The following is a 57,671-nucleotide window of genomic DNA, read 5'->3' on the forward strand; positions in this document are numbered from 1 at the left end:
TCACCTGAAACTGCTCGGAACTCTCGGTAACCTGCACGACCTGCTCGGTGTACATCTCGTAGCGCTGGCAGATCGTAGAGAGGCCCTGCGGAATGGTACGATCCGGGACCGAGCGTATCTGCAGGTTATTACTGACTACCAGCTGGCCATCGGCGCGGGTACAAATCGTTACCGTAAGCGGCTCGGAGGCTGACATCCGGTTGTGACGGATGGCATTTTCGATCAGGAGCTGTAAGGTAAACGGGAGCAGGGTCAGGCTGGCAGCGGCCTCGTTGCATTCAAAGTGTACCTTAAACTTACGGGCAAAACGCACCTCCTGAATAAACGCGTACGATCGGGCAAACTCTATTTCGGTCCCCAGCGTGACCAGCTGGTCGTCCTTCTGCTCGAGCAGATACCGGTATACCCGGGCCATGTGGTCAATAAACTGTTCCGACAAGTCAGGGTCTTTGCGGACTAGCGAAGAAAGCACACTCAAACTATTAAACAGGAAATGAGGACTTACCTGATTCTTCAGGGCCGCAAACTGGGCCTGGAAGTGTACGTTAGGCAATATATCTCTGGAATCTGACATGGAATCAATTTCATTGGCACGTGGTAGAACGGGTACGTCCTAATGCTGTGCAAGTTCTAATATTAAGGGCTATTTGAAAAAAAAGGTGTACCAGGCTGGCGATATTTTCGACTGAACCAGCGAATGCTACCGACGAAGGTGCTCCTCTCTTTCAAATAACCCCTGTTGATGAAGTGAAAATTGAGTCAGAGAATGATCAGAACTGGATACCAACGTTGAGTCCCGGCCACATCATGACGCGCGTCCGGTTGTTGATTACTTTGTTGTACACATTGTAGCTGCTCCACTCGCTTCCGATGGTACCATCGGCGGTTTTCAGATCAGATACCTGTACGTTAAAGGTTGGGGTAACCGTCAGGGCAAAGCGGTTCTTGATAGGAAATATAAAGCTGGCGCGGAGCTGATTCAGCTGGTTTATGGCGTTCCAGGAGTCGCGGCCTTCTACGATCCGGTAGGCAATGGCTTCTACACTAAGCTGGCTCTTCTTGCTCAGGTCGAAGTTGGTACCTAATCCGTAGCCGAAGCCCCAGCGGGTGTTGTCAGTCTCGGGTAGGGTAGCACCGGCCGTAAACAGGTTGTAGAACTTGCGGTTACCGCCCATCTTGAGGGCTACGTTACCGTACAGTACATCGCTTCCCCACACTTCTACGCGGCGGTAGCCATCTTTGGCCAGGTTGATAAGTCCGATCTGTACACCATCCACGTGGCTGGCAACGTTGATAAGGCCGATCTGGGCCCCTTTGACGTTGCCCCCGGCTATATTGACAATACCCGCTACCTGAGCGCCATCTACCGAACCGGCTACATTGGCAATGCCCCCAAACTGGGCCCCGTTAACGTTGTCGCCGGTAATGTTAGCGATACCACCAAACTGAGCACCCCGTACTTCACCACCCACTACGTTGGCAATGCCGCCGAACTGGGCACCCGTTGCTGAGCCTCCGGTGATATTTACGATCCCGCCAAACTGAGCTCCGTTTGCCGATCCACCCACGGTATTGAAGATCCCGGCAAACTGGGCACCCCGTACATCACCGGTTTCGATGGCAAACAATCCGCTGATTTCGACTCCATTCAAGCCACCGGCGGCTCCGCCCAATAGGTTCAGGGAGAAGTTATTGATGTACCGGGTACTGTACAAGCCGTTGGTACTAAGCGGGGGCACAAAGCTGACCTGAGCGGGGCGTAGTTCCAGTTCTTTTTCAGGAGTGGCGTCAGATTGAGCAAAGGAATTCAGGCTAATGGCTGATGCTAGTGAGAGGGCAATAATAGATGTTTTCATGGCTGTTTTATTAGTTACTGGTCTTTGGTGAATTTTATTGAAATTGTTATGTCTCTGTTCAGGACACCTTACTGGCGGTTTGCCCTATCTTTTTTTGCGCTTTTTTTAGTCAGTACCTCCAGGGCCTTATCAAGTACCGTATCTTTTCCGGCTCTTACGTCCTGAATAGTAGGGGCTACGTACACGTCGGGCTGGATACCTATACCTACCCACTCGGTACCGTCGTAGAAGTAGTCACGCTTGGCGCAGATGCGGGCCGAACCGCCACCCGGCAACCGGAAGAAGACGGGCTGTCCGGTACTACCACCCGAAGGTTCGCCAATGATCAGTCCGCGCTTCGACTGCTTGAACGACGACAGGAAATCCTCGGCGGCCGAGAAGGTGTAGGAGCTGCTCAGTACCACTACCGGGCCGTGGAAGTAGTCGGACGTGTCAGGGTTGGTGATTTTGTAGTCATACTTGTCACCAAACCAGCTGTTAGGTCCGCCCCAGGCGCGCTTTACCGCCTGGTAGTTGCGGCTTTCCCACTTCACCAGCGGAAAGTCTTTGTTGGTCAGTCGGGCCAGGATATCCCAGCCGTTGCCACTGTTGCCGCCGCCGTTCTCACGCACGTCCAGGATGAGGGCACTGGCCCCTTTGAGCTGAGGGTAGATGGCGTTAAACTCGGCTTTGATCTTCTCGTCGTTGAAGCTGTTGAGGGCGACGTAGGCCACGTTGCCCGGCAGCAGGCGGTACTCGAGCAGGCGACGTGACGTAAAGAAGCTTTCGAATGGAGTATTGTATGTGAGCATGCGGGTCAGTACCTGGCCGTTGGCGGTCCTGAAGGTCACTTCTACGGGCTCTTCCTTTTTACCCAGCAGGAACTGGAAGCCGTAGGTGGCGTTCAGGCGGTACTGCTCGGTATTGGAGCTGACGTAGGGGCGGATGGTGCGGTTGGCAAAAGCATGTACCTCTTCACCGTTGACGTGGGTAATTTCCATGCCCTTCTGCACGCCCTGCGTCGCGAGTTTTTTATCTACTACATCAAGTACCAGTACCTTACCTTCCACCAGGGCGGTTACTACCCCCACCTTGGCGTGCTGGTTCTGGACTTCCATCGGAGGGTACACGCCGGTGTGGCCGTCGTTCAGCTGGGCGAACATCTCCTGGAGGGTCAGGTAGTACTCAGCGGTACTCTTGCTTTTCTGTACTTTCGGAATGTAGCTGACGTACAGGCTGTCCCAGTCCAGGTTGGGTACTTTGTCGAAGAAGGCAAAGTTGTACTTGGCCTCCGACCACGCCAGCGACAGACCCGCCAGCTTCTCCTGCTCAGTCAGATCTTCTTTATAGGTACTTTCCCAGACGGGGCTGTTCCAGCGGGCGCCCTGTTCGTAAAGTGTTTTGGAGGTAGTACCCTGTTGTGCCAGGGCCAGGGAAGCGGTACTTAGCAGGCAGGCCAGGGTGAATATCTTTTTCATGGCTTTTGGTTTCGTGTCCATTGGTTTGATGGTTCAAAAGTACCATGGTAGTAACAGGTTGTAAAAACAGTGTGACCGAAGTGGCAATTTTGAACGATGAAGCCGGGGAATGAGGCGAAGAGGGTTTAGGCTGTCTGACTGCCTACTTAGGATCTGAAAAAATAGTACACTACGGCTTGATTGAAGGTGGTAGAAAGGGGAGGAGTGAAAGCAAAAAAGCCCCATAGAGGGGCTTACCATGTGGAAGTACCAGACAAAGACTCAGAACCGGTACCCCAGGTGAATGGTAGCGAAGGGAGTGAACCTGCCTTCCTTGAAATCCAAGTTGCTGAACTTCACCTTGTCGTTCTGGAACTGGTAGTCTACGCTGGCCCAGGGGGTGATGTACAGGCCGCGCGCTTGTCCGTCCTTGGGCTTCTTAAAAAAGAAGCGATACCCTACCTGCGGACCTACACTCCACGAGTGGCCGGTATCCTCAGCCCCCGATTCGCGGTGTTTGGCTTTGGTAGTACCATTGCCCCCTCCGATTCCGGCAAACAGACCGGCACCCGATTTCCTGAACGAGTAGTTGGCCTTGAGGCCATAGCCCTGCTGCTTTACGTCGAAACCCTCGTTGCCATGGAAGGCCTCCGGAACCCCAATCCCATACACACCCAGGTCAAACGCCCAGCGGCCGGGCTGATAGATACCATGTACCGAGTACCCTTTGAGGAGGTAGGCAATGGGATCCACCTCCACGGCGAAGGTGTGGCGGATGGGTTGGTCCTGAGCCCAGGTGAGTGTACTTACAAAAGCGAATAGGAGTGATAAATAAATCTTTTTCATGGCTGTTCTTTGTTTTGATTAACTGACGCAACAAAGATAGATTCAGCCGGAGGGCGGGTGCTACTTTAAAATACCGAAGTGGCGATTTTGGGCGAAGAAGCTGCTGAGGGTAATGAAGAAAAGGTAAGTGCCCTTTATTTCTAAACAAGATTCCCGACAGATACCTATCGGGAATCTTGTTGGTTTATAGCTATTAGAATTGAGGCTAAACAAATTTACTCATTCGCTCTTTCTCTACTAGCTTGTCCAGCCGTACGATGCTCTGTACCATGGCCCGGACGCTGTGGTAATTGATCTTCCAGGAGTGGCTCATGTGTGTCCAGATGGGCTCGCCCTGGCGCGTGAGCAGGGGCTTCCATTCACCTACCTGGTGGTCAATAACGTGGTCGAAGACAAAGCGGTGAACAGCATGATACGCCTCCAGAAAACGCTCATCTTCGTACACCCGATAGGCATCCAGCAAACCAATAAGTACCTCGGCCTGCTGCCAGAACTCCTTCTCCCGGTCATATACCTCTCCCGCATGTGATCCTTCCACAAACACACCCCCGTACTCCCAGTCGATGCCGTATTCCACGGCATGGTTAAACGACTGCAGGAGCTGCGTGCGAAAGTCTTCGTGCGGGATACCGAGGATGTCCAGGGCGTGCATGAGCAGCCAGGCAAACTCCACATTGTGGCCGTAGCTGGTATTATCTTCAGCGGCACTCTTGGTACCGTCTTCGGTAAAGCGGTCCCAGCCCCACACGATGTCAAATTTGATCTGCGGCGCCACGCGCCAGTCGGCCCAGAACTGCGGAATACCCGTGCCGTAGTCGGGATGCATGATGCGGGTGGTAAGCAGTTGGATCACCTCCAGCAACTTACGGCGGTGTACCTCCTGGCCGCTGCATTCGTAGAGCGTGGTGAAGGCTTCCATCAGGTGCATGTGGGCGTCCAGTGTTTTGCGGTCACCTCCGGCAGAGCCAGGCCCTTTGAGCGTCCAGTCGCGCTGGAACATCTCGAAGTACCCCCCGTAGTAGGTGTCAACGGCGTACTTCTGCAGCAGGTCAAAAACCTTCTGGGCGTACTCCAGGCCGCGCGGGTCGCCGGTAGCCAGGGTATACTCGCTGAGGCTATAGATGGCGAAGCTGTGTCCGTAGACGATCTTTTCGTCAATTTTGACGTTGCCCCGGCGGTCCATGAGCCAGTAAAAGCCACCGTGCTCGGGGTCCCACATCTTGTTGAGGAGGAAGTCCACTCCGTGTCGGGCCATGTTGGCAAACTGCCCCTCGCCGTACCCGGCCCGGTGTACCGACGAAAAGGTATAGATGCTGCGGGTTTGGGCTATGAGTGACTTTTCGTCTTCGCCGGTGTCGTTGCCGTCCTTGTCGAAGTGGGTGATAAAACCGCCGTTCTCGCGGTCTACACAACGTTTTTCCCAGAAGGGCAGGAGTTCCTGTGTCAGGTGGTGGTGGGCCTCCTGTCGGTACTGTGTGAGCTGTTCAATATTCATTCAGCGTGGTATGAGTGTTGGGTTTAGGGAAATTACAGTAGTGTTAAAGGGGGACTCTAACATTAGCCCAGGCGTACAGCCTTGCCGGTTCTGGCCGCCTGGTAAATGGCCTCTACTACCCGAATATCCCTCAACCCTTCCTCACCAGGTACCAGCATAGGCTTGTTGTTCTTGATAGCCAGCGCGTCATCGTCCATCTGCCGGGCCTGCTGGTTATCCAGCGGGTAGTTGATTTCTCCCAGTGTGCTGAAGCCCCTGTTGCCACTGTAAGCGGTAGCGGGCTCCATCAGCAGGTTTCCTTTTTCATAATTGACTTTCAGGAAGTTGGTATTGATGCCAAAGCTGGTTGTACAGTTGGCTACGGCTCCACTGGGGAAGTGCAGCTGGAACATGGTCGTTTCGTCTACGTTCTTATAGATCTCAGGGCGGTTGGTCAGGTGGCTGGCCGTAACCAGTATGGGCTCTTCCCCGGCCGCCAGCCGCGCGCCCTGCAGGGCGTACACGCCCATGTCGTACATCACACCGCCGCCCAGCTCTTTCTTTTGCTTCCAGTGGTCGGTGCGGCCTTCATTATAACCTGCCGAGCTGTGGATCAGCTTTACCTTTCCCATCGGCTTTTCCTTCGCGATCTTCATGTACGCCTGCGTGTTGGGATCGTGCTGACAGCGGTAGCCGATAGCCAGGCTGCGCTTGTTGTCGCGGCAGGCCTTGATCATCTCCTCACATTCTTTGACACTCATCGCCATAGGCTTCTCGCAGAACACGTGCTTACCGGCTTTGGCCGCCCGTACCGTATACTCCTTGTGCATGGATGGCGGCAGTACCACGTACACGATGTCAATGTCGGGGTTGTTGGCTATCTGGTCGAAGTTCTGGTAGTTGTAGATATTTTTATCCGGTATGTTGTACTTCTTCTTCCACAGTTCGGCCTTAGCGGGGGTACCCGTCACAATTCCGGCCAGGTAGCAGTGCTGCGTTTTTTGCAGGGCCGGGGCCAGCAGGTCGGTACTGTAATAGCCCAGGCCAACCAGAGCAATTCCCAATTTGTCTTTTGCCTGTTTTTTAGCAAAGGTCCAGGAAGGCAGCAGGTTAGCGGCAGTTAAGCCTGCCATGCCGGTCAAAAAATCACGGCGGGTAGTAGATTCGGAAGCTGAAAAAAGTAGGTTCATCAGGGGCAGACTAGTTTTTGGGTTACAATCTAAAAGCACTTGAAAGGCCTGCTTTACTATTTTTTGAGCAGACCGGCCTGTGCAGGTACAGTTTATGTAAAGTTATTGATAAACTATTTTCCCAACGGCTTATTACATGACCTGGCCCTGGCTGCACAAACAGTTTACTAAATGGAAGAGCTTTCTGACGAAAGGTACGTCCATTAATCAACTTTCATGGAGTATAACCCTTTCTATTCTCGTAGGGGTGTTTCCACTAATCGGCACCAACAATCTTTTGATTGCGTTGCTGGCGATGAAGTTCCGGCTAAACATGGCCCTGATGTTTGCCATTAGCTACGCCCTGTATCCGGTTCAGATCCTGTTGCTGGTACCTTACCTGCGTATTGGAGAAAAGGTACTGGGGATAGGGGCTACCCCGCTGAGCTGGCAGGAACTGAAAGTGAGCTTTGGCCTCGGGATTTTACCCATGATTAATAAGTTTGGTGGCGCCCTGTTGGTTTCGACGGTAGGTTGGTTACTGACAAGCCTGCTGATCCTCAGTGTGCTCAATTACTTCTTCAAATTCATTCTCCGGAAAACCCTCCCTGCGCGGTGGGCGCAGGAACAGCAGACCAATACCGCTGCGGCACCAGCCAATGTTTTAACAAGTGCTTGTTAAGTAAGTGCCTGCTGATGGTTCGGGCTTAGCCGGGTATCTGTCTTTAAGTACCCTTGACGATCTTTCTCCACTTCACGGACAGCCCTAAAAAGAGGCTGCATCAGCCATGTATTCGTAGTATATTCCGTCAGAAATCCTTTCCTGAAAAAGCTTCGAACGAAAATTTTGCCCAATTTTACGGAGGGTACCTCAGGTACCAGGGTAACTGCTGATCTTTTTCTTTTATGACCAATTCTGAAATTATAGATATACTCGAGCTGACGGCCAAGCTGATGGAGCTGCACGAGGCTGACTCATTTAAAATAAAAGCCTACAGCTCGGCCGCTTTCAACCTGGACCGGCTCACCGACCGGAACATAGCCACAATGGCCCCCGCCGACCTGACCCGTATACCGGGTGTGGGCAAGAGCGTAGCCGGGAAGATCCAGGAGATACTGGAAACCGGAAAACTACGTGAGCTGGAAGAGCTGATGGACAAGACACCGCCGGGCATCCTGGCGATGTTTAAGGTAAAGGGCATCGGTGCCAAGAAGATCGCAGTGATCTGGCGGGAGCTGGGTATTGATAACTTGCGTGACCTGGAACTGGCCTGCCAGAGCGGGCAGATTGCTAAGCTGAAGGGCTTCGGCGAAAGTACCCAGCAGAAGATCCTGGACTCGCTGGTGTTCCTGAAAGGACAGGCTGGTAAGCTCCGCATGGATATAGCCGGTGCGCTGGCGCAGTCGTTGCGTGACGAGCTGGTCACCCTATTTGATAAGGTAGAAATAGCCGGCGAAGTACGCCGTAAGACCGAAATCGTGGAGACGGTGAGGCTACTGGTAGGGGCGGATTCGCCCGTGGCGGTACAGCAAAAACTTAATGGCCTGCATATACTGACTCAGGACATAAAGCAGTCGTCTCCTTTCGTTTGGCGGGGCAAGGCCATGGACGTAGAAGTACGGGTAGAAATCGTGATAGTACCCGAGGCGCGCTTTGCCAATGCGCTACTCCTGGAAACGGCTGCCGAAGCCCACCTGGCGCAGCCGGTTATTGGTGGAGGTACCCTGCTGCAACTGGCCCTGGCGGAGCCGGTCGCGACGGAGGAAGAACTGTACCAGAAGGCCGGGGTGCCCTACATAGTACCCGAGATGCGCGAAGGCCTGGGCGAGTGGGCCTGGGCACTGGACCATAGCCCCGACGACCTTGTGACCTGGGACCACCTGAAAGGCATCCTGCACAACCACAGTACCTACTCCGACGGACAGAACACGCTGGAACAAATGGCCTTGTTCTGCCGGGAGCTGGGCTTTGAGTACCTGGGTATGGCCGACCACTCCCAAAGTGCCACCTACGCCAGTGGTTTGCGTCCCGACCAGGTGGAGCGGCAGCACGAAGAAATTGACCGCTTGAATGAACGCTTCGCCCGGGAGAATTCAGAGCGTCCGTTCAAGATACTGAAAGGTATTGAATCGGATATCCTGGGTGATGGCTCCCTCGACTACACCGATGATATACTGGCTACCTTCGACTACGTAGTAGCCTCCGTACACAGCAACCTGACCATGACGCAGGACAAGGCCACCGCCCGGCTCCTGCATGCCATCGAGAATCCATATACTACCATACTGGGCCACCCGACGGGGCGGCTGCTCCTGTCGCGGGAGGGGTACCCCATAGATTACAAAGCCGTCATAGATGCCTGTGCCGAAAGGGGCGTGGTCATCGAGATTAACGCCAACCCCTGGCGACTGGACCTGGACTGGCGCTGGGTCCGATACTGCATGGAGAAAGGCGTGATGCTAAGTATCAATCCTGATGCCCACGTGCGGGAAGGCTACTACGATATGCACTACGGCGTAGCCGTGGGGCGCAAAGCAGGCCTTACCCGGCAGATGACGTTCAATGCGCTGTCGCTGGCGGAACTAGAGGCTTATCTTAAGAAAAGGAACACCCGGTAGGAGCTACTCCTGAAAGCTGATCTGGACATCCGGGGCCAGATCCAGAGTGGCCCCTTCTTTTACTTCCAGACTGCGCATATGTATGGTACCTGTATCTATCGTGATGCTATGGCCTGCCTCTATGATTACCTGATCCTTAGAGGTAGGTACGCAGTTACACGACCAGGTAGCGGGGGCGCTCCAGCTCCCGGAGGCTACGGAACTGATCAGTGGACGTGGTACAATCGTAACGGCATAGTCCTCGGTTTCACCGTATTCATACGCCGAACACGGCTCGACTGGGCTCTGATTGTACTGCAGCCGTACCCGGAGCCGGGTAGTACCGGTAGGTGCCTGATCCGGAATGTTGAATGAGCCAGTCAGTACGGCATCTGCACTGACAAATACTAGCTTATATACCATCTCTTCCGGCTCGAACAACTGATTGTTGTTAAAGTCCAGCCAGAGCGTGATTCCCTCCCGGTACCTGCCCGGATGCCGTAGTGTAAAGCTGTAGGTATACCCCTGACTAAGTGATGGTGGTGACACGGAGGTGGTATAGTCGCTGTATCCGTTGGGGGAGCAGCTACTGGTATGGCTCAGCAGGCTGGTACCGTTATGGAGGATCGAAAAGTTACTGATTACGTCATCGTCATTACAGTTGGTACTGCCAGGGATGCAGTAACAGTACGTAACCGAAGCGTCAAACGCGACGGTTACGGGAGTGCTATAGACGGCACTGGCATTGGCCGCCACGACCCGGTAGTAGTAGACCCGGCTCGGATCAGCTACCACCTCCCTGTCGGTATACTGAGAGGAGTTGGCGGCTACCTTGCCTACGGCAACAAAGTTACCATCCGGGCGGGTAGACCTTTCGATGATATATCCGCCTTCGTCACTGGCCTCATCCGTCCAGTTCAGCGTAATTGAGCAGTTTTGATAAAGGGCCGTTAGCTGGGAAGGAGCCGGTGCTTCCGGTTGGCATACCAGCTTATAGGTACCATGCTGTTCAGTTAAAAGCATCCGGTAGAGATATCCTTCGTGCATCCGGCCCAGCTGCCCTTCCGTGAAGCGGTTTCGGCAGCTATGGTAGTACGACATCAGGTTCCGGAGGTCCGGGCTGTATAGTTCGCCCCTAGCGTCCCGGTGTTCGGTATCGGTATAGGTACAGGTTCTGGGGTCGTAGGTACTATAACGGTCGGCGGGGGTATCACAGAGCAGATCACCGGCCGTTGTGCAGTTGGCTCCCTCACCGCGGGTTACGAGTTCTTCACCCAGGCTGGTTTCGTGCGTGTGCAGCAAGCTCCAGTAGTGGCCCATTTCGTGAGCGAGGGTAGAGCCATTAGAGGTAGCGTGGTTGTACATGATAATCCGGTTTTCGCGCGGATCGCTGCTCGGGAACGCTGAAATCCCGTTGATGGGAGACCCTCCGTAGTTGACATTATTACAGAAGTAGATGTTGATGGCGTCGTTGACATTGTGCAGGGTTAGCCTGGCGTCGTCCGTCAGCACCTCGCAGTCGGCCAGATCATCGTCATCAATATAGTGAATAGGGCCGCATAGGTAAAACTGCATGTGTAGGGGCTGGTACTGGGCATTCATGGTAGCTAGCGCACTGTTGAGTGCCTCGACGGAAAGCCCTCCGGTGCCGTTTTGTTTTCTGACAATATGCGCCTTGATGGGTATCTGTACGGTAGGGTACTCTTCGGTACTACGGCCTTGCTTCTTTTTTTTCTTTACCGCGTCCTCCATCTTTTTCACCTTATCGGGGGCAGGAGGCTCTGTGCCACAGTCACGGGGGAGCTGCTCGACCGTAGATTTCTTTTTCTGAGCCATGACTTGCCCGGCCCATTCAATACTCACAATCCAAAACACAGCCAGTAAGGCAAGTAAACGTACTTTCATCACAATCGGAGGGGATTTGTAACTCTTCCGGGGAGGAAGGATTCAAACTATAAATTTAGAAAACATATTTAATTATACTACCAAAAACTTTACTGTCAGCCGGTACGGCTTATTGTATCAATCTACAAGTAGATTGTCCGGCGTGGCGGCTTGTAAAATGATACACTCACACTTGACGCTTCCATGCATTGCTTTTACCGTATTACGCTCCTGTTGCTCTTAGGATGCCTTTCTTTCAGTACGGTGGCTCAGCCCGCCCAGTCGGTGGCTCTGCTGGGTACCATTACCAACGCCGCTACCGGAAAGCCCATGGCCAACGTGCATGTGTTTGTGATGGAAACACGCAAGGGGGTACAAACGGACAGGGACGGTTTTTTTCTGCTTACCCTCAAGCCAGGTACCTATAATCTCAAGGTCAGCTTCCTGGGTTTTACTTCCCTGTTCAGGGAGGTGGTGCTGAGGCAGGGCGAAAACCGGGTGAATTTTGAGCTGGAAGAGGATACCCGCCTGCTGGAGGAAGTAACGGTAACGACCGGTAAGCCCGAAGAAAATGTGCAGAAGGTAGAGATCGGGGCTTCGCGGCTCAATATCCGGAGTATCCAGCGTATCCCCGCTTTTATGGGGGAGGTGGATGTCATGCGCAGTCTGCTGATGCTGCCCGGCGTGACCACGGTAGGTGAGGGTACCTCGGGAGTCAATGTACGGGGAGGCAGTGTGGACCAGAACCTGGTGCTGATGGACGATGCACCCCTTTTTAATACCTCCCACCTGTTTGGTTTTTTCTCGGTGTTCAATCAGGATGCGGTGCGCGACGTTACGCTGAGCCGCGGTGGCATCTCGTCCCAGTACGGCGGCCGGGCATCTTCGGTACTGGATGTACGCCTTAAGTACCCCAATTCGGAGAAATTCACCGGGAGCGGCGGGATAGGGCTGGTAGCCAGCCGACTGGCACTGGAAGGCCCTTTGGTGAAGGGTAAGCTGTCGACGCTGCTGGCTGTACGTGCCTCCTTTAATGATTTTCTGTTTAAGCTGGGACCCGACAACCTGCGGGGCACCAAGGCCAACTTCTACGACATTACCAACAAGTGGTACTGGAAGATCAGCGAGCGTGATGAACTGACCCTGACCGGCTACTACAGCGATGATAACTTCAAGCTGGCCTCCGATTCACTTTCCACCGTTGAGGTCAACGCCTCGGCGTCACTGTACGGCTACAGCACCCGGAGTGGTACCCTGCGCTGGCAGCACACGATCAGGGATGAAGAAACTCTGGAAGCCGTGGGAGTACTCAGTAACTACTCAGCCAGTATCAGCGTACCGGACTCGGCCAATGCCCTTGATTTGAGGTCGGGTATACTCTACACCAATGCGCGGGTCCAGTACACCAACCGTTCCGGCGAGCGGCACAAGTACCTGGCCGGGGCCAGTGCCATCAGCTACGGGATCCAGCCCAATACCCTTACACCCGGTCCTCACTCCAATGTACTGCCGGTGGATCTGGAGCGGGAACATGCGGTCGAAGCAGCCCTGTATGTAGAGGATGAATGGAAGCTGTCAGAACAGGTGTCCGTCGTTGCCGGGCTGCGTTATTCGCATTTTTTGAGGCTGGGCAACGCCAGTGTCTACCGCTACTCGCCGGACCTGCCCCGCTCGGAGGATGCTGTCACCGAGATAGAGCAATACGCTGCGGGGGAGGTAGTCAAATCTTACGGTGGTTTTGAACCCAGACTCGCACTGCGCTGGACCCTTAATCCGGCTACTTCGGTAAAGATGGGCTACAACCGGATGATCCAGTACCTGCACCTGATCTCCAATACTACCTCCGCACTGCCTACCGCCCGCTGGGCTACGAGCAGTCAGTACCTGCGCCCGCAGGTGGCTGATCAGGTATCGGTGGGTCTGTTCAGAAATCTTAATAATGACACCTACGAAACTTCGGCCGAGATCTACTACAAGAAGTTGCAGAATGCGGTAGATTATAAGGATGGAGCGGATATTATACTGAATCCGGCGCTGGAAACGGCTGTACTGCAGGGGCGGGGACGAGCGTACGGACTGGAAATGATGACTAAGAAGAATACCGGCTTCTGGACCGGCTGGGTCAGTTATACCTACGCCCGCACCTTTCTGCAGATCGAAGGAGAGTTTCCGGAGGAGCGGGTCAACCGCGGACGCTGGTATCCTGCCAACTACGACCGGCCCCATACGCTCAATGCCATGGCCATATACCGGCCCAGCGTAACCACCACGTTTTCCTTCAACTTTACGTTCAGCAGCGGCCGGCCCGGCACATTTCCGAAGGGGCGTTACGTACTGTATGAGCCTACCATCTTTGGCGCCAATGTACCCATCTATACTGATCGTAACCTGGGCCGTATTCCCAACTACCACCGGCTTGACTTCTCCGTTACGTTCGATGAGCACCCCGACAAGCACCCCGACCGCCGGTGGAAGGGAAGCTGGGTATTTTCGTTGTACAACGTGTACGCGCGTAAGAATGCCTTCTCCGTGTTCTACAACATACGGCCCTATTCACTGGCTACGGCCTACAAGCTATCCATATTTGGTACTATATTCCCTTCTCTTACTTACAACTTTAAGTTCTGATGACTGCTGCTGGTTTTAAAAAGCTACTATATAAGTCGGTAGGATGGTGCCTGGTGCTGATGGCCGGGTGTATCACGCCTTACGACGGTGATGTGAAAGAGGTGCCGCCCGGCATAGTGGTGCAGGGATTTATCTCCAACGAAGAGGGACCTTACACCGTCAGGCTGACCACCGCGGCCAACTACACCTACGCCGGCCTCAACTATGCCATCGAAAACGCCACTGTGTACATTACGGATAACGAAGGCAACCGGGAAAATCTGGTGCATAAGGGACTGGGTGAGTACCAGACCCAGACTCTCCGGGGCCAAACCGGCCGCACCTACCAGTTGCACATTGAGGCGAACGGAAAGCGCTACCAGTCGAGGCCCGAAACCATACGGCCCGTAAGTAAAATAGATCGCGTGTACGACGAAAGCTACCGGATCATTGACCCCAATACCAGACAGGATATACTCGGTGGGTGGAAGGTATATATAGATACCAAAGATCCGGCTGAGAGTGGCAACTACTACCGCTGGAGCTGGAAGCACTACAAGCAGGCGGTATTTTGTGGCTCGGTGAATGACCGCAACGGTAACCCGCTCTATGGCCTCTTCTGCTGCAACGCCAACTGCTGGGATATTGTCAGATGCATGGGCCCCAACTGCATCAACGTAGCCAATGACGCGCTCATTAATGGCAAGAACATCACCCGTCAGGAAGTAGCCGAGGTGCCCGTGGGGTGTCTGGACCGTTACTACATTGAAATAGAGCAACAGGCACTCTCACGCGACGCCTATGTTTTCTGGAATACGGTAAAGCGTATGTTACAGAATACCGGCGGAATGTTCGACGTAACGCCATCGGCTATACCCGGCAATATGACCAACGTGACCAACCCGGACGAAGACGTATTCGGGTACTTCGGAGCCATTGGTGTGGAGCGGGTTGGTTACTACGTCGACCGTACCGGAGCCGACCGCTCTGAATGCGACATGGGTATGCCATATCCTCCTACCGGTGGAATTCCACCCCCATGCGCCCCCTGTGCCGAAAGCCTGTACCGTACCGCGAAGCGGCCCGGTTTTTGGGAATAGCGATCAATGAAAAGCCCCGCCACAGCGGGGCTTTTCATTGATCGCTATTCCGCTAACTTAGTACCTACCGACGGGCGGTACTCCTGAAATGGGATCTTCAATAGATTTCCCACCTGCGCGTTTTCTTCGGCCTTCATATGGGTGTCAATGCCATAGACCAGCTTGTCGTGCTCCAGCCGGGTAAAGGTACCGAACAGGCGGTCCCAGATCGAGAAGATATTGCCGTAGTTGGAGTCGGTATACGGCTGTACGTAGTGATGGTGTACGTGGTGCATGTTAGGGGTTACGATCACCCAGCTCAGCACCCGGTCCAGCCAGGTAGGCAGGGTAATGTTGGCGTGGTTAAACTGCGAAAGCGCTACCGAAAGGGACTGGTACATAAATACCATCCACATGGGAGCACCGGTGATCACGACGGCCAGAGTAGTAAACAAAAACCGGAACACACTCTCGCCGGGGTGGTGGCGGTTGGCCGTAGTGGTATCAACGTGGAGGTCGGAGTGGTGGATCAGGTGGAACCGCCACATCCATTTTACCTTATGCTCAGTCCAGTGGACAAACCAGGCTCCGATCAGGTCGAGCAGCATCAGACCGATGAGCGCGAAGGCCCAGAGCGGCAGGGCGGGCAGCCACTGCAGGATACCAAACTCCTGCGCGACGGCCCAGTCGCTGGACTTCACCAGCACGAAAGCCATCAGGAAGTTGATAATAATGGTCGTAAGGGTAAAGATGATATTGGTACGGGCGTGCCTCCACTTGTTGTATTGGAAGCGGAACAGGGGGTAGGCTCCTTCAATCAGCCAGAACAGCGTAATACCCCCTACCAGTATAGCAGAGCGGTGGGAGGAGGGAATATGTTCGAAGTACTCAACCAGCGTTTGCATAGTACCTGATGTCTAGGGTCCGGAAGAAGTTTTGCTCTAAATTAACATTTTTTAAGGAGTGAAATTGTCCAGCTTCTTCAATAAAAATAACAACTTTGCCCCCGCTAATCCCACTGAACCTCCTCCTGTATGACCTTAACCGTATCTAACCTCCGTAAGAACTATGGTACCCACCAGGTACTGGATATTCCATACTGGCAGGTAGGGCACGGGATCTTTTGGATACAGGGTGAAAACGGAGCCGGTAAGTCTACCTTCTTCCGTACCCTGTCGGGTATGCTTTCGTACGAAGGTACTATCCGGCTGGACGGGGAGTACGATCTGCGCCAGCATCCGGTCCAGTATCGGCTACGGGTCAATATCGGGGAGGCCGAGCCGCTTTATCCCTCTTTTCTGACACCGGCTGACTTGCTGGGTTTCGTAGCCCGAGCCCGACAGAGCCCACCCGGGCAGGTCGAACAGCTCGCCACGGCCTTAGGGATCAACTACCTGACGCAGCCGATGGGTGCCTGCTCCAGTGGCATGGTCAAGAAGGTGTCGCTGGCGCTGGCTTTTCTGGGGGAGCCGCGGGTCATCATCCTGGACGAACCCCTGATTACCATTGATCAGGAGGCACGCACCGCCCTGTTTGGCCTGATCAAGAGGTACCATGCTGAAGGCGTGACGTTCCTGCTTTCGTCCCACCAGCCCTTTGAGCACAACGACCTGTCGCTAACAGCTCGCTTTGCTCTGGTGAACAAAACACTGCAACCGCTGTCCCTGTCATGAGCTGTCCTCTTGTATCTAATCCAATATTCAGTAATTCGGGTAGCGAGGCCTTATGAACGTACTGCTTATCTCTACGGTCCGGGAGTTTTACCGGCAGCGGGCCGGATTCTTTTTTGTATTGCTGGGGCTGCTGTTTGGCTTTCTGAGTGGCCGCGAGCACTACGCTTTCGCCCTGTTTTTCCTGAACGACCGGTTTGGAATGCTGTACCTGTTCCTGATCTGGGCGCTGTATACCCTGATGGTGGGCCAGTTTGTGCGGCAGCAGTGGGCCCGGCCTGACTATACCTTTATCTACCATACACGACTACTGCCTCCGGCCCGGCGGTACTATTACCTGGCAGCCGTGGGACTCGGCCTGTTACAGCCGGTGCTGTACTATGGAGGGTACCTGATGATAATAGCCCGGCAGGAGAAGATTATTCCGGCGGCCTGGCCCGTACCCCTGTACTGGCTGCTGCTGACCCTGGGCGTGGTAGCGGTAGCCGACGGGAGGCTACGCCATCCCAATACCGTCTCGCAGAAAGCCGGTGGACGTGAACTTCCCTTTGCCAGACCCCGTAGCTGGACCTTCTGGACCTTGGAGTGGCTCGTCCGGGAGCGGGCCCTCACCCTGCTGCTGTGCAAGTCCGGAGCGATGCTGTTTATGACCGCGACCCTGATCTACTTCCATACGGGTACCTACGACCTGCGCCTGCCGGCCATTGGCTGTACCTTTGCCTATCTGCTCAACGTGGGCCTTTCGTACGAGATCTACCAGTGGGAGAGTCGCGCCTGGCTGTGGGGGCGGTCTCTACCCGTACCGGCCACGAAGCGGTACCTACAGGCGGTACTTCTGCACGCGGTACTCCTGCTCCCCGAAACGCTGGTGGCGCTGCGGTACCTGGGCGGGCTACTTACCCTGACGGGCCTCCTGCAGCTGTACGGACTGGGGCTGGCCAGTGTACTGGTCTACCATACGTACCTGTACCGTCAGGATCGCCTGCTCGAAGATACCGTCCGTCCGCTGTTTATCGCCTACGTGCTATTGACCTTCCTGATCCTGTACCATCTGCCCCTATGGGTACTGGTCACAGGAGGTGGAGTGGCGTCATTCTGGTGGTGGAAGCGTAGGTGGTAGGTATTATACACGATGCGGCTGAGCCATCTCCTGCCCAGCCGCATCGTGCGTGTAGTTACTATTTCGGTTTGTAGTCAGGTACTTTCAGTACTTGGCATTGACCGTAAGGGGTACTTCTTCGGGAATGGTAGCGTCATGGTTGATCATCTCAGCCGATAGCAGCGGATACCGGCCCAGGTAGGTAAGTACATTACCCATGGGTTTGAGCGACTTGGCAGGGATAATCTTATCAACGGGTGGCTGCTGCTGCAGGTAATGGATCAGTGCCGCCATTTCCTTGTTAGAGATATAGTATACCTCGTGCGAAGGCATGTACCAGAGCGAGCGGTAATTTTTGTCGAGCCCGTGGCGTAGAGCCCGCACCCAATCCTGACTGGTATATTCAACGCCCCCGATGCCGGACGTGATGTTGGAAGCATAGAGGGTACCTAAGCCGGAACTTGCCTCAACAAAGGCGCGTCCACCGGCCAGATCGGCCCCGTGGCATCCGGTACAGCCTCGTATCTCGGCAATTTGTTTGCCCAGGGCGTATGAGTTGGCATCGTCCGGAATGGCCAGAGGTTGAACGTTTACTTCGTATACTTTTTGGATGCGGGCCTGGGTCTGTAGGTAAGCCACCGCATAAAAAAGGATCAGCAGACCGAGCACGCTGCCAAGAGCAATACCCGTCCATTTAAGTAGTTGTTTAAGCATACTCGTGTGGAATTGTTGTTGATGAAAACACGCGTTACGCCGGGAAGATCCTGTATAGAAACAGGTGTGGCCTGCAGAAAGTAAGGGGTGGCCACTGGTACTACGTTTCGTCTTTTCCTGTTCAGCAACGGGAGCGAACAGGTACCTCTAAAAAGCAACAAAAGTTACCTGCAAGAGCGCGATATTGGCTGTTGAGGGTAACTCTTTACGTATCAACTACGATACGTGTAGGGCTATAAGGGTTTGATATACAGTAAAGTTAGCTAATAGTACTCACTTGTGCAAGAGTTGGATACAACTATTTGTTGGAAAAGGTCAATATGTGGGGGAGGGGTAGTTAATGGTTCTCCTAAACAGAAGCGCCCGGACTGGATGTAGTCTGGGCGCTTCTTACAATCACTTATCTAAAATACCGCCACTACTTAGGCATAGTAGGCCGTACCTCTACCTTGCTGGGCAGGGTGCGGGCCGGCATCCGGATCAGGTCCAGCACGATCTGGCCGATGTCTTCGGGTTGGATCTTCCAGGCATCCTTCTCGCTGGGTTCGTGTCCGTTGAAGTAGGTAGCCACCGATCCGGGCATAATGGTAGTGACCTTGATGCCGTCGTTACGTACGTCCAGCATCATCGCTTGCGTAAAGCCCACTACCGCAAACTTACTGGCGTTGTAGGCCGTGCCACCGGCAAAGAAGTTGGTACCGGCCAGACTGGCGATGGTAATAAAGTAGCCCTGGGTCTCCTTCAGGGCCGGCACGGAAGCCTTGGCACTGTTAAAAACCCCCGTTACGTTGATGTCGATGGTCTCGTGCCACTGATCGGAGCTCAGGTCCTGAATGGGAGCAAAATGGCCGATACCGGCATTAGCTACCATGTAGTCCAGGCGCCCCCACTGCTGTACTACAGCATCCACGGCTTTTTGTTGAGAGTCCAGGTCACGCACATCCGATTCGATGCCCAGGGCGTAGCCTTCTTTTATCTTATTGAGTGCGGCCGCGGCTTCGTCCGCATTCTCCTGCGAGCGGCTGGTGATCGCTACTCTGATGCCTTCTCGGATAAGTACTTCGGCTATACCGTAGCCAATGCCTTTGGAGCCTCCGGTGATGAGAGCCGTTTTAGTGGTAGTGTCTGCCATGGGTAAATAGTAATGATTAAAAATGGTTGATTAGATAGTTCAAGAACCTGCAAAAACGGGGGAAGGTTTCTTTGTGGACGTATGACCGGTGCTTCCGGGCTTTCGGCAGGTACCTGCGGGCAGGTAAGTACGGGAGTGTACTATGGAGCAGAAGCGGGAGATTTGTAGCTCTACCACTTCAACCAGTACGATGAAAAATATACTACTCCTGGCGCTACTGCTGTTCTGTTCAGGCTGGGTGGCCAGCGCTCAGACAACCACCTACCGGTTTGACTTTGGCTCAGGAAAAGTCGGGAAGGATTACCTGGCCGTAGGCGCTGCCACCCTTTATACGGCTGAAAGAGGTTATGGCATTACTCCCGCCGGTACCCGGCTGGTCAGCGGTACCTCCACTGCCAGAGGAGCCCTTAAGAGCGACTTTGTTACATCTGGTGGTCCTTTTTTCTTCACCGTAGACTTGCCGGAAGGTAACTACGATGTAAAGCTGCTGTTGGGAGGAGGAAAGGAAGGCTCAGAGACTACCGTAAAGGTAGAAAACCGCCGCCTGATGCTGGAGAAAGTAGTTACCCAACCGGGTCAGGTCGTTGAGCAGACGTTTACCGTCAACGTACGTACGCCGCAGATCAACGCCACAGAGCGGGTGAGCCTAAAGCCACGTGAGCAGGCCTACCTGCACTGGGACCGGCAGCTTACCTTTGAGTTCAACGGCAGCCAACCTACTATTTGTGCGCTGGAAATTACACCCAATACCGGGGCTGCTATGGTATTCTTGGCGGGCAACTCTACGGTGGTGGATCAGGCGGAGGAGCCCTGGGCGGCCTGGGGTCAGATGCTGCCTCGCTTCTTTAAGCCCGGCGAAGTAGCCATTGCCAACCACGCCGAGTCAGGCGAATCGCTGCGCAGCTTTCTGGCGGCAAAGCGCCTGGATAAGATCATGAGCCAGATGCGGCCCGGCGATTACCTGTTCATCGAGTTTGCGCATAATGACCAGAAGCAAAAAGACCTCGAGCCATTCGTGGGGTACAAGGATCTGCTCCGGAATTTCATCACGGCCACCCGCGAAAAAGGAGGTATACCCGTTCTCGTTACCTCCATGCACCGGCGTAATTTTAGTTCTACGGGTCATATCAACAATACCCTGGGCGACTTCCCCGAAGCAGTCCGGCAGACGGCCCGGGAAGAAAACGTAACCCTGATCGACCTCAATGCCATGAGCAAAACCTTGTGGGAAGCACTGGGCGTAGAAGGTTCCAAGAAAGCTTTTGTGCATTTTCCGGCGGGTACCTATCCCAATCAGAATAAAGCCCTGGAAGATAACACGCACTTTACCAACTACGGCGCCTATCAGCTGGCCCGCTGTGTAGTGGAAGGGATCAAACAATCGGGCATAGAGCTATCGAAGCACCTGCTGCCGGGTATACCTGCCTACGATCCCGCTCAACCCGTACCGTTTGACCAGTTTCAGCTGTCGGCCAGTCCGCTGGTGCAGGTTGTAAAGCCGGATGGTAACTAAGTAGGAAGTAATAGAGTAGTGGCACCCTGGTGCCACCGCTAAAAGGCAAAAAAGCAGGAAGAGCCAGACTGCGATAGTCTGGCTCTTCCTGTTATACTTTATGAGAGTGATTAGGCTTCTTCTCCGCCACCTTCACCCAGTTTCTTGATCGCTTTGTCGATGAAGTAGCGGCCGGTGCCTTCTTCACCAATTACGTCGAAGAGTTCGAGGGCACGACGGGCGTTGTCCTCTTCTTCTACCTGCTCATTCACAAACCACTGCATAAATGCCTCCGTTGCGTAGTCTTCTACGTTGCGGCTGGCCGTTACGATACGGTTGATGGATTGTGTTACAGCGATTTCGCTCTGAAGAGCTGCTTCGAATATGGAGCGGAAAGTAGGGTAGTCCTGCTTGATACCACCTACTTCGGGCGATACCGCCGTACCACCTACAGTCATGATGTAGTTGAATATTTTCATCATGTGCTCACGCTCTTCATCTGACTGACGCAGGAAGTAAGCCGCGCTGTTCTTGAATCCATTGCGGTCACACCATGAGGCCATCGCCAGGTACTTAGCCGAAGCTTCGGCTTCCATTTTAACCTGGTTATTGAGCAGAATTTCGATTTCTTCTTTCAGAGAAGTATGTTGTCTTAACAGATCTTTCATAACTAAACTACGTTTTTAATTCGATACAAATCTAAACCTAAAATAACTCAATTGGTTCAGGAAACCAATGAATTACCAAAATTTAGAATTGGTCTAATAATGAAAGATAGAGGCTAGTTTACGCTAAATTCGGCGCTAAATACTTCGTGCAAAAGGGAGTTAAGCTCGAGGGCGAAGTGGGTACCATTGACCAATTCGCGGAGCTGAATGACCTCGCAAAGCGTGAGCTTATGAGATATATTCTGCTGAGCGGCTTCGATTAGTTCGTAGTCACACTCATCCGACAGATCAAATAGTTTGCTGTGGATATCGATGCTGTTGACGTGGCGACGGAAGTTCAGAAACTCATTGATCCGGAAGGCGGCTACCAGATCACCGAATTCAAGTATGATCCGGGAGCTACGGTCGCACTGATAGCTGGCACCCTTAACGGTGCGGAACAATTCCTGAGCTGACTTTAATGATAGATGGGTTTGCACTTCTGGAACGGATATCTTTATTCGGTAACGCAAAAATACAATCCGACGTTCTTCCATGCAAGAGTTATTTTTAATGAATCTAAATAAATTTTCATCTGACTAGTTTCCGGGTAATGGTATCCTGCTTACCATTTACCCTGATCAGGTAGCTTCCCTTCGAAAGTAGCCCCACCTGAAACCGGTGCTCACGCCGCAGAGCCGTCTCCTGAAAGTCCACTTCCTGCAGGATACGCCCCTGAAGGTCGAGGAGCTGGATCAGTACGGGAGAAGGCTGAGCGCTCCGTACTTCCACGGTCACCCAATCCTGGCTGGGCACCGGATATACATTTACGGATAGCGTTTTAGGGAGAAATTCCTGCGCAGGCAAGGCGGTAATGACATCTCCGAATTCAACGGCCTGATAGGGCGGAATGGTCACGGGAGTGCCTGCCTTGTCCACTACAAATACTGAATGCTCATGGAGCGACTCCGCTATTTTTGTGTCATTGCGCCATTCTTCCACCACAAAGGTATATATATAGGTACCTAGCTGCGTAGGAGCGTTCCAGCTGAGTACCTGCTCCTGGAGGATGAATGTTCCCCGGCGTGCAACTTCATTCGGAAACAGGTAGTTGGCCACTGCCGAGGGCTCGCTGCACTGACCGCTGGAAGGTACCTGAGCCCTGACGAGCCTATAAACCAGCCTGTCACCGTCTGGATCAGTGGCTCTAAGGTTATTGGAGTACAACTGACTAACTCCTGCCTCGAAGGTAGGGGCGGGCAATTCGGGAGATGTATTGGGGAAGCTGGTATTGATTCGGGTGTATAGGTAGGCCGCTACATCCTGACCATTCCGGATATTTAGTGCATTGCTACGGTTGTTCAGGGCTACTGCCAGTGTATACAAGCCGGTGGTAGAGTAGGTATAGGTCCCGGTGTAGACCCCTTTGGCTACCCGCTCCGATACGGCTACTGACGCGGCCCCATTTCTTGGCAGGGCCATTTTCTTTCCGTCGCCCATACATAGTTCTACTTCAACTTGCGCGTCGGCGGCTGGTGCGCCATTGATTCTGTCAAAGTACAAAAGTACTTTGACCTCATACGTAAGGCCGGATACGTGGCGGGTCTGGATGGTACCGCCCAGAAAGTGCGTAGCGTGAGCCGTGGTGGCCAGGCATAGGAGCAGGGCAAGCGGGAGGAGCTTTTTCATGTGTGTACAGGCTAAGGGTGTGAGAGTGAGTGCAGTGGATTACTCTGACAACGGTGGCCCGTAAAAAGTTATTTTATAGTATGGGCATTAAAAACGGGGAGGAGGAAGGGAGAAAAGGATGAAAGGTACGAGAGGAGAAGGTGTGGAAGAAACAGGAAGTATGAGGAATAGATCAAAATGCAAAGTGGCTTCGGGATATTTCCCGAAGCCACTTTGCCAGGTGTCGCCCCGCGCGGCGACGGCCTACGGGGCTGGTAACTAGTTTCCACGAACACTTTCCTCCTTTCCTGCTATTCTCCCTTCCTCCTTACTTCCCCGCTTCCTTTGCCCAGTTGTCGCGCAGGGTGGCGGTGCGGTTAAAGATCAGTCGATCAGGGGTGCTGTCCAGGTCGGCGCAGAAGTAGCCTTTGCGAAGGAACTGGAACCGGTCACTGGCTTGGGCTTCGCGCAGAGCGGGCTCGGCGTAGCCGGTGATTACTTTCAGCGAGTCGGGGTTGATGTACTCCTTGAAGTCACCCTCTTCGGACGACGGGTCCTCTACGCGGAACAGACGGTCGTACAGACGGATTTCTACGGGCAGGGCATTGGTAGCCGGTGCCCAGTGCAGGGTACCTTTCACGTTGATGCCCGAGGTGTCATTGCCGCTCTTGCTGTTTTCCAGGTAGGTACAGTGTACTTCGGTCACTTCGTCGTTTTCGTCCTTGATGACGTCATCACAGCGTACAATGAAGGCTCCTTTCAGGCGCACCATCTGACCGGGAGCCAGGCGGAAGTACTTCTTAGGTGGATTCTCCATGAAGTCCTCACGCTCGATAAATACCTCCCTTGTGAAAGGTACTTCACGAGTACCGGCATCCAGATCCTCCGGATTGTTCTCGATGTGGCAGATCTCGGTAGCTCCCTCCGGGAAGTTGGTAATAACTACCTTCAGCGGGTCCAGTACCACCATGCGGCGCAGGGCGGTCTTGTTCAGGTCTTCACGGATACAGAACTCCAGCAGTCCTACGTCAATCAGATTTTCGCGCTTGGCTACCCCGATGCGATCACAGAAATCGCGGATGGCCGCCGGAGTATACCCACGACGACGCAGTCCCGAAATCGTAGGCATGCGCGGATCGTCCCAGCCGTTGACGTGCTTCTCGTTGACGAGCTGCAGCAGCTTGCGCTTGCTCATGACGGTATACGTCATGTTGAGGCGGGCAAACTCGTACTGACGCGACGGGAATATTTCTAGTTTATCAATGAACCACTCGTACAGGGCGCGGTGAGGGATAAACTCCAGCGTACAGATGGAGTGTGTAATACCCTCGATGGAGTCAGACTGCCCGTGCGCAAAGTCGTACATCGGATAGATCTTCCACTTGTCGCCGGTGCGGTGGTGGTGGGCAAACTTGATCCGGTACATCAGCGGGTCGCGCAGGTGCATATTAGGCGCAGCCATATCTACCTTGGCGCGAAGTACCCGGCTGCCTTCGGCAAACTCACCCTGGCGCATCCGCTCAAACAAGTCCAGGTTTTCTTCTACGCTACGGTTGCGGTAGGGGCTCTCGGTACCGGGCTCGGTAGGAGTACCCTTCATGGCAGCGATTTCTTCGGCCGACGAGTCATCTACATACGCCAGGCCCTTCCTGATCAGCTGGGTAGCAAATTCGTATAGTGTATCAAAGTAATCAGAAGCATATAGCTCATTGATCCATTCGAAGCCGAGCCAGCGTACATCCTGCTTGATAGACTCCACGTACTCAGTATCTTCTGTTACGGGGTTGGTGTCGTCAAAGCGCAGGTTGGTAGCTCCGCCGTACTTCTTAGCCAGACCAAAGTTCAGGCAGATGGATTTGGCGTGTCCAATGTGCAGATATCCGTTTGGCTCAGGAGGAAAGCGCGTAAGTACGCGGCCACCGTGCTTACCTTCGCGGACATCTTCTTCTACAATCTCTTCAAGGAAGTTGAGGGACTTTTCTTTTTTTTCTTCCGTAGTCATATAGTCTGGAAAAACAATTGAATCTTCAAAGTTAATGTACTTACACTCAACGTTACAATGTTTTTAAATTGAACCGGAAAAGTGTAAATAATGTGCAAAAATAGATTTGAAAAATAATAGAAAACATATATCTTCACATGCTTTTAGCAGGTGCTTATAGTATGTGAATAGCAGAAAAACAGGAGTTGTTTTGATGGTAAAAAACTAAACGATTTTCTACTGCTTTTCATTCGTAGTACTTTATAATTATTTAACGTTGGTCCGGCTTTAAAACCCGGCCTCATCTTCATTACAAACTAACCATAAACAACCACTGACACTTTTTAACCGGGAATAGTCAAAAACGCCACGACCATCTGGGAGTGACGTTTTTTTTGTCTTTACCCTGTACTACTCCCTATCTTTGCTTCATGCGTTATTTTATTGAATTGAGCTACAAGGGTACCCCATACAATGGCTGGCAGCGACAGCCCAATTCTGTAGCCGTGCAGCAGGTACTCGAAGAAGCCATGGAGAAGGTGCTCAGGACACCCGTAGAAGTGGTAGGAAGCAGCCGCACCGATACGGGAGTACACGCCACGCAGCAGTACGCCCATTTTGATCTGCCCGCGGCCATCGCTGATCCCGGCCGGGCGGTACATAGTCTGAATGCGCTGCTGCCTGCTGATATAGCGGTACACAGAATAGTACCCGTGGCCGACGACGTTCACTCCCGCTTTATAGCCACCCACCGGCGCTACGAGTACCGCATCATCCGGCAGAAGAATCCCTTCCTCACGCACGAAGCCTACATCTTTCGTCCGGAGCTGGACCTTATTACAATGAACGAGGCGGCGGCCCTGCTGCTGCGCTATGATGATTTTGAAAGCTTCAGCAAGATACACACCAGCGTCAAGACCTTCCGCTGCCACATCACCGAAGCGCGCTGGTACTGGCAGGGACCGGTACTGACCTTTTCGGTGCAGTCTAATCGCTTTCTGCGGGGAATGGTGCGGGCCCTGGTAGGTACGCTCATGCAGGTAGGGCTGGGGAAGCTATCGGTGGCGGAGTTTGAGCAGATTATCCTCTCCAAAAACCGCAAAGAAGCCGGCGCCCAGGCCCCGCCGCACGGGTTGTTCCTGGTGGAGGTAGGCTACCCGGCCGGACTGCTGCCCCAGGCGGAGTTATAGCGTATCCAGCAGCTGCTTCACCTGCGTATCCCCGAAGCCATAGACACCGGCCCGCCGGAAGAACTCGGCATAAATGGTAGAGAAATCGTCGGTCTGCTTTTCGGAGATAATATCCCGAAGTACCTGTTGAGGACGTCCGTCGGCACCACCTGTGGCGAAGCGATCGAGGTGAGCTTCGCAGACGGTTTGCAGGTAGGGGAAAGCGTCCGAATGGACAGTACTTAGCTCCCGTAACCGCTCCCGGTTGTCTTCCTTATAGGCTTGCCAGCACTGGCTGAGCAGTTCCACATCGTGTTGTGATATCACTTCGCGCTCCCGGTAAGCTGCTGCCAGGTCCTCTGTGGTCATGGGACCGAAGCCGCGCCAGTCGGGCTGGCCGTTAAGCGTATGGGGCTTCACGATGTACAGATTGAGTTGGGAGGCCTTCACCCGCAGGAGCGACAGACAAAACCACAGGTTGACCTGGCAGTAGAGATCTTCCTCAAACCACAGGTTCACCTCCGAGCCGGCTGGTAGGGCCTGCATTTTCTCGAACTCACCCACTACCCGCTGGTAGTACCCTTCGCTCGACTCGCCGTAAGTCTGGCTGATAAATCGGGCCCGGCTTTCCCAGAACTCTTCCAAAGACGCTCCGCTTACATCACCTACTACCAGGCATTCACGGGCTACGATACACTCGCCGGGTACTGCCGCGTGGGGAAATTTGTCCAGCAGGGCGTCACCGTTGAGAATGTGGTAACTAGAGGGAGCTGATGTGGGGGAAAGAGTTTTCATGGGCTAGAAAATGAGTTTTGTATTTTTTCGGTTAAGGTAGGTAAAAGGTCGAGAAAAGAATAGCTGAATTACACCAATGGAGCATAAGCCCGTGGATTGGGTACAACAAGTAGCTATATCCTGGGGTTTTTGTTTATACTTGTGTGGAGGCTCTTCCGGATGGAGGCTGCTTCCCTTTCGTTTAAATTGGCTGATGCCAGAGGCAGTCAGCCGCAACTCATGTACTATGCCCATAGGAATTATTATACTGGCCGCGGGTGCCTCCCAGCGAATGGGTACACCCAAGCAGGCCCTCCCCATAGAGGATGGAAAAAGCCTCATTCAGAAAACGGTAGAAACCGCGCTGGCTACCGACCTGCGACCCGTGGTAGTGGTGGTGGGTGCCAACAAAAAAGAGGTGGTACCTGAGCTGGCCGGACAGCCCGTTACGATCATTGATAATACCCTGTGGCAGGAAGGTATGGCCTCGTCGGTACGGATGGGACTGGCCGGAGCTTACCTGACCGAGCGGAAGTTAGAGGCAGTGCTGATGCTGGTGTGCGACCAGCCCTACGTGACCTCCTCTCTGCTGAATCACATGGTAGTCACGCTGAAAGAGTCGGGTAAAAAAGCGGTAGTATGCCGCTACGGCGAAAGCTGGGGCGTGCCGGTCCTGATCGGGAGTCAGCTCTTTGAGGAAATGACGCACCTGAAAGGCGAGCAGGGGGCCAAACCGCTGCTGGAAAAGCACCTCAACGAGGTAGCCTTCGTGGATTTTGATCAGGGCAATATTGACATTGACACCCCCGACGATTACCGCCGTATAAGGTCATCTGATGAATCCTTGTAGTACTTACTTCGTATCCAGCAGGTCGTTGTAGGCTTTCAGATCCAGGGCCCGTTTCTTGACCAGTTCCATCCGATCGCTGGCGTGCATGGGGCGGTACATGGTTCCTTCGACACCGGCGTAGATGGAGGCCAGCGCTTTGAACTCAAGGTCACGGTAGGCAATCCACTGGCGCTGGGCCGCCAGCAGGGTAGCTTTCTGGTCGGCGCTGAGCCGGGTGGTTAGTTGCTTGTACTGCTTGTTGAGCTCGGCATCCCACCTGGTGTAGCCCTGCTCAAAGCACTGCATCATACCGAGGGTAGACATGTTCTTGTCCAGGCACCCCTCTACAAACACATCAATAGGGTGGGGTTGAGGTTCATCCTGAGCGGTGGCTGCCAGGGCTGTACAAGAAAGCATAGTCAGGAGGGTAAGTAGGCGTATCATAGAGGTAGGAGAGGTTGGCAATGTAGGAGGAATGTTGCCTGTAATATAGCATTCTTTGTTTTAAGGATAAGAGAATAAATAGAGTATAGAATCTTTTCTGTACAAGGGTAGTCTTCTGCTACTATTTCCTTCTAAGCCTTTAATCACTGGCTCATCCGTCAATGATACTTTTTTAAATTTGGATTTCTTATGTCTTTTGAGCTTGGCCTAGTTACATTCTTGATCATTTCTCTCTCACAGGCACCAAATTCTTCAAAGTTCTCTTGCCCTTTCTTCAGGGAAACTCTATTTGCACCACCTTCATAATATGGGTCCTCAAGTTGAATTGGATCATCTTCCCAATAACATATCTTGCAAATGTCATAAGTTCCAGATGGCGGCTCAGTCATTGTGTTATATCCGCAACATGGACAGTAGAATTTTCCTTTTGCCTGAATTTGTTGGAAGCTAACTATCGCTTCAATCTCCTTATCATTCAGATTTGATATTTGCTGTTCAATGTTGTCTGCTGAGAATTCACTTGAAAAGTAAAGATTGTAGCTCTCTCCGTTTATGTCTTTCAGGTCAGAATTAATTTCTTCGTAGTAATCATATACTATACCGGATTTTTCGGCTAAGAAGTCCTCTACAAAGTTCTTTAACTCCCAAGTTGTCACTTGTAGTATTAATATATTGTTTTGAGTCTGACTACGAATATGTGGTTTTATCGTTTTCATATAAATCCAGCAACGGTATAAACAGAAGGTACATTACTAGAGAACTACACACTCGGTGTAGCTCTCTAGTACTTTTCTTAAATAGCTTCCTTCGTCCACTCGTTATTGACCAGGCGCCATATACCGAGGGGATTGTGGCTCTTGAGCTCGTCGGGCAGGAGCTTTTCGTCCCAATCCTGGAAAGACTGCGGACGGACAAAGCGCAGGATGGCGTGACGACCTACGGAGGTAAAGCGGGAGTCGGTCGTAGCCGGGAACGGCCCGCCATGGTGCATGGAGGCGTTCACCTCTACGCCCGTAGGTACTCCATTCATGATAAATCGGCCGGCCCGGCTTCCCATCAGGCGGAGCAGCTTCGGGTAGCGGGCGGCTTCGTCGGCGTCGGCCATGAGTGAGGTAGTCAGCTGGCCTTTCAGCTTCTGGAAAGCCGCCTCAAGCTCCTGCACATCTTTGCAGACGATCAGTAAGGAGAAGGGACCGAAAACTTCCTCCTGCAACTGCGGATTATTGATGAATACCTGCCCTTCTACCCGGGCAATGGTGGCCTGCGCCTGATTTTTCCCTTCGGCATCCGCTTCTGCCTTGTAAAGTACTTCAATACCATCCTGTTGCAGGGCTTCGTCGCGCAGCTTATGGTAGTTCTGGCAGATGCCCTGCGTAAGCATAGTAGCCGGAGCAGTTTCCGCCATTTCGCTCAATAGCTGCTCCTGAAAATTCTCTACGGCAGGTGACTGTACAGTGATGATCAGCCCCGGATTCGTACAAAACTGCCCGGCCCCGAGGGTGATGGATCCGGCCAGGTTCTTAGCCAGTTCAGTACTTTTTCGTTCCAGAGTTTCGGGTAAGATCACGACCGGGTTAACGCTCCCCATTTCGGCAAATACCGGAATGGGCTCTTCGCGCTCCATCGCCATCTTATACAACGCCATACCTCCCCGGTACGACCCGGTGAACCCTACCGCTTTGGTGGCCGGATGCCTGACCAGCGCCGTACCTACCTCGTAGCCATTGTCGTACAGCATCGAGAATACCCCCTCGGGCATGCCGGTACGTTGGGCGGCCTTTACGACGGCCTGGGCGGTGAGGTCGCTCACGCCGGGGTGAGCCGGATGCGCTTTGACAATGACCGGATTGCCCGCCGCCAGGGCCGGTGCGGTATCTACGCCGGCTACCGAAAACGCGTAGGGGAAGTTGCTGGACCCAAACACAACAATGGGACCAATAGGTACCATCATCTTGCGCAGGTCGGGCTTGGGCAGGGGCGCGCGGTTGGGATCGGCGGTATCAATGGAAGCCTCTACCCAGGAACCCTCCCGGATGATGCTGGCAAAGTGCAGGAGCTGATTGATGGTACGGCCGCGCTCCCCCTGCAGACGCCCCAGGGGCAGACCCGTTTCCTGATGGGCTCTCTCCAGAAACTGATCACCCAGGGCGGTGATTTCTTCGGTGATGGCTACCAGAAAATCAGCCCGGCGGGAGGCAGGTACCAGCGCGAACTCTTCGAATGCGCGTTCGGCCAACTGCATGGCTTTCTCTACCTCATGGGGAGTAGCCGGATGAAATTTCTCGGGTAGATAGGTATGCTGCGCGGGTATGTACGACTGGAAGGAGTCGGTATTCTGCGACGATAATGAATAGCCAATGAAGTTTTTTCCTTGTATGGGCATAGGATTAAATTTTAATATAACTAAAAGTACATTTTGCGGAAAGGATATTAGGTGATCACTGATTGCTCACCCGCTAAGTTAGAGGAGATGGTAGAAAAATAAAAAAGCCCCCGCCGAAGCAGGGGCTCTCTGTGATCTCTGAATCAGGCCAGTCGGGCTACGATATCATCTACCGAAATACCTTCGGCCTCAGCCTTGAAGTTCCGGACGATCCGGTGGCGAAGTACCGGCAGAGCTACTGATTTGATGTCTTCAATATCGGGGGAGTACTTACCCGACAGCAGGGCGTTACACTTAGCCGCCAGGATAAGCGCCTGCGAAGCCCGCGGGCCCGCTCCCCATTCGAGGTAGTCGTTGGCGTTTTTATCGGCCATGCTGGTGTTCGGACGGGTCTTGTGTACCAGTTTTACGGCGTACTCTATGACATTATCGGTAACAGGTACCCGTCGTACCAGGTGCTGGAACTCGGTGATCTCGGCGCCGGTGATTACCTCCCGCACCTGATGCTTCCGGTCCATGGTGGTACTCTTCACGATGTTGACCTCCTCAGTATACGAAGGGTAATCCAGCTGGATCATGAACATGAAGCGGTCCAGCTGCGCTTCGGGCAGCGGGTAGGTACCTTCCTGTTCGATGGGGTTCTGCGTCGCCAGTACGAAGAACGGACGGCCCAGGTCGTGTTTCTGACCGGCTACCGTTACCGCGTACTCCTGCATGGCTTCCAGCAGTGCCGACTGGGTTTTGGGAGGGGTCCGGTTGATCTCATCCGCCAGGATAATGTTGGCGAACACGGGCCCCTTGATAAATTTAAAGTTACGCTGCTGATCGAGAGTTTCGGAGCCTACGATATCCGAAGGCATCAGGTCGGGCGTAAACTGAATCCGGTTAAAGCTCAGATCGAGCGAAGAGGCGATGGTTTGAATAAGTAGGGTTTTGGCCAGGCCCGGTACCCCGACGAGAAGACAATGTCCCTGACAGAAAATAGCGGTGAGCAACAACTTTACAACTTCTTCCTGTCCTACGATCACCTGTCCGATCTCCGTGCGGAGCTTTTGGTAGGCCTGCGTCATGGCTTGGGCGGCCTCTACGTCCGATTGGTATTTCACGATACTGCTAGTTGGGGTTTAGGATGAGTACTGAATAGAAAAGCTGCCGAACCTGTGCTAATTACTCGCGGTTTGGGTGAGTCCGAATATGTTACAGTTCTGAAATTCGGGTTCCACACTGATAAACACATCGCCCTGCGCTTTCTTAAACCAATCTTCGAGCGCATTGTTTTTCTTATTCATGAGCACGATCTGCGCTATCTTTTCGTAATCATCACGCAGGTTAGCCGTATGGGGTTCGCTCTTGCTCTTATACCAGATGATACGCATGGCGCTGCGGCCATCCTCAGTACGGTACGAGATGGGCTGACTGATGCTGCCTACCTTCATGGTATCGATGGCGAAGTACAGGGCAGGGTCCATGGTAGCATCCAGGGCCAGGCGTCCTACACCCGTCTGGGGATCTTTCAGAATACCTCCCGCGTCGGCTGTCATTTTATCTTCGGAGTTATCCTTGGCGGCATTGGCGAACGTCAGCGTGTCAGACTGGATCAGCGTACGCAGGCTGTCGAGGTGACGGGTAGCTTCCGTAATGTCGGTACCGCGGTTGTAGTCGGGGCGGAGCAGGATGTGACGGGCGCGGTATTCAGCACCACGGGTTTCGACCAGCTGGATCAGGTGGAAACCAAACTGGCTCTCTACTACGTCGGATATTTCACCGGGCTTCAGCGCCAAAGCGGCTCCTTCAAACTCCGGTACCATCATGCCGCGCTTGGCAAAGCCCAGGTCACCGCCGGTTTTGGCCGAGCCTAAGTCTTCCGAGTAGATCTGCGCCAGCGTTGAAAACTCTTCACCGGCCAGAGCGCGCTTTCTGTATTCGATCAGCTGGCTGCGGAGCTTTTCTTTCTGCTCTTTGGTCACGGTAGCCAGACGTACGATATGACCAATCTCTACCTCGGCCGGAATGTACGGTAGACTATCCTTGGGAATGGCGTTGAAAAACTTGCGAACCTCGCTGGGCGTAATCTTGACGTCACCGGCGATCTTCTCCTGCATGGTTTCCACGGTCATCTGCTCTTTTACCTGCTGACGAAGCTCGGTCTTGAGCGCGTCGATGCTCTTGCCGTAGGCTTCCACGATGTTCTTTTCAGAACCAAACCGCTGAATCATGTAGTCCATACGGCCACCCAGCTGGTTTTCTACCATCTTATCATCCACGGTCACCGAGTCAATATCGGCTTTGGCCAGCAGCATCTTGTTAATGATGAGCGACTCCAGCAGCTGACACTTATCGGGCGCTTTCTGACCGTTGGCGGCATAGCTCTGGTACAGCTCCTCCAGCTCCGACTTCAGGATATAGTAGTTGTCGACGCGAGCAATGATCTTGTCAATGCTCACCCCTTTTTGTCCCTGAGCAAATCCGGTCAGGGAGATACCTAACAGGACCAGAGCCAGAAGGTTGCGAAATAGGTGTTGGTTAATTTTCATACTGAGGTTTAATAGCTTGGCTAAAATAGTGTTATCGGACGAGTTTTTCTAACTCTTGTTCATTGACTTTTACCGGATACCGCGCCCGAAGCGAATCGAGCCACTGTTTTTCCAGAATTTTCTGGTAATCATTGATCACGCTGCCCCTTGCTTCGGCAAAGGTTTTGGCGCGGGCCGGCTCAATAGCCCGGACCTGTACCCATACTACTTCGCCGTTGCGGTTGTATACCTGTTCGCCGGTTTCCCAGCGTGCCGGGGCGAGGTAGTCGTTGTCGCGGCCGAAGTATCCCTCGGCTATGCGGACAGATCCTTCCTTACGGGCATTGAATGACCGCTCGACATCCTGCTTCGCGCGGCTGTAAAACTGGAAGCTGATCCGGCGGTTGCGATCCTGCTCCGGTACCGGACGGAATGAGCCGTGGTCTTTTTCCATAATGCGCGTAAGCGGAATATTATTGCTGGTCAGGTACCTGACTACGTTCCGCAGACGGGCCGCCGACACCGAGTCGGGCTCATTGGCGGTACGGAAAGCCGAAACCTCTACCATATAGGCCGGATTACGCAGCATGATCGCCATCACTTCAAAGAGCTTCTCCCGCATCTTGGGAGAAACGTCACTTTTGCCTGCTTCGTACAGCAGCTCCTCCGCTTTGCTCTGCAAGGGGTAGGGGTTCTGCGTCAAGGTAGTACGTACCTCGCGCAGTACTGCGGTATCGGTAGCCGCTACCACGGTGGCCAGTGCCCGCTCGGGGAACTGGTACTTCGCTATATTCTGCTCGTACAGGCGACGCTGACCCACCGAATCGGCCAGGGAGCGCTCCCATACATTCTTTTCCATCACCTGCGACAGCAGTACCCCTTCCCGCAACTCGCTGATCAGGGCACGGTACTCAGGGTTCTTTTCTTCCAGGTGTTCTCTTTCATGAGCAATGATTCGCTCGTTCAGGAATTCGTTGTAAAAACGATTGATCATTACCTCTGGTGATACTCTCTCTGCCGCAGGCCGGGCCTGGGCGGGGCCGGAGGTACGGCGGTCCTGGCGGGACCGGACATAGTCCAGAAAATCTTTGACCGGAATGGTTTCCTTCTCTATGGTAACAATAGCCTTACCCGCCAGCGTGGACGGCAGCGGATTGGGGTAGTTCCACTTGCCAGCTACCAGGGTACTATCGGCCAGGCGGGCTACCTGGGTCAGTACATCGGGGTTCTCCCGGATGGTGTACTGGCTGCGTATCCGGTTGGCCAGGCTCCTTTCCATGATTTTGCCACGGGTATCCGTTACTACTTTCTGGCGGAGCGTCGGAGCTACCATATTGTATGACTCAAGCGTACGCTTTTCGACCAGCCGGATAATGTGCCAGCCATAGGGGGTCTGGATGGGCTGGGAGTAGCTGCCCGGTGCCGTAAGCGCAAAGGCGGCCTGCTCAAAGGCAGGTACCATTTCGCCCGTTCCGAACAGCGGAAGAAGACCCGCCGCCTTGCGCGACTGGAAGTCGTCGGAGTATACCTCTACTACTTTTTCCCAGGCCTCGCCGTTCCGCAGGCGAGTATGGGCCTCTTCAATGCGTTTCTGAGCATTGGCTTTATCGGCATCGGTCGCGTTGGCATTGGTGCGGGTCATGATGTGCGCCACCCGCAGCTTACCGCGCGTGGGGCGACGGTCGTGTACCTTGATCAGGTGGTAGCCCGAGGTAGTACGTATCGGCTGGGATATCTCGCCAACGGGTAGTTTATAGGCTGCTGTCTCAAACGGATACAGCATCTGGAACGCCGTAAAGTACCCCAGGTCGCCCCGGTTGGTGGGAGCCGTAGGGTCTTTGGAGAACTGAGCGGCCATGTCACCAAAATCAGCTCCTTCCAGAATGCGACCACGCATGGCTACGGCGGCCCGATAGGCTGAAATGGTATCGGCCGGGGATGCATCCTGCGGTACGGCCACCAGGATATGCGAAGCGTGTACCTCCTGCCGGAGGCGCTCGTAGGCTTCGGCGGCCAGTTCTTCCACCAGGTTTTTGTCCACCAGGTAGTTTTTGGCCAGCTGATCTTTATAGGAGGCTATCTCTTCCTGAAAATCCGCCGTGGTGTCCCGGCCTTCCTGCTGGGCGGCCAGTACTTTCAGCTTCATGTTGGTATACAGCTCAAAGTACTCGCTGGCACTCAGAGCCGTAGTAGAATCGGCCGAAAAGCGGTTCTTGGTATACGACTGAAAAAACTCGTCGGTAGTAAAGGTACGACTACCTAGCTGGAGCAATACCGGAGCATCTGTTTTCTGCTGCTGAGGAGGAGCGGATGTTTTGCACGAACCAATAAGAACGGTGGCAGATAGTGCCCAAAGCAAACGGGGGGTACGCATAGACTCAATTATAAATTCAAAGGCAAAGCTGAACGTGTGCATGTAGAATAATAAACAAGTTCAGCGGTCAAATATTGTACTAGTCCCAAAGTTAGGACCTTTTCGTACAGGATAAAAACACAATAAATCAGCGTTTTGGTTTCAGACGCACCGTACTCGTCCGCAGATCATACGCCAGCTCGTAATGGAAGCTGTTGCCCAGGTTATTGCCCTTGAACTGCAGGGGTACCTGCAGGAGTGGTGTCACCAGCGCCTTCTCGTAGGTTAGTTCTGTACTGTGCTGGCCCAGGATATCGTCGTTGTCGAGGCGGTCGGCCAGCTGGAAGGCGACTCCCGCCGCCGACAGACCCAGCGACAGGTACTTGATGGGCGTAAGGGCAATGTCGGCCAGTTCGGCCAGTCCGGCCGGTACCTTTACGATATCGTGGTACTTCCGGACCTCGGTCAGGGTTTTGCGGGCCTTGTCGTAATCATCTACCTCTACCAGTACCAGGGAGGCCACTACCCTGCCGTTTTTCGGAATAGGAATCTGGATCGCCTGAAAAGCCTTTTCGGCAAATACCTGTCCCTTACGGGCTTCCTGGATGCCCCAGCTGCCGTTAATGGTTTCGAGGGCCCGGCCGTTGGCGTCTACCGCGGTGAGGGAGTAGGCCATGAGCAGTTCGTCGCTGCGGGTGACCTTTTCTTCCAAGTCCAGCGCCCTGAGTGACGTGACCTGCAGGCTGGTCAGGGTTTGTTTGGGAGCCTGGCAGGCGGCCATAGTGGCTACGGCTACTCCCGCCAGTACTCCTCTTTTTATAAATCTTATACTTTCAGACATAGGGGGTACTCAACAATCCGGATTATTTCGCAACGGTAACTTCGGGCTCCTGCTGGCTGAGGCAGTGGAAGCTACCCTGTCCCCAGATAATCTCAGACGCCAGCAGCGGGATGATCTTGCGGTCCGGGAAAGCTTCTTCCAGGATCTCCACGGCCACCTGGTCGTTGGGATTATTGAATACCGGTACGATGACCCCCGCGTTGCAGATGAGGAAGTTGGCGTAGGAGCCGGGCGCCCGGAAATTATCAATTAAGACTGCCTTGGGCATAGGGAGCTCTATGACGTTGAGCTGCTTGCCATTGACCAGGCGCATCTGATGCAGGAGCTTCAGGTTGGTCTGCAGTACTTCGTAGTTTTCGTCGTTTTTGTCACGCTCCACGCAGGCTACTACGGTATCCTCATTCACAAAGCGTACGGTATCGTCAATATGTCCGTCGGTGTCGTCACCGATGATGCCATCTTCCACCCACAGTACTTGCTCTACGCCGTAGTAGTTGTGGAGGTACTCTTCGATCTGCCCCTGGTTGAGGTGCGGGTTGCGGTTAGGGTTGAGCAGACAGGAGCGACTGGTCAGCAGCGATCCGGCTCCGTTAAATTCCACCGAACCACCTTCCATAATAATGCCCGGCTGCACCGCCAGGAGTCCCAGGTGCTGGGCTATGGCCAGCGGGGTACGGTTATCATCATCGTAGGGAGGGTACTTGCCGCCCCAGGCATTGTGCCCCCAGTCGACGATCATTTTCTGACCCGTTTCGGGATTGATCAGGAAGGCCGGGCCGTGGTCGCGACACCAGGCATCGTTGGTAGGCTTCACCACAAACTCTATCTTGTTCAGGTCCACACCAACCGCATCCAGCCTTTCGATGACAAACTGCTTCAGTGGCTCATCGTTGGCTACGATACCTACGTTTTCGCCCTGGCTGATAGCCTTGATGAACTGGAGGTACTGCGGGCGCATCCGGTCTAGCTTATCATCCTGCCAGGAGGCGTCGTTGTGGGGGAATGTGAGCCAGGTAGCCCGGTGCGGGTGCCACTCGGCCGGAAAAAAGAAACCCAGTTGCTTGGGAGTGATAGTCAGTTCAGATTGTATGTTTGTCCTTTCCAAAACGATAGTAGTTTGTAAGTTCTGCTTCTTGCACAAGAGCGCTGCAAAGTTCGTAAAGTAGAGAACAAAATTTACTATGAATAGACTCCCTTTGGGTATGGATCTTGCATATATTGCTTTTTAAGTACCTACTTCGTACTATTGTATAGCACATACTATTTTAATTAAAGCCTTGAAAGACATTATCTTATATGCAGTACCTGTATTTATAGGGTCCATTATCCTGGAGGTACTGTACCTGCGTCATTTACAGCGGCACCACGACCACTACCACACCCGCGACACGGTGAGCAGCCTGTCTATGGGTATCGGTAATGTCATTACAGGCTTTGTGTCCAAGGCGGTGGTATTTGGGGCTATTACGCTGTTTTACCAGTTTCGGATCTTTGAGCCGGACCGCACGCAGTGGTGGTACTGGGTGGCTATCTTCTTCGCCGACGATTTCAGCTACTACTGGTTTCACCGGACCAGCCACGGCGTCAGGTACTTCTGGGCGTCGCACGTTGTACACCATTCGTCGCAGTTTTATAACCTCGGTACCGCGCTCCGCCAGACCTGGACCGGCAATCTATCCGGAAGCTTTATCTTTTACCTCTGGATGCCGCTGCTGGGTTTTCACCCGGTGGATGTAATCCTGATGCAGTCCATCAGTCTGCTTTACCAGTTCTTTATCCATACCGAAGCCGTGGGCAGGCTGCCCCGGCCTATTGAGTTTATCTTCAATACGCCTTCGCACCACCGTGTGCACCACGGCTCGGATGTAGAGTACCTCGACAAAAACCACGCGGGTATCCTGATCATCTGGGACCGGATGTTTGGGACCTTTCAGGCAGAGGGGAAGCGGCCCCGCTACGGCCTCACCAAAGACATCAATACCTACAATCCCTTCCGGATCGCGCTGCACGAGTGGATGGATATAGGCAGGGATGTGGCGAAGGCTCCTTCGCTACGGGCGGCTCTGGGGTACATCTTCGGCCCGCCGGGCTGGAGCCACGACGGCTCCCGCCAGACCACCGATCAGATGCGGCAGGGGATAGGGGCAGAACGGCAGGCGGCAGTGGAGCAAACTGATAACGTCACTAATTAATTTGTATCTGGTGGTAGGCCAGCCACTCCTTTGCCATCCCCAGGTACCTCTTCAGGTAGTTCTCACTCAAAAAGAAGTTGGACCAGTTGTCAAACCGCTGCGACTGCACGCCCAGGTAAAAGATCCAGATAGCCAGACCCGCCTGCGGCAGCCATCTTTTCTCTTCCTCGTCCAGGGGTGTAACTGACTCGTAGCCCGCCCAGAAGTGTTTCAGCTTTTCCTGGTACTTCTGCTTGTCGGGCTCGGTATGGTAGAGCTGCATAGTAGTATAAGCCAGGTCGTAGAACAGGTAGCCATTCCCACAGAAATCAAAATCAAACAGGGTAATCTCCGACGCGTCGGTAATGTGCATGTTGTCGTACCACAGGTCCAGGTGGATGGCTCCCCGCCGTACTTTGCTATTATCTATCTTTTCAAATTCAGCACGTAGGTACTCCCCGGCTTTCCGGATGTACTGCATTTCCTCGTTGTCTTCCGAAAAGTGGATGCGGGCGTAGGTATAGGGCAGGTGTACCAGCGTGTCTAGACTATACGTGACCCGGTCGAGTGTCACTCCCTGGGTGATCAGGTGCAGTCGGGCCATCAGGGTACCTAGCTGGTAGCTGGTTTCGAGGGAGAAGTCGCGTACTTTCTTCCCTTCGGCATAGGTGAATAGTACCCCGTACCGAGGGCCTTCGGGGGCCGGCAAGGCTTGTATTAGCTCTCCCTGGGTATCGGCTACCGCGTACGAAACCAATACGCCCTGCGCCTGTAAGAGATTCAACAGCCGGAGTTCCTCAGCAATCTCCTGTTCCGTTCGCCAGTTGAAGCTATATACCCGGAACACGTACTTGCGGGTACCGTCCGTAACGATATAGGAGTGATTGATGCCCGTACGGAATAGGGTGCAGGTAGTGGCGGGGCTGAGCCCGTAGTGCTCCACTAGGTACTGTCCGATGTGTGGGGCGGATAGGGTGGAGTTGGTGACGGGGAAATGGGACATAGTAAGGAAGAGGTGGGTGAATGGCTGAGAATGTATACAAAGATAGATTATCTACCTCCTGCTACATCCACCAGTGCTCCCGTAATATAGGAAGCTTCGTCCGAGAGCAACCATAGTATAGTATTGGCTACCTCTTCGGGCTGTCCGGCCCGCTTCATGGGGATCGCCTCCCTGACCCGCTCCGGACGATTGGGCTCGCCAGCCTTACCGTGGATGTCGGTGTAGATGGTACCAGGCCTCACCGCATTGACCCGGATGTTTTCTTCGGCTACCTCTTTGGACAGTCCCAGCGTCATGGAGTCAATGGCGCCTTTGGTGGCGGCGTAGTCAATGTACTCGAAGGGGGAGCCCAGCCGCGAAGCCATGGACGACACGTTGACAATACTACCTCCGGAGCCGTGGTTTTTGGCAGACATGCGTTTGATAGCTTCGCGTGCGCAGAGAAAGCTGCCTACCACGTTCGTCGCGAATACCTTGTGCAGCCGCTCGGCCGACATCTGTACCAGTCTCTGCTGGGGCTCTATGATACCGGCGTTGTTGACCAGGGCCGTAAGGGTACCTACTTCGCGATCTATGGAGCTGAACATACGCACTACCTGCTCTTCATCCGATACATCTGCCTGGTACGCGTAGGCCTCTCCACCTCCTTCCCTGATCCGGCTTAGTACCGCCTGGGCCGCCTCCTGATTCTGGCGGTAATTAATACATACTACATAACCTTGTCGGGCGGCAAGAAGGGCCGTGGCGGCCCCGATTCCCTCGCTTCCGCCGGTAATCAGAATAGTTTTCTTCATGGTTGTTCAAGGATTGTGACTACTGGCTGCTAGTTCGACACATATCCATACACTACGTACAGCCCCTAAACATACGTAATTTTAAAATTCATATCCGCCTAATCGAGCAGCAGGTTGGCCCTGTACCGTGGGTGCTGGCGCTTCTGGTACCAGATCGTGAACAAGGCCACCGCCAGCAGTAGCTCCGACAGGTCACCTCCGTAGTACATCAGCTTAGCCCCGGCCCGTATCTCTTCGGCGGGGTGGGGCGAATGCAGTGGGTACAGATAGGCGTACATAAATTTGCTCAGGTACGCATGGGCTGCTATGCTGAAAAATAGTACTCCCACTCGGAGCCCGAGGCTGGGGCGCCGGGGCGCAGGATCAGGACCCGCGATGGACCAGGTGAACAGGTACCCCGCCGCCAGAAAGTGGATGTGGACCAAGTGGTGCAGCGCCGGACTGGTAAAGGTAGCGTTGTAGAGAGGGGTCAAGTACAGGACGTACATGCCGCCGATGTTCAGCAGGAGGGCCGTAATGGGATGGCTCAGGAAGTAGAAAACCGAGCTACGCAGGATGGTCGTTAGGGTACGGGCTGCCGGGGGAGAGAGTGACTTGAGCGCCAGCGTAATGGGGGCTCCCAGCACCAGCCCCAGCGGTGCCAGCATCCCGATCAGGAGGTGCATCAGCATGTGGCCCCGGAAGTCCTGATGCGCGTAACTCATCATGGCGGGCGACCCCGCTACGGCCAGCAGTACCATACCGCTCATAAAGCTCAGCGTACGCCAGGAGTTCCAACTCCGGTGGGTAGGGCGAAGCTGCCATACGGCCGCCAGATAAAGGACTGCCAGCAGGGCCAGTACTATCAGAGGTATATACTCTCCTAACGTACTGCTACTGGTATGATGGGCGTGGTGCTCGTGCATGGTACATCAGGCGATTGACCCGGTTCGGCTCCGCTCCGTGGCTTTGGCCCGTCGTACCAGCACGATCCCAATGATCAGTAGGATCAACGCCCCTATGTTCCAGGCCAGGTCGTAGGGAAGTACATCCACGTCGTAACGGATCTGGTGTACACGCAGCAGCTTATGGTCGACGATGCCGTCAAAAAGCTGGAAGCCGCCCGCTCCTATAAAAAAACCAGCCCAGCCTCGCATGGGTACAAAGCTATGCTGGCGTCTGAGGTCAGCGAGCATAAAGAAACCAGCCACAATGGCTACCAGCTCGGCCGAGTGCAGCAGTCCGTCGGTCAGCAGGCCTATTTCGGGGGTAGAAAGGTCGTAGAAATGGTGCCAGCCCAGGAGCTGATGAAAGATAATTTCGTCCACGGCGGCCATGATGCCAATACCAATGAGCAACGTGGCCCGCATGGATCGTGCCGGTTCCGGGTGTCCGAGGGGCTTTCCCCTGTGTGTCGTATCCATTCTGAAAGAGTTTAGCTACACCTACCTGAATAGGTCTAACCGCTAAACCCGGATTTTGTTAGCGGAGCTAGGCCGGCCGGCCAGGCCACCATGTACATGAAAAGTGACTGTACCGGGCAGTCTGGTAACTGGTGCCACTCAGAAATATTTAACATACAAGTTGCGAACTGCTATATGCGGAGACAGGTTAATAAAGCAATACTAACTCATACATTTAATCGCATATGAATACACACCTTCAGGGGAAAACCGCCCTCGTGACCGGCTCAACCGGTGGAATTGGTTTTGCCATTGCCCGACAGCTCTTACAGGAAGGAGCTTCGGTTATCATCAACGGACGTACCCAGGCCCGGGTAGATGAGGCCATCAGCCGGTTGAAGGGTGAGTACCCCGAGGCCTCTGTGCATGGCGTAGCGGCCAACTTCACCAGCGCCGACGAAGTGGCCGCTATCACCCAACAGTTCCCCTCCGTAGATATCCTGATCAATAACGTCGGGATCTTTGAGCCCAAACAATTTACCGAGATACCCGATGAGGACTGGCTGCGCTTTTACGAGGTTAATGTACTGAGTGGTGTCCGGTTGTCAAGGCACTACCTGTCTCGGATGCTGGAGGCCAACTGGGGGCGGATTATCTTTATTTCGAGCGAGTCGGCCATTAACATACCGGAGGAGATGATCCACTACGGCATGACCAAGACCGCCCAGCTGGCCGTGAGCCGCGGACTAGCTGAACTCACCCGCGGTACCAACGTAACCGTCAATGCCATCCTGCCCGGCCCCACCCGCTCCGAAGGAGTAGGAGATTTTGTAGCCAGCCTGGCCCGGGAGAAAGGGGTAACTACCGAGGAGGCCGAGGCCGATTTCTTCCGTACCGCGCGCCCTTCTTCCATTATCCAGCGCTTCGCAACGGTCGACGAGATAGCCAACCTGGTCACCTACGTGGCCAGTCCGCTCTCGTCGGCTACCAATGGTGCGGCCCTCCGGGTAGATGGAGGAGTATTTAAATCGGCTTTCTAGAAGTACATGAACATGTTGTAATAGCAAAGAAGGCCGGTACCTCCCGGCCTTCTTTGCTTGTAGTAGTGGGTAACTGGCTTAGTGTACAGAGCGAGTGCATGTACGTATTAACTACCTGTTCACTCTACTTTCAGCGGTGGACCTACTACCTGCATCTGATGGTCCATAAATAGCTTGGCCACCTGCTGAGGCGTAGGTTCCTGCTCCAGCGCGGCCATCGTTACAAAAAACTCTTCCAGCTTACCGGCGGGCTGCACCGTTACCGACATACGGGCCTGCTGGCTTACCTGGGTCCAGGCGTGGGGTACCTTGCGGGGCAGAAAAATACTGTCGCCCTGCCGCAGCCGGTGGGTGTCGGTACCTACTTTAAAAAAGTACTCTCCTTCCAGTACATAAAATATCTCGTCCTGGTAAGGATGAATGTGTAGGGGAGTACCTCGTCCGGGCGACAGCCCGGTCTGTTCAAAGATCGCCAGCTGCCCGTCCGTATCCTTGCCGGATACCTTTACATCCAGTACGTTGGAGTTGACACCCTTGAGCCGGATATGGCCGTGGTAACGTCCTTCTCCGGCATTGACCTTAAAGCCTTCCTCCGGACTCTGCTTTTGGCGTGCTTTGGCCGAGGTAGTAAACAGAGCCGGAACGAAGGTAAGTACTGCTGAAATTAGCTTTCTCCTTTTCATAATAAAGCAGTTTCAAAGTTAAAAAAGTACCAGATCAAGTATCTAGCGAGGAGGTAGTAACGGTACAATGCTGGCAGAGCTAATTGTGATAGGGAGGGCAGGTGAAGAAAGAGAAATCCTTTGACTAAGGTACTCACAATGATTCTGAAAGTAAAGTGGTACCGGACGTGGTGTTATCCAGGAGTTGATACCGTCCAAACATTACTTTAGAACAGCAGGTTACCCTTAGTATTGGTCCCCGGGAGGGTATTTTCAGTTAAATGTAAGTGATTTGAATATAGGCGGTACGTTAACAGCTATTTTCCCCGGGAAGAACAGGGGGCGACTCGGCTGGCTATTGGTTCTTTTTGCGGCGCTCCTGTTATCTGCTACTTCGGCGTTCGCCTTTGAGTCTGATTCCCTGACCCGAATCCAGAAACGAAATCGCCAGATTGGCGTTATCACCGGCTTTGCGGCCGGTTATACCACCAGCCTTATCCTGCTGCACAACGCCTGGTACGAGCAGGACGAGCCCCGCTCTACCTTTTATTTCCACGACGACCTCCACCACTGGAAACAGGTGGATAAGGCGGGCCACTTCTGGACGGCTTTTCACCAGAGCCGGGCGGGGGTAGATGTGCTGAAATGGTCGGGTGTGCCTGATAAGAAGGCCCTCCTGTACGGGAGCCTGGTGGGGGTGGTCCTGCAGACGCCCATTGAGATATTTGACGGGTACAGCGAAACCTACGGAGCCTCCCTCAGCGACATGGGAGCCAATACGCTGGGCTCGGCGGCGGTATGGGCGCAGTACCATCTATGGAACGAAGTACGGATCATGCCCAAGTTTTCATTCCACAAAACCAACATCGAAACGGGGCGCGTCATGGAGGTAGGCGATCACTACTTTGAACAGATGCTGAAAGACTACAACGGACAGACCTACTGGCTGGCTGCTGATCTGTCGGCATTCCTGCCCAAAGGAAATCGGTTTCCGAAGTGGCTGAATATAGCGGTGGGCTACGGAGCCAGCGAAATGGCGGCGGCTACTACCGCCGAAAACCGGAGGCTGGGCTATGACGCGTACCGCCGGTACTACCTCACCCTGGACCTGAACCTGATGAATATCAAAACCCGCAGCAAGGTACTGAAGACGGTATTCAACGTAATCAGTGCTTTTCACCTGCCCGCTCCGGCCCTGGAGTACAACCGAAAGCAGGGCTTTGTCTTCCGCCCCCTTTACTTCTAGTCATCTTCCTGAGTTTGTGATTTCACCAGTTCGGCTAGCCTGGCGGGAGCTACTTCGCAGTAGGCAGCTGTGAGGGCGTCACGGAGCAAGGAGGCAGGTACCCGCGTCAGATCCAGCCACGTCCAGCCCTGCTTGCCCCATTTGTTGGGTACGGGGTAGATGATCGTGCTGTCATACACCGAAAAAAGATCCTGATCCTGTTCGGAAAGCCTGATGGTGGCCTGCTGATTCGGTACATCCAGCGTCGCAAATATCTTCTTCCCTACCCGAAAAGAAGGCTTCTCAAAGTGTGGCTGCTCGGTAGCCTCAGGGAAGGAGAGGGCTAGCTGGCGGAAGGAGTCGGATGATTGCATTGTATATTGTGTGAAAAATTGAGTAAGCCATTCAATTGCCGTGTATTATATAATCTACTCGTACAGGTTATATACTCCTAAAAAGAAGAGGATGCTCTGATTTCATTGTAGGTAGAACAAAATAAGCAGCCCCATCTACTATACCAGATGGGGCTGCTTATTTATTGATGATGCACCGGACTACCTACGCCAGATACTCTTCCTTCCGTGTGGTGATAGCCAGCATGACGGCATCCCAGAGGTGGAGGCGGTTGGTGAGGGAGGTCTTGACGGCTTCGGTGGCTTTGTGCCAGAGGGTATCGTCGTCCAGGCACAGTTCCTCGGTCATCTGGTAGGCCAGGTGCGAATGGTGATCGACGCCAATTTCCATGAAGCGCTCCAGGTAGAACTGAAACATGCCTACCTGCTCGGGGAAGCTTTCGCTGAGCTTCCGTACGATGCTCAGGTACATGTCGGGGATGAGATCCTCGCGGCCAAAGGTAAATACCGCCGCCTGCACGGGTACTACGCTATTCTCGATGATATCAAAGGTATGTAGTACAAACTCCTTCGCCGGCGTATTGGTCTGTTCGAGGGCTTCGGTAAGCGAAGCACCCGAACGCAGGTTGTCCAGCAAGCTCTGAATGCGGCTGGTGTTGGCCCCGGCCAGTTTCATGGCCTCGAGGTATAGCTCAAAGTGGCTCAGATGCCGTCCTTCCGGGTCTATGTTGCTTTCTTCTTCCAGTACGATCTTGTTGATATGGTACCGCAGGTGCGGGGCTCCGCTCGGCATCCAGGGCAGCGTTACGCAGGTGAGGGCGCGCTGCAGGGCTTTCAGGAGCGACATATAGTCCCATACAGCAAATACGTGAATCTCCATGAAGACCCGGAGGTCGTCAAGCGACCGGATATGATCGTAAACGGGGTGGCTGACCAGTTGCTGGCGCAGCGGTTCTATATCGTCGCGTAGGCGTTGGATTCGGGGGCTGGTATGACTCATAGGTTGTGGATGTTTAGGCCGTCTAAAATGCTATACGGGTAAATAGATTGCGTGCGAAAAAGTTTTGGAAAATATGCCCCTTCTTTTTGGGAAGGCGCGTAGAAACATCTCAGGAGCTTAATTACTACTCTGGCTCCTCATACGTAACCAGGCTGTATCCTGGGGGTGACGGGCTTGCTCATGGCTGTATCATGTAAGAGTAGGAACGTAGATTGAAAAACCTGTACCAGAGCCAATGGCAGGGGGTACTACGCTTTATGGGAGAAATGTGTCGTTCCGGATAGAAAAATGTACCATTGAACCGGCCAATTCAACGGTTGAGTAGGTATACGCTGGGCAGATGCTGAAGAGGCTGCTACATTTGTGTCGTAGGAATACAGAATCATCTATTAGCCATGAAATTTAAAATAGTAACGATTGCCCTGCTTACGGTGGGGATGACTCTCCTGCTATCTTTTGGTAGCTACGCCCAATCCAAAGGCCCCCGCTTTACCCTCGGTCTGAAAGTAGGAGCCAACTACTCCCAGATTGATGACCTGTCGTACCGAACGCCCCGGCTAGGTCAGGATGGACTACCAATTATGTCGGGCGGGAATATAGTCTATGACTTCTTCCAGCAGAACGACAGTCACTCGACGGGAATTGTCGGGGGAGTATACGCCCGTATCGGCCGCACACTGTACTTACAGCCCGAAGTACTGCTGTCGGTAAAGGGCGGTAAGATGAACCTGATCCGCGATGGTCTCCAGACACAGTCATTCAACGCCAAGGTAGGTACCATTGATCTGCCCCTGTTGCTGGGGCTCCGGCTGGGCTCCTTCCGGATCAATGCCGGCCCCATGGCCTCTCTGACGGTGATGGATGGTAATCTGAAAGAAGCGGTGAAGAAGTACTCCAACCAGTCTATCGCCCAGACCAGCCAGCAGGCGCAGTTTAGCTACCAGGCGGGTATAGGTTTTACGTTCCAGGGGGTACAGCTGGACCTGCGGCGTGAGGCTAGCCTCAGCAATCAGCGGTGGGCTTCCTCATCCATAGATCCCCTGGCTGTTCGCTCGTCGCTCTGGCAGCTTACCGCCGGCTTTGGCTTCTGATAGTGAATTTGAATACAGGTTGCATATAAATAATAAAAGCACGCTTCCAGGGAGAGGCGTGCTTTTTTGTATTCGAGAGGAGAATGATTAATCCTCCTGATCAATATATCGTTTGGTAATAGGCTGGTACGAATCAATGCGACGGTCGCGGAAGTACGGCCAGGTAGTACGGTAGTGATCCAGCTTCTGCAGATCGAGCTCCTGTACGTGTACCAGTTCCTCATCGTGCGGGGCCTGGTACAGGAGGCGTCCGTGCGGGTTGGCTACGAATGATCCACCCCAGAACTGCTGGTCGGCCTCGCGGCCTACGCGGTTAACGGCTACTACATACACTCCATTGGCTACGGCATGGCCGCGCTGGATGGTCTGCCAGGCTCCGTACTGCTCCTCGTTGGTAATGGGGTCGGTCTCGTTCACATCCCAGCCGATAGCGGTAGGGTAGAAGAGGATCTCGGCACCCATGAGGCTGGTAATACGGGCTGCTTCGGGATACCACTGGTCCCAGCAGATCAGTACGCCAAAAGTCGCGTACTTGGTCTTGAAAACTTTATAACCAAGGTCACCGGGAGTAAAGTAAAACTTCTCGTAGTACCCAGGGTCGTCGGGGATGTGCATCTTGCGGTACTTGCCTAGGTAGGTGCCATCGGCATCCAGTACTGCGGTCGTGTTATGGTAAAGTCCGTGGGCCCGCTTCTCAAACAGCGACGCAATGATTACCACGCCCAGTTCTTTGGCCAGCTCACTCATATGGTTGGTCGTAGGACCGGGAATGGCTTCGGCCAAGCTGAAGTTGGCGTGACTTTCGACATCACAAAAGTACAGTGAAGTAAAAAGCTCCTGCAGACACACAATCTGAGCACCTTTGGCCGCGGCCTCGCGTACCTTCTCAGAAGCTTTCTGCACATTGGCCTGTACATCATCCGTACAGCTCATCTGTACGATCCCTACGTTTACTTTTTTAGTCATTGATTAGTAGTTGGAATATCAGCGGTTAATACAACAAGACTGCTCCCTAGATAACCCTATTTCTTACTTCGTAGTTCTCTTAACTCAAAATTGAACTGAATATCATTCATGCACTTGAAGTGCCCCAGCGGGCAGCGCTTGTAGCCGATCTTGGAGCAGGGGCGGCATTTGAGGGAGTTATTTTCCAGTACCACAAAAGGCGTTTTGTAGGGGTACATGCCAAAGAGCGGAATGGTGTTGCCCCAGATGGAGTACGTCTTCTTTTTAAAAGCCGCGGCTACGTGCATCAGACCCGTATCGTGGGTAAATACCAGACGGGACTGTTTGAGCAGCGATGCCGACTGATTAAAGGTACACTTGCCGCAGGCGTTAAAGATAAGATCATCACCCAGGTACTTGCGTACTTCTTCGCCCGCCTCGGCGTCTTCCTTACCCCCCAGCAGGATAATGGGGTAGTTAATCTTGCGGCATAGCTCTATGATGCGCCGGGTGGGCAGTTTCTTGGTGTTGTGCTGGCCGCCGATGGCGTAGGCTACGTAGCCCCGGCGGTGGGTAGCCGGAATCCAGTCCTGCTCTACCTCGTCGCGGTAGGGGATGAAGTAGTCAAGGCCTTTTTCATCGTTGATTACGCCCAGCGGTGTTACCGTTGACATGTAACGGTCTACAATATGTACCTGGGGCAGCGTGTTGATCTTGAAGCGCGTGAGCAGCCACTTCTGCATATTGAGCTTCGGGAAGCTGAAGGTCTTTACACCCAGCTCCATCTTGATCCGAAACGTACGCAGGTTGTTGTGCAGGTCAATGATATAGTCATACTTCTCCTTTCTGAGCATTGATACCAGGTCGCCCATGCTCCCTTCGAGGCACCATAGCTTATCAATAAACGGATTAGCCTCCAGTGTAAACCGGTACCGGGCCTTGGTACAGAAGTGGATTTCGGCTCCGGGAAACTGCTCCTTCAGACAACGGATTACGGGCGTTGTCAGGACGATATCCCCAATGGATGAAAACCGTATGATCAGGAATTTAGTAGGACTACTCACGATCTTGTCTGACTTCCAGTAATTGTTCGGGTTGTAGAATGGCCGGGCGCTGGTGTTTCCAGCGCTTGTGGCTCCACAGCCAGTTGCCCGGCTGGTTTACTATATCACGCTCAAGTATTTGTATCTGCTTTTCCAGTACACCATTGAGGGGTACCTCGGCCGGATTATCGGTAATGGGGTTAATGATCAGCGAATAGTACCCGCGACGCTCTTCGTTCCGGCGGAGATCAGCATATACAACCGGTAGGTTGTACTTACGGGCTATGGACTCCACCCCGCGGTACACGCCCGTATCCTGGTTGAGGAAGCGGGTCCAGTAAGCCGACTTGGGGTTGGGAGACTGGTCATTGACCAGAAACAGGAGGTACGGCCGGGTACGGGGCTTCAGGAGGTCACTGTATATCTCCCGCATAGGTACCATGGTACTGCCAAAGCGGGTACGCAACACCCGGAACCACTCCTCAAAGGTAGGGTTGCTCAGCGGCTTGTATACCACGATGCACTCGTGCTGAAACGTAACCGACGCGAACAGGTTGGCCAGCTCCCAGTTGCCCCGGTGGCCCAGTACAAACACCGCGCTCCTGCCACGGGCGTACAGGTCGTCAATAACGGAAATATCACCCACCAGTCGTTCCTGTACTTCCTGAGCAGAGGCCCGGCGTAATTTAAGCGTTTCTACAATAAGATCCGTAAAGTGCCGGTGGAAGTCCCTGGCAATAGTACGTAGCTGCTGGTCGTTTTTATCGGGAAAACTATTGCGCAGATTTTGCCAGATTACCTTCTGCCGGTAGTTGACCACACTAAAAAGCAGCCAGCTCAAACCATCCGAAATACGATATAAGGCGCTCCACGATAGGCGCGACAGGGCATTAAGTACTACTATGAACAGGTTGGTAAGCAACTTATGTAGGAAAAGATTTTTACAAAAATACGTTAAATCTGCAAGGATGCAGCAGAAATTGGAATTGTAAGGTATTGTTGATACCTTCACTTATTCCAACTTATCATAAGTACTTATGTTTGAAGGATTATTTAACATTAAGAACGACCGCCGCCTCAGCATGTACCTGTACAGGATGGGGTTTGGGATGTGGCTGATGTATCTGGTGCTGGGAGCACCGGCGCTGGCGTCGTATAATCACTACCGTACAGACTGCGGAATCGTGTCGATGATGATGATGGTAGTCGGATTTTCGGCTTCTATGGTGTATGAGTACTTTCACCACCCGCTGGTGTACGAACAGAAGAAGAAGTGGCTCTTTGCGAGCTACCTGTTTCTGGCGGCTATTATATATTTCCTCGAGTTCAAGGACAGAGCTATCAAGCCCGATCTGGATTGGACGTGGCTGCTACGCTGGCTGTCGTAGCGTGACCAGCGTAACAACGTACCGTTCATTACTATACTACTGCTATAAGTTGCGCTGAGTGATCTCCTGTACACACTGGTTCAGGTGATCGGGTAGGGAAGCGGCCTTACCAATTACGATAATGGCCGGAGAGGCTATACCACAAATCTGCGCCAGAGGCAATATGTTGCTGATCTTACCTGTTACAACCTTCTGCTCAGGCAGGGAGCCATTCTGAATAATGGCGATCGGTTCGTCGAGCTTGTCCAGCTGCGTGTAGATCTCCACGATTTCAGGCAGCTTATGAACCCCCATCAGTACCACTACCGTAGCCGTTGACTGGGCCGCCAGCATCAGATCCGACGACATCATGTGCGACTTGGTAGTACCGGTTACGACCCAGAAGCTTTCACTAACACCACGGGAGGTCAGTGGGATACCCGCCAGGGCTGGTACAGCATAGCTGCTGGAAATACCCGGAATCACCTCGGATTCTATACCGTGCTTGGCCGCAAACTCCACCTCTTCGTAGCCGCGACCAAATACGTAGGGATCGCCTCCTTTGAGACGTACTACATCCCCGTACTGCATCGCGTACTCCACGATCATGTAGTTGATGACATCCTGGTTGGCGCTGTGCTTCCCGAAGCGTTTGCCTACGTGTACTTTCACGCAGTCGTCAGGGCAGTAGTCCAGCAGGTCAGGGTGCGTCAGGGCGTCGTACAGCACTACCCGTGCGTTCTGCAGGGCTTTGATTCCTTTAAGGGTTATGAGTTCAGGATCGCCGGGGCCGGCACCTATCAGGGTTAGTTTCATTCTGGATTATAGTTATCGGGCGGTTGCTTAGGGTATGTACCGTAAGCAACCGCCCGGTTACGCAACTATACTCTTAACTATCCTGACCGAAAGACAGTTCCTGTAAAGTAGGTTCTCCTTCTTCGGTCAGTTGTTTTTCGCGGAATGCCTTCAGATCGAACAGGAACTTGGAAGCTGCCGCAATAAACTGACGGGCAAACTCTTCGGTAGGCTCGTTCTTGTTGATGCTGAATACCAGGTCACGGAAGCCTCTCTGCTCGGCGCCTTCGGCTACCGGGAAGAACTCGCTGCCAAAGTTTTCGTCGAAATCTTTGGCGATACCATGCTGGGTATTGGCCGCAATGCCTTTGCTGATCAGTACCGCCTTGGCACCCGTGATGAACACGTTGTACGCGTGGTAGATCGCATCGGCCCAAACCTGACGCTCGAGGTTTTCGTTAGCCAGGATAAATTTCTCGTCAGCCTCAATGATGGTAGTCGCTACCAGGTCAAGGATTACACTGGCACACTCACCCACACCAATCTCGGTCTTGAACAGCTCATCGTGATCCCAGTCGCGGTAGTCGCTCTCTTCTACGGTAGTCAGGTCAGCCAGGGGCTTGAGCAACTGGTAGAAGTAGTTTTTGCTCTGACGGTTGTAGTAGTCGTTGAAGTACTCGCCCTCAAGACCGTTGGCATCGTAGTCGGTCAGGAGCAGACGCAGGGCATCAGGTCCACGCTTGGTAGGGATCTTGATCACCTTATCACCAATCTGTCCATCGCCTCCTACACCTGTAAATCCACCACCCAGCAGCAGCTGCATGGCAGGTAGTACGTACTTGCCGTTCTTGATCGAGCTACCGTGCATACCGATGTTGCTGGCGCTGTGCTGACCACAACCGTTCATACAGCCGCTGATCTTGATCTTGATATCGTTGTTATAGATAATGTCGGGGAACTCCTCCTTCATTACTTTCTCAAGAACACGGGTAATACCGTAGCTGCTCGAAATGGCCAGGTTACAGGTATCGGTACCTGGGCAGGTAGTAATGTCGGCGGTACTGTCAAAGCCAGGCTCAGCCAGACCCAGTGCATTTAGTTTTTCAAAAACTACCGGCAGATCTTCACCTTTGATGAAGCGTAGCAGGTAGCCCTGGTTTACCGTTACACGGATATCGTCGGCGGCATACTGACGAACAATGTCAGCCAGTTGACGGGCCGTAGACGAGTGCATGTCGCCCAGGAGGAGGCGGATATTGACACCGTACCAGCCCTGCTGCTTTTGCTCGAATACGTTGGTCTTCACCCACTGGGTATACTGCTCCAGCTGGGAGGCATCCAGGCTGTTGCGACCCAGTTCAATGATGGCATCTTTGCTTAGTGACTCGCGGGTACCGTAGGCGGCACCTTCGTCAGGAGCATTTACAATGAATTCTTTACTCTTCAGCGCAGGCCACTCTCCCCGTACTTTCTCCATGAAGCCTTCCAGACCCAGGTCATTCAGAAGGAACTTCATACGAGCCTTGTGACGGCGGGTACGCTCACCGTAGCGATCGAATACCCGGATAACAGCTTCGGTGAAGGGGATAGCGTATTTGTCTTCGAGGAAGTCGTACGCCTCCTGAGCCGGGAAGGGCTGAGCACCCAGTCCACCGCCTATCAGTACACGGAAGCCTTTCACTTTTTCCCCTTTTTCGTTCACACCCCACTTGGCGATAAGGCCTACGTCGTGCATGAAGGCAAAGGCAGAGTCTTTCTCGGAAGCCGAAACAGCAATCTTGAACTTACGGCCCATCTCCTGGCAGATAGGGTTGCGCAGGAAGTACTCAAATATGGCATGAGCGTAAGGAGTAATATCAAATGGCTCCTCCGGATCGATACCCGCGTGGGCAGAGCCCGTCACGTTACGTACGGTGTTACCGCACGCTTCACGCAGGGTTACCTTGGCATCTTCCAGATCGGCCCAGAGCTGAGGTGAATCAGCGAGTTTAACAAAGTGAAGCTGGATATCCTGACGCGTAGTAGCGTGCAGGTTTCCGGTGGCGTATTTATCCGAAGAGTCTGCGATACGTACCAGCTGGTCGGCCGTGATACGACCGTGGGGCAGTTTGATGCGGATCATCTGTACGCCTGGCTGGCGCTGACCGTATACACCGCGGGCAAGGCGGTACTTACGGAATGCCTCTTCTGGTACTTCGCCTGTCGCAAAGACACCGATCTTGTTCTGCAGCTCATGGATATCACGTTTTGCAGCCTCGGAGACGTTGTCGGTAATAGTCAGATTTTTCATTATCTCGAAATTTCTATAACTCTATCGGAATAGTATATTAAAAAGTCACAGTAAAACGGAGCACGAAGCTTCCGTTTTAAAAATTTATTCTACCATACAGGCACCCACCGTCACGTTAGAGGTTTCGTCTATCAGAATAGCACCTCCGTTTGTACGATTTTTCTGGTAGGAGTCGTAGGCAATAGGCTGGGCCGTACGCAGTACGATACGGGCCACGTCGTTCAGTTTCAGGCTCTCAACGTCTTCAAGTTGCTCGTAGGTGTTGATATCGACCCGATACTCAATACTACGAACCGAGCAACGCGTACGAGTAGTTCCATGCTGAAGGGTAAATTTACCGCCAACCTTCAGTTCTTTGCGGTCATCCATCCAGCACACCAGCGCCTCGATATCCTGGCTCAGCTGAGGCAGGTTATTGGCAGGTACAATCATATCGCCCCGGCTGATATCGATGTTATCTTCCAGCAGAATGGTTACAGACTGAGGAGCGTAGGCTTCCTCTACCTCTTTTCCACCTACTTCTATTCGGGCTATACGAGAGGTACGCTCCGAAGGAAGTACCACGATAGCGTCACCCTTGCGGTACACGCCACTCTGGATACGACCGGCGTAGCCACGGTAGTCGTGCAGGTCTTCGGTCTGGGGGCGGATCACGTACTGTACCGAGAAGCGACCGTCGTTGAGGTTAATGTCCTTCAGTACGTTAACGTTCTCAAGTACCGAAAGCATGGTTTCGCCCTGGTACCAGGCCATTGCTTCTGACTTATCCACGATGTTGTCGCCGTTGAGGGCGCTCACCGGGATAATGGTCAGATCTTTAATGTTCAATTTGTTAGCCAGCTCTTGGTAATCCTGAGCGATGGCCAGAAATTTATCTTCTGAGTATCCTACCAGGTCCATCTTGTTTACGGCCACTACTACGTGCGGCAGGCCAAGCAGGGACGCGATCAGCGAGTGGCGGCGGGTCTGCTCAACTACCCCATGACGGGCATCCACCAGAATAATAGCCAGGTCCGCATTGGAAGCACCCGTCACCATGTTACGGGTGTACTGGATGTGTCCCGGTGCGTCAATACTGATAAACTTGCGCTTGGGAGTCTGGAAGTATTTGTAAGCTACGTCGATGGTAATCCCCTGCTCACGCTCCGAACGCAGTCCGTCGGTAAGCAGAGCCAGGTCGATCTCGCCGGCATTGCGGGTTTTGCTGGCCCGCTCGATGGCTTCCATCTGGTCGGCCAGGATATTTTTTGTATCAAAAAGCAGACGTCCGATCAGCGTACTTTTGCCGTCGTCTACGCTACCTGCTGTTATAAATCTTAGTAAATCCATGAGTTCAAGTAATGCGTCTTTATCAAAAATATCCTCCCTTTTTGCGGTCTTCCATCGCCGCCTCAGTCTGCTGATCGTCGATACGGGTTTCACCGCGCTCGCTGATCCGTGACACGGTAATTTCGGCAACTACCTCTTCCAGTGTAGCGGCGCTTGACTCCACCGCGGCGGTACAAGTCATATCACCTACCGTACGGAATCGTACCTGACGGGTTACGATCTGGTCGTCCTCGTCTTTCTGGATAAAGTCGGTGTTAGCCAACAGGCGACCGTCACGCAGGATACACTCGCGCTCGTGGGCAAAGTAGATGCTGGGCAGAGGGATATTTTCACGCTGGATGTACGACCATACGTCCAGCTCAGTCCAGTTGGAGATAGGGAATACGCGTACGTTTTCGCCCTTGTGGATGCGTCCGTTAAACAGGTTCCACAACTCGGGGCGCTGACGCTTGGGGTCCCACTGACCAAACTCATCACGGAAGGAGAAGATACGTTCTTTGGCGCGGGCTTTCTCTTCGTCGCGGCGGGCGCCACCTATGCAGGCATCAAACTCAAACTCTTCGATGGTATCCAGCAGGGTGTAGGTCTGGAGCCAGTTGCGGCTGGCATTCTTACCCGTAGGCTCTTTCAGTCCTTTGGCTTTGATGGTATCCTCCACGTACCGTACAATCAGCTTGGCACCGGTACGGGCGGCTAACTCATCGCGGTACCTGATCGCTTCGGCAAAGTTATGTCCGGTATCTACGTGTACCAGCGGGAAGGGAATCTTACCGGGAGCGAAGGCCTTCTCAGCCAGACGAACCAGCGTGATAGAGTCTTTACCACCCGAAAACAGCAGAGCAGGGCGTTCGAACTGCCCGGCTACTTCACGCATGATATAGATCGCCTCGGCTTCGAGTTGATCCAGATAATCCATGCTGGGACGTTCGATGGTTTGGGTTTGATTAACGGCTACTGACATAGTTTTTTACTACGAATTAGATGCTGTATGAACAGCTGTGTTATCAGGGAAGGTTCTGACGCTGATCCGTTGTTGCGGGGCAGCTTTCAGAACCTTCGGAAGTTATAGATTCAATTCTTACTTGGCGTGCAGCCCACACTCCTTCTTGGACTCGTCTTCCCACCACCAGCGGCCGGCGCGGAAGTCTTCTCCCTCACGGATCGCACGGGTACATGGTCCACAGCCAATACTTACAAAGCCCCTATCGTGTAGTGGGTTGTAAGGCACGTTATTCACCTTGACGTACTCTTTCACCTTGTCAAATGACCAGTGGAGTATAGGGTGGAACTTGAAGAGCTGGTGCGCTTCGTCCCACTCCAGCTGAGGCATATCCTGACGGTTGCCCGACTGCTCAGCCCGGATACCAGTCACCCATATCTTGGCACCTTTCAGGGCACGGTTCAGAGGCTCTACCTTACGGATAAAGCAGCACTCCTTGCGGTTCTCGAGGGAGTCGTAGAAGCTCAGAGGCCCCTTCTCGCTTACCAGTTGTTCTACGGCCGCCGTCTGCGGATAGTATACCTGGATCTTGGTATCGTAGCGGTTGTTGGTTTTCTGCAGGGTCAGGTAGGTCTCGTTGAAGAGCCGTCCGGTATCCAGTGTGAAAACCTTAACATTTATATTATTAAGGTAAATAAGGTCAGTGATTACCTGATCTTCGTAGCCCAGGCTGGTCGAGAATACTACCTCACCGGGGAACAGATCCGCCAGAACAGCCAAAGCCTCGGCTTCAGTCTTGCCGGCGATAGCGGCATTCAAAGAGGATAGGTTGGTGTGCATGTTGGTTATTTTTTATTTATCAACTGCTATGGCGGCAGCCGATACGGCTACTGCCTGCTCAAAATCTTCAATCAGGTCTTCTACGGCTTCCAGTCCAACCGAGATACGGATCAGACCTTCGGTGATACCCAGCGCAGCCTTTTCGTCGGCTTTGAGTTTGGAATGGGTAGTCGTAAAAGGATTCGTAACAATGGTACGGGTATCACCCAGGTTGGATGATAGCGACGGGATCTGCAGAGCGTTAAAGAACGAGCTTACCCGCTCAAATCCGCCTTCCAGTTCGATAGTCACGATAGCACCACCGGCACTCATCTGCTTCTTAGCCAGGTCGTACTGTGGGTGCGACGGCAGGAAGGGATAGTTGACCCGCTTCACATCCGGATGCTTTTCCAGCGCCTGAGCCAGTTGCAGAGCATTAGACGAATGTCTGTCCATCCGGAGTTCCAGCGTTTCCAGGCTCTTGCTCAGTACCCACGCGTTGAACGGTGATAGCGAAGGACCCGTCTGACGACAGAAGAATCTAACGGCTTTGATATACTCTGGCTTACCCACCACTATTCCACCGAGTACACGACCCTGACCGTCCATAAACTTGGTAGCTGAGTGTACAATAATGTCAGCGCCAAACTCGGCCGGACACTGAATAGCCGGTGTAGCAAAACAGTTATCTACGTTAAAGATCAGACCATGCTTCTTACACAGACGACCGATCATTTCCAGATCTACCAGGTCAAGACCGGGGT

The 57,671-nt window shown here is 53.4% G+C and carries 53 protein-coding genes (2 of these 53 only partly in view); 14 read left to right on the forward strand and 39 right to left on the reverse strand.

The window, feature by feature from the left end; all coding sequences use genetic code 11:
- From JTN23_RS13860 to JTN23_RS13885, 6 genes are all read right to left on the reverse strand, one after another.
- A protein-coding gene (locus tag JTN23_RS13860) for a sensor histidine kinase (protein WP_247235439.1) crosses the window boundary here: on the reverse strand, positions 1–574 show its 5' portion. It extends 47 nt beyond the left edge of the window; 574 of the gene's 621 nt are visible here — the first part of the coding sequence; it begins with the start codon at positions 572–574; its stop codon lies off the left edge, out of view.
- 196 nt (positions 575–770) lie between these two features.
- On the reverse strand, positions 771–1,856 hold the full coding sequence (locus JTN23_RS13865) for an LA_2272 family surface repeat-containing protein (RefSeq protein ID WP_247235440.1): 1,086 nt from the start codon (positions 1,854–1,856) through the stop codon (positions 771–773).
- Between the two features lie 68 nt (positions 1,857–1,924).
- Complete coding sequence (locus JTN23_RS13870) at positions 1,925–3,313, reverse strand: S41 family peptidase (protein ID WP_247235441.1); 1,389 nt, start codon at positions 3,311–3,313, stop codon at positions 1,925–1,927.
- A 261-nt stretch (positions 3,314–3,574) separates the two neighbouring features.
- Positions 3,575–4,138: a porin family protein gene (locus JTN23_RS13875; RefSeq protein WP_247235442.1), complete on the reverse strand. Its 564-nt coding sequence runs from the start codon at positions 4,136–4,138 to the stop codon at positions 3,575–3,577.
- Positions 4,139–4,343: 205 nt separating this feature from the next.
- Complete coding sequence (locus JTN23_RS13880; RefSeq protein ID WP_247235443.1) at positions 4,344–5,633, reverse strand: AGE family epimerase/isomerase; 1,290 nt, start codon at positions 5,631–5,633, stop codon at positions 4,344–4,346.
- A gap of 62 nt (positions 5,634–5,695) precedes the next feature.
- A complete protein-coding gene (locus JTN23_RS13885; RefSeq protein WP_409049449.1) occupies positions 5,696–6,802 on the reverse strand; it encodes a Gfo/Idh/MocA family protein in 1,107 nt (368 codons plus the stop codon).
- Between the two features lie 136 nt (positions 6,803–6,938).
- Here JTN23_RS13885 and JTN23_RS13890 point away from each other — a divergent pair, with 136 nt between their 5' ends.
- Both JTN23_RS13890 and JTN23_RS13895 read left to right on the forward strand, forming a co-directional pair.
- On the forward strand, positions 6,939–7,463 hold the full coding sequence (locus JTN23_RS13890) for a DUF2062 domain-containing protein (RefSeq protein WP_247235444.1): 525 nt from the start codon (positions 6,939–6,941) through the stop codon (positions 7,461–7,463).
- Between the two features lie 224 nt (positions 7,464–7,687).
- Positions 7,688–9,400, forward strand: a complete 1,713-nt coding sequence (locus JTN23_RS13895) for a helix-hairpin-helix domain-containing protein (protein ID WP_247235445.1) — start codon at positions 7,688–7,690, stop codon at positions 9,398–9,400.
- Positions 9,401–9,403: 3 nt separating this feature from the next.
- On the opposite strand, the gene JTN23_RS13900 is transcribed toward JTN23_RS13895, so the two are convergent.
- Complete coding sequence (locus JTN23_RS13900; protein WP_247235446.1) at positions 9,404–11,284, reverse strand: GEVED domain-containing protein; 1,881 nt, start codon at positions 11,282–11,284, stop codon at positions 9,404–9,406.
- Positions 11,285–11,467: 183 nt separating this feature from the next.
- Here JTN23_RS13900 and JTN23_RS13905 point away from each other — a divergent pair, with 183 nt between their 5' ends.
- Positions 11,468–13,891 (forward strand): TonB-dependent receptor, encoded by a 2,424-nt coding sequence (locus JTN23_RS13905; RefSeq protein ID WP_247235447.1) that lies wholly within the window; start codon positions 11,468–11,470, stop codon positions 13,889–13,891.
- The gene (locus tag JTN23_RS13910) at positions 13,891–14,970 is read left to right on the forward strand and encodes a DUF4249 domain-containing protein (RefSeq protein ID WP_247235448.1); all 1,080 of its coding nucleotides are present in this window, start codon (positions 13,891–13,893) and stop codon (positions 14,968–14,970) included. Before JTN23_RS13905 ends, JTN23_RS13910 begins: the two co-directional genes overlap by 1 nt.
- A gap of 44 nt (positions 14,971–15,014) precedes the next feature.
- Here the strand turns inward: JTN23_RS13910 and JTN23_RS13915 are convergent, their stop codons facing one another.
- Positions 15,015–15,854, reverse strand: coding sequence for a sterol desaturase family protein (locus JTN23_RS13915; protein ID WP_247235449.1), 840 nt, complete (start codon positions 15,852–15,854; stop codon positions 15,015–15,017).
- A gap of 129 nt (positions 15,855–15,983) precedes the next feature.
- Between JTN23_RS13915 and JTN23_RS13920 the strand changes: the two genes are divergently transcribed.
- Positions 15,984–16,622: an ABC transporter ATP-binding protein gene (locus JTN23_RS13920; RefSeq protein WP_247235450.1), complete on the forward strand. Its 639-nt coding sequence runs from the start codon at positions 15,984–15,986 to the stop codon at positions 16,620–16,622.
- A gap of 52 nt (positions 16,623–16,674) precedes the next feature.
- Positions 16,675–17,739, forward strand: coding sequence for a hypothetical protein (locus tag JTN23_RS13925; RefSeq protein WP_247235451.1), 1,065 nt, complete (start codon positions 16,675–16,677; stop codon positions 17,737–17,739).
- An 84-nt stretch (positions 17,740–17,823) separates the two neighbouring features.
- Here the strand turns inward: JTN23_RS13925 and JTN23_RS13930 are convergent, their stop codons facing one another.
- Together JTN23_RS13930 and JTN23_RS13935 are read right to left on the reverse strand one after the other, a co-directional pair.
- On the reverse strand, positions 17,824–18,432 hold the full coding sequence (locus JTN23_RS13930; RefSeq protein WP_247235452.1) for a c-type cytochrome: 609 nt from the start codon (positions 18,430–18,432) through the stop codon (positions 17,824–17,826).
- A 418-nt stretch (positions 18,433–18,850) separates the two neighbouring features.
- Positions 18,851–19,564, reverse strand: a complete 714-nt coding sequence (locus tag JTN23_RS13935; RefSeq protein ID WP_247235453.1) for an SDR family oxidoreductase — start codon at positions 19,562–19,564, stop codon at positions 18,851–18,853.
- Positions 19,565–19,754: 190 nt separating this feature from the next.
- Here JTN23_RS13935 and JTN23_RS13940 point away from each other — a divergent pair, with 190 nt between their 5' ends.
- Positions 19,755–21,077: a rhamnogalacturonan acetylesterase gene (locus JTN23_RS13940; protein WP_247235455.1), complete on the forward strand. Its 1,323-nt coding sequence runs from the start codon at positions 19,755–19,757 to the stop codon at positions 21,075–21,077.
- Between the two features lie 110 nt (positions 21,078–21,187).
- On the opposite strand, the gene JTN23_RS13945 is transcribed toward JTN23_RS13940, so the two are convergent.
- From JTN23_RS13945 to JTN23_RS13960, 4 genes are all read right to left on the reverse strand, one after another.
- Positions 21,188–21,724 carry a ferritin gene (locus JTN23_RS13945; protein WP_247235457.1) on the reverse strand — a complete coding sequence of 179 codons (537 nt, stop codon included), beginning with the start codon at positions 21,722–21,724 and terminating at the stop codon, positions 21,188–21,190.
- Positions 21,725–21,837: 113 nt separating this feature from the next.
- Positions 21,838–22,203 carry a DUF6686 family protein gene (locus JTN23_RS13950; RefSeq protein WP_247235459.1) on the reverse strand — a complete coding sequence of 122 codons (366 nt, stop codon included), beginning with the start codon at positions 22,201–22,203 and terminating at the stop codon, positions 21,838–21,840.
- Between the two features lie 91 nt (positions 22,204–22,294).
- The gene (locus JTN23_RS13955) at positions 22,295–23,392 is read right to left on the reverse strand and encodes a T9SS type A sorting domain-containing protein (RefSeq protein ID WP_247235460.1); all 1,098 of its coding nucleotides are present in this window, start codon (positions 23,390–23,392) and stop codon (positions 22,295–22,297) included.
- A 307-nt stretch (positions 23,393–23,699) separates the two neighbouring features.
- Positions 23,700–25,373 carry a glutamine--tRNA ligase/YqeY domain fusion protein gene (locus tag JTN23_RS13960; protein ID WP_247235462.1) on the reverse strand — a complete coding sequence of 558 codons (1,674 nt, stop codon included), beginning with the start codon at positions 25,371–25,373 and terminating at the stop codon, positions 23,700–23,702.
- Positions 25,374–25,783: 410 nt separating this feature from the next.
- Here JTN23_RS13960 and truA point away from each other — a divergent pair, with 410 nt between their 5' ends.
- Entirely contained in the window at positions 25,784–26,542 is a 759-nt protein-coding gene (truA, locus tag JTN23_RS13965; protein WP_247235463.1) for a tRNA pseudouridine(38-40) synthase TruA, read from the forward strand.
- Here truA and JTN23_RS13970 read toward each other — a convergent pair.
- A complete protein-coding gene (locus JTN23_RS13970) occupies positions 26,537–27,316 on the reverse strand; it encodes a DUF1835 domain-containing protein (RefSeq protein WP_247235464.1) in 780 nt (259 codons plus the stop codon). The two genes, truA and JTN23_RS13970, sit on opposite strands and share 6 nt — an antisense overlap.
- Before the next feature lie 226 nt (positions 27,317–27,542).
- Here JTN23_RS13970 and JTN23_RS13975 point away from each other — a divergent pair, with 226 nt between their 5' ends.
- Positions 27,543–28,145, forward strand: coding sequence for a nucleotidyltransferase family protein (locus tag JTN23_RS13975; protein WP_247235465.1), 603 nt, complete (start codon positions 27,543–27,545; stop codon positions 28,143–28,145).
- A 3-nt stretch (positions 28,146–28,148) separates the two neighbouring features.
- Here the strand turns inward: JTN23_RS13975 and JTN23_RS13980 are convergent, their stop codons facing one another.
- The 8 genes from JTN23_RS13980 to JTN23_RS14015 all read right to left on the reverse strand — a co-directional run bounded on the left by JTN23_RS13980 (position 28,149) and on the right by JTN23_RS14015 (position 37,763).
- Positions 28,149–28,568, reverse strand: a complete 420-nt coding sequence (locus tag JTN23_RS13980; protein ID WP_247235466.1) for a lysozyme inhibitor LprI family protein — start codon at positions 28,566–28,568, stop codon at positions 28,149–28,151.
- A gap of 158 nt (positions 28,569–28,726) precedes the next feature.
- The gene (locus JTN23_RS13985; protein ID WP_247235467.1) at positions 28,727–29,284 is read right to left on the reverse strand and encodes a CPCC family cysteine-rich protein; all 558 of its coding nucleotides are present in this window, start codon (positions 29,282–29,284) and stop codon (positions 28,727–28,729) included.
- Between the two features lie 77 nt (positions 29,285–29,361).
- Positions 29,362–30,951 (reverse strand): aldehyde dehydrogenase (NADP(+)), encoded by a 1,590-nt coding sequence (locus JTN23_RS13990; RefSeq protein WP_247235468.1) that lies wholly within the window; start codon positions 30,949–30,951, stop codon positions 29,362–29,364.
- Positions 30,952–31,094: 143 nt separating this feature from the next.
- Positions 31,095–32,057 (reverse strand): AAA family ATPase, encoded by a 963-nt coding sequence (locus tag JTN23_RS13995; protein ID WP_247235469.1) that lies wholly within the window; start codon positions 32,055–32,057, stop codon positions 31,095–31,097.
- 57 nt (positions 32,058–32,114) lie between these two features.
- Positions 32,115–33,485, reverse strand: a complete 1,371-nt coding sequence (locus JTN23_RS14000) for a peptidylprolyl isomerase (RefSeq protein WP_247235470.1) — start codon at positions 33,483–33,485, stop codon at positions 32,115–32,117.
- Between the two features lie 31 nt (positions 33,486–33,516).
- Positions 33,517–35,838, reverse strand: a complete 2,322-nt coding sequence (locus tag JTN23_RS14005) for a peptidylprolyl isomerase (protein ID WP_247235471.1) — start codon at positions 35,836–35,838, stop codon at positions 33,517–33,519.
- Between the two features lie 127 nt (positions 35,839–35,965).
- On the reverse strand, positions 35,966–36,658 hold the full coding sequence (locus JTN23_RS14010; protein WP_247235472.1) for a hypothetical protein: 693 nt from the start codon (positions 36,656–36,658) through the stop codon (positions 35,966–35,968).
- 22 nt (positions 36,659–36,680) lie between these two features.
- Positions 36,681–37,763, reverse strand: a complete 1,083-nt coding sequence (locus JTN23_RS14015; protein WP_247235473.1) for an agmatine deiminase family protein — start codon at positions 37,761–37,763, stop codon at positions 36,681–36,683.
- 172 nt (positions 37,764–37,935) lie between these two features.
- Between JTN23_RS14015 and JTN23_RS14020 the strand changes: the two genes are divergently transcribed.
- Positions 37,936–38,850, forward strand: a complete 915-nt coding sequence (locus JTN23_RS14020) for a sterol desaturase family protein (RefSeq protein ID WP_247235474.1) — start codon at positions 37,936–37,938, stop codon at positions 38,848–38,850.
- Here the strand turns inward: JTN23_RS14020 and JTN23_RS14025 are convergent.
- The 4 genes from JTN23_RS14025 to JTN23_RS14040 form a co-directional block, all read right to left on the reverse strand.
- Positions 38,843–39,832: a phosphotransferase enzyme family protein gene (locus JTN23_RS14025; protein ID WP_247235475.1), complete on the reverse strand. Its 990-nt coding sequence runs from the start codon at positions 39,830–39,832 to the stop codon at positions 38,843–38,845. The genes JTN23_RS14020 and JTN23_RS14025 overlap by 8 nt on opposite strands.
- A 47-nt stretch (positions 39,833–39,879) precedes the next feature.
- Positions 39,880–40,626, reverse strand: a complete 747-nt coding sequence (locus tag JTN23_RS14030) for an SDR family oxidoreductase (protein WP_247235476.1) — start codon at positions 40,624–40,626, stop codon at positions 39,880–39,882.
- 98 nt (positions 40,627–40,724) lie between these two features.
- Entirely contained in the window at positions 40,725–41,531 is an 807-nt protein-coding gene (locus tag JTN23_RS14035; protein WP_247235477.1) for a cytochrome c oxidase assembly protein, read from the reverse strand.
- 6 nt (positions 41,532–41,537) lie between these two features.
- On the reverse strand, positions 41,538–42,029 hold the full coding sequence (locus tag JTN23_RS14040; protein ID WP_247235478.1) for a DUF2243 domain-containing protein: 492 nt from the start codon (positions 42,027–42,029) through the stop codon (positions 41,538–41,540).
- A gap of 224 nt (positions 42,030–42,253) precedes the next feature.
- Here JTN23_RS14040 and JTN23_RS14045 point away from each other — a divergent pair, with 224 nt between their 5' ends.
- Entirely contained in the window at positions 42,254–43,048 is a 795-nt protein-coding gene (locus tag JTN23_RS14045; RefSeq protein WP_247235479.1) for an SDR family NAD(P)-dependent oxidoreductase, read from the forward strand.
- Between the two features lie 119 nt (positions 43,049–43,167).
- Here JTN23_RS14045 and JTN23_RS14050 read toward each other — a convergent pair whose 3' ends face one another.
- Positions 43,168–43,731: a cupin domain-containing protein gene (locus tag JTN23_RS14050; protein WP_247235480.1), complete on the reverse strand. Its 564-nt coding sequence runs from the start codon at positions 43,729–43,731 to the stop codon at positions 43,168–43,170.
- A 271-nt stretch (positions 43,732–44,002) separates the two neighbouring features.
- Between JTN23_RS14050 and JTN23_RS14055 the strand changes: the two genes are divergently transcribed.
- Entirely contained in the window at positions 44,003–44,956 is a 954-nt protein-coding gene (locus JTN23_RS14055; RefSeq protein WP_247235481.1) for a DUF2279 domain-containing protein, read from the forward strand.
- Here the strand turns inward: JTN23_RS14055 and JTN23_RS14060 are convergent.
- Both JTN23_RS14060 and JTN23_RS14065 read right to left on the reverse strand, forming a co-directional pair.
- Complete coding sequence (locus JTN23_RS14060; RefSeq protein WP_247235482.1) at positions 44,953–45,309, reverse strand: MmcQ/YjbR family DNA-binding protein; 357 nt, start codon at positions 45,307–45,309, stop codon at positions 44,953–44,955. The two genes, JTN23_RS14055 and JTN23_RS14060, sit on opposite strands and share 4 nt — an antisense overlap.
- A 184-nt stretch (positions 45,310–45,493) precedes the next feature.
- Entirely contained in the window at positions 45,494–46,288 is a 795-nt protein-coding gene (locus tag JTN23_RS14065) for a DUF3050 domain-containing protein (RefSeq protein WP_247235483.1), read from the reverse strand.
- Positions 46,289–46,683: 395 nt separating this feature from the next.
- On the opposite strand from JTN23_RS14065, the gene JTN23_RS14070 reads away from it, so the two are divergent.
- Positions 46,684–47,379, forward strand: coding sequence for an outer membrane beta-barrel protein (locus JTN23_RS14070; RefSeq protein WP_247235484.1), 696 nt, complete (start codon positions 46,684–46,686; stop codon positions 47,377–47,379).
- Positions 47,380–47,466: 87 nt separating this feature from the next.
- Here JTN23_RS14070 and JTN23_RS14075 read toward each other — a convergent pair whose 3' ends face one another.
- The 3 genes from JTN23_RS14075 to JTN23_RS14085 are packed head-to-tail and all read right to left on the reverse strand — an operon-like array spanning position 47,467 to position 50,289.
- Positions 47,467–48,345: a carbon-nitrogen hydrolase gene (locus tag JTN23_RS14075; RefSeq protein WP_262918522.1), complete on the reverse strand. Its 879-nt coding sequence runs from the start codon at positions 48,343–48,345 to the stop codon at positions 47,467–47,469.
- 56 nt (positions 48,346–48,401) lie between these two features.
- A complete protein-coding gene (locus tag JTN23_RS14080; protein WP_247235485.1) occupies positions 48,402–49,388 on the reverse strand; it encodes a glycosyltransferase family 9 protein in 987 nt (328 codons plus the stop codon).
- Positions 49,381–50,289, reverse strand: coding sequence for a lysophospholipid acyltransferase family protein (locus JTN23_RS14085; RefSeq protein ID WP_247235486.1), 909 nt, complete (start codon positions 50,287–50,289; stop codon positions 49,381–49,383). Before JTN23_RS14085 ends, JTN23_RS14080 begins: the two co-directional genes overlap by 8 nt.
- 115 nt (positions 50,290–50,404) lie before the next feature.
- Here JTN23_RS14085 and JTN23_RS14090 point away from each other — a divergent pair, with 115 nt between their 5' ends.
- The gene (locus tag JTN23_RS14090) at positions 50,405–50,755 is read left to right on the forward strand and encodes a hypothetical protein (protein ID WP_247235487.1); all 351 of its coding nucleotides are present in this window, start codon (positions 50,405–50,407) and stop codon (positions 50,753–50,755) included.
- A gap of 42 nt (positions 50,756–50,797) precedes the next feature.
- On the opposite strand, the gene cobA is transcribed toward JTN23_RS14090, so the two are convergent.
- The 6 genes from cobA to JTN23_RS14120 form a co-directional block, all read right to left on the reverse strand.
- Entirely contained in the window at positions 50,798–51,550 is a 753-nt protein-coding gene (cobA, locus tag JTN23_RS14095; RefSeq protein ID WP_247235488.1) for a uroporphyrinogen-III C-methyltransferase, read from the reverse strand.
- Positions 51,551–51,623: 73 nt separating this feature from the next.
- Positions 51,624–53,819 carry a nitrite/sulfite reductase gene (locus JTN23_RS14100; RefSeq protein ID WP_247235489.1) on the reverse strand — a complete coding sequence of 732 codons (2,196 nt, stop codon included), beginning with the start codon at positions 53,817–53,819 and terminating at the stop codon, positions 51,624–51,626.
- Positions 53,820–53,903: 84 nt separating this feature from the next.
- A complete protein-coding gene (locus JTN23_RS14105) occupies positions 53,904–55,148 on the reverse strand; it encodes a sulfate adenylyltransferase subunit 1 (RefSeq protein ID WP_247235490.1) in 1,245 nt (414 codons plus the stop codon).
- A gap of 22 nt (positions 55,149–55,170) precedes the next feature.
- Complete coding sequence (gene cysD, locus JTN23_RS14110) at positions 55,171–56,064, reverse strand: sulfate adenylyltransferase subunit CysD (protein ID WP_247235515.1); 894 nt, start codon at positions 56,062–56,064, stop codon at positions 55,171–55,173.
- A gap of 162 nt (positions 56,065–56,226) precedes the next feature.
- Positions 56,227–56,928, reverse strand: a complete 702-nt coding sequence (locus JTN23_RS14115) for a phosphoadenylyl-sulfate reductase (RefSeq protein WP_247235491.1) — start codon at positions 56,926–56,928, stop codon at positions 56,227–56,229.
- A 12-nt stretch (positions 56,929–56,940) separates the two neighbouring features.
- A protein-coding gene (locus JTN23_RS14120; protein WP_247235492.1) for a trans-sulfuration enzyme family protein crosses the window boundary here: on the reverse strand, positions 56,941–57,671 show its 3' portion. The gene runs 460 nt beyond the window's last position; only the last 731 of its 1,191 coding nucleotides appear in the window; its start codon lies beyond the right edge, outside the window; its stop codon occupies positions 56,941–56,943.

It is taken from the genome of Telluribacter roseus, from assembly GCF_017355915.2.
GTDB lineage: Bacteria > Bacteroidota > Bacteroidia > Cytophagales > Spirosomataceae > Telluribacter.

What these genes read in the sequence shown, in the direction of transcription:
- JTN23_RS13955 (WP_247235460.1), bottom strand. Translation starts at nt 23,392, where the DNA reads ATGAAAAAGCTCCTCCCGCTTGCCCTGCTCCTATGCCTGGCCACCACG.
- JTN23_RS14050 (WP_247235480.1), bottom strand. Translation starts at nt 43,731, where the DNA reads ATGAAAAGGAGAAAGCTAATTTCAGCAGTACTTACCTTCGTTCCGGCT.
- JTN23_RS13925 (WP_247235451.1), top strand. Translation starts at nt 16,675, where the DNA reads ATGAACGTACTGCTTATCTCTACGGTCCGGGAGTTTTACCGGCAGCGG.
- cysD (WP_247235515.1), bottom strand. Translation starts at nt 56,064, where the DNA reads ATGGATTATCTGGATCAACTCGAAGCCGAGGCGATCTATATCATGCGT.
- JTN23_RS14005 (WP_247235471.1), bottom strand. Translation starts at nt 35,838, where the DNA reads ATGCGTACCCCCCGTTTGCTTTGGGCACTATCTGCCACCGTTCTTATT.
- JTN23_RS13970 (WP_247235464.1), bottom strand. Translation starts at nt 27,316, where the DNA reads ATGAAAACTCTTTCCCCCACATCAGCTCCCTCTAGTTACCACATTCTC.
- JTN23_RS13985 (WP_247235467.1), bottom strand. Translation starts at nt 29,284, where the DNA reads ATGAAAACGATAAAACCACATATTCGTAGTCAGACTCAAAACAATATA.
- JTN23_RS14010 (WP_247235472.1), bottom strand. Translation starts at nt 36,658, where the DNA reads ATGTCTGAAAGTATAAGATTTATAAAAAGAGGAGTACTGGCGGGAGTA.
- JTN23_RS14115 (WP_247235491.1), bottom strand. Translation starts at nt 56,928, where the DNA reads ATGCACACCAACCTATCCTCTTTGAATGCCGCTATCGCCGGCAAGACT.
- JTN23_RS13940 (WP_247235455.1), top strand. Translation starts at nt 19,755, where the DNA reads ATGAAAAATATACTACTCCTGGCGCTACTGCTGTTCTGTTCAGGCTGG.
- JTN23_RS13900 (WP_247235446.1), bottom strand. Translation starts at nt 11,284, where the DNA reads ATGAAAGTACGTTTACTTGCCTTACTGGCTGTGTTTTGGATTGTGAGT.
- JTN23_RS14025 (WP_247235475.1), bottom strand. Translation starts at nt 39,832, where the DNA reads ATGTCCCATTTCCCCGTCACCAACTCCACCCTATCCGCCCCACACATC.
- JTN23_RS13890 (WP_247235444.1), top strand. Translation starts at nt 6,939, where the DNA reads ATGACCTGGCCCTGGCTGCACAAACAGTTTACTAAATGGAAGAGCTTT.
- JTN23_RS14030 (WP_247235476.1), bottom strand. Translation starts at nt 40,626, where the DNA reads ATGAAGAAAACTATTCTGATTACCGGCGGAAGCGAGGGAATCGGGGCC.
- JTN23_RS13870 (WP_247235441.1), bottom strand. Translation starts at nt 3,313, where the DNA reads ATGAAAAAGATATTCACCCTGGCCTGCCTGCTAAGTACCGCTTCCCTG.
- JTN23_RS13975 (WP_247235465.1), top strand. Translation starts at nt 27,543, where the DNA reads ATGCCCATAGGAATTATTATACTGGCCGCGGGTGCCTCCCAGCGAATG.
- JTN23_RS14040 (WP_247235478.1), bottom strand. Translation starts at nt 42,029, where the DNA reads ATGGATACGACACACAGGGGAAAGCCCCTCGGACACCCGGAACCGGCA.
- JTN23_RS13885 (WP_409049449.1), bottom strand. Translation starts at nt 6,802, where the DNA reads ATGAACCTACTTTTTTCAGCTTCCGAATCTACTACCCGCCGTGATTTT.
- JTN23_RS14035 (WP_247235477.1), bottom strand. Translation starts at nt 41,531, where the DNA reads ATGCACGAGCACCACGCCCATCATACCAGTAGCAGTACGTTAGGAGAG.
- JTN23_RS13910 (WP_247235448.1), top strand. Translation starts at nt 13,891, where the DNA reads ATGACTGCTGCTGGTTTTAAAAAGCTACTATATAAGTCGGTAGGATGG.
- JTN23_RS14100 (WP_247235489.1), bottom strand. Translation starts at nt 53,819, where the DNA reads ATGAAAAATCTGACTATTACCGACAACGTCTCCGAGGCTGCAAAACGT.
- JTN23_RS14065 (WP_247235483.1), bottom strand. Translation starts at nt 46,288, where the DNA reads ATGAGTCATACCAGCCCCCGAATCCAACGCCTACGCGACGATATAGAA.
- JTN23_RS14075 (WP_262918522.1), bottom strand. Translation starts at nt 48,345, where the DNA reads ATGACTAAAAAAGTAAACGTAGGGATCGTACAGATGAGCTGTACGGAT.
- JTN23_RS13920 (WP_247235450.1), top strand. Translation starts at nt 15,984, where the DNA reads ATGACCTTAACCGTATCTAACCTCCGTAAGAACTATGGTACCCACCAG.
- JTN23_RS14000 (WP_247235470.1), bottom strand. Translation starts at nt 33,485, where the DNA reads ATGAAAATTAACCAACACCTATTTCGCAACCTTCTGGCTCTGGTCCTG.
- JTN23_RS13960 (WP_247235462.1), bottom strand. Translation starts at nt 25,373, where the DNA reads ATGACTACGGAAGAAAAAAAAGAAAAGTCCCTCAACTTCCTTGAAGAG.
- JTN23_RS13875 (WP_247235442.1), bottom strand. Translation starts at nt 4,138, where the DNA reads ATGAAAAAGATTTATTTATCACTCCTATTCGCTTTTGTAAGTACACTC.
- cobA (WP_247235488.1), bottom strand. Translation starts at nt 51,550, where the DNA reads ATGAAACTAACCCTGATAGGTGCCGGCCCCGGCGATCCTGAACTCATA.
- JTN23_RS13935 (WP_247235453.1), bottom strand. Translation starts at nt 19,564, where the DNA reads ATGGCAGACACTACCACTAAAACGGCTCTCATCACCGGAGGCTCCAAA.
- JTN23_RS13905 (WP_247235447.1), top strand. Translation starts at nt 11,468, where the DNA reads ATGCATTGCTTTTACCGTATTACGCTCCTGTTGCTCTTAGGATGCCTT.
- JTN23_RS14105 (WP_247235490.1), bottom strand. Translation starts at nt 55,148, where the DNA reads ATGGATTTACTAAGATTTATAACAGCAGGTAGCGTAGACGACGGCAAA.
- truA (WP_247235463.1), top strand. Translation starts at nt 25,784, where the DNA reads ATGCGTTATTTTATTGAATTGAGCTACAAGGGTACCCCATACAATGGC.
- JTN23_RS13865 (WP_247235440.1), bottom strand. Translation starts at nt 1,856, where the DNA reads ATGAAAACATCTATTATTGCCCTCTCACTAGCATCAGCCATTAGCCTG.
- JTN23_RS13895 (WP_247235445.1), top strand. Translation starts at nt 7,688, where the DNA reads ATGACCAATTCTGAAATTATAGATATACTCGAGCTGACGGCCAAGCTG.
- JTN23_RS14045 (WP_247235479.1), top strand. Translation starts at nt 42,254, where the DNA reads ATGAATACACACCTTCAGGGGAAAACCGCCCTCGTGACCGGCTCAACC.
- JTN23_RS14060 (WP_247235482.1), bottom strand. Translation starts at nt 45,309, where the DNA reads ATGCAATCATCCGACTCCTTCCGCCAGCTAGCCCTCTCCTTCCCTGAG.
- JTN23_RS14070 (WP_247235484.1), top strand. Translation starts at nt 46,684, where the DNA reads ATGAAATTTAAAATAGTAACGATTGCCCTGCTTACGGTGGGGATGACT.
- JTN23_RS13945 (WP_247235457.1), bottom strand. Translation starts at nt 21,724, where the DNA reads ATGAAAGATCTGTTAAGACAACATACTTCTCTGAAAGAAGAAATCGAA.
- JTN23_RS13930 (WP_247235452.1), bottom strand. Translation starts at nt 18,432, where the DNA reads ATGCTTAAACAACTACTTAAATGGACGGGTATTGCTCTTGGCAGCGTG.
- JTN23_RS13990 (WP_247235468.1), bottom strand. Translation starts at nt 30,951, where the DNA reads ATGCCCATACAAGGAAAAAACTTCATTGGCTATTCATTATCGTCGCAG.
- JTN23_RS13915 (WP_247235449.1), bottom strand. Translation starts at nt 15,854, where the DNA reads ATGCAAACGCTGGTTGAGTACTTCGAACATATTCCCTCCTCCCACCGC.
- JTN23_RS13980 (WP_247235466.1), bottom strand. Translation starts at nt 28,568, where the DNA reads ATGATACGCCTACTTACCCTCCTGACTATGCTTTCTTGTACAGCCCTG.
- JTN23_RS14090 (WP_247235487.1), top strand. Translation starts at nt 50,405, where the DNA reads ATGTTTGAAGGATTATTTAACATTAAGAACGACCGCCGCCTCAGCATG.
- JTN23_RS13880 (WP_247235443.1), bottom strand. Translation starts at nt 5,633, where the DNA reads ATGAATATTGAACAGCTCACACAGTACCGACAGGAGGCCCACCACCAC.